48 protein-coding genes (1 of these 48 only partly in view) are annotated in these 57340 nt (G+C 71.6%); 31 read left to right on the forward strand and 17 right to left on the reverse strand.

Annotated features, from left to right (window positions below):
• From ACIRC0_RS06115 to ACIRC0_RS06135, 5 genes are all read left to right on the forward strand, one after another.
• The coding region (locus ACIRC0_RS06115) for a HAMP domain-containing protein (protein ID WP_403611852.1) at positions 1-3607 on the forward strand (3607 nt) is incomplete at its 5' end.
• A 251-nt stretch (positions 3608-3858) separates the two neighbouring features.
• Positions 3859-6354, forward strand: coding sequence for a SpoIIE family protein phosphatase (locus tag ACIRC0_RS06120; RefSeq protein ID WP_403612745.1), 2496 nt, complete (start codon positions 3859-3861; stop codon positions 6352-6354).
• An 80-nt stretch (positions 6355-6434) separates the two neighbouring features.
• The gene (gene mmuM, locus ACIRC0_RS06125) at positions 6435-7364 is read left to right on the forward strand and encodes a homocysteine S-methyltransferase (protein ID WP_403611855.1); all 930 of its coding nucleotides are present in this window, start codon (positions 6435-6437) and stop codon (positions 7362-7364) included.
• Between the two features lie 139 nt (positions 7365-7503).
• Positions 7504-7917 (forward strand): hypothetical protein, encoded by a 414-nt coding sequence (locus ACIRC0_RS06130; protein ID WP_403611857.1) that lies wholly within the window; start codon positions 7504-7506, stop codon positions 7915-7917.
• Positions 7918-7985: 68 nt separating this feature from the next.
• The gene (locus ACIRC0_RS06135; protein WP_403611860.1) at positions 7986-8636 is read left to right on the forward strand and encodes a hypothetical protein; all 651 of its coding nucleotides are present in this window, start codon (positions 7986-7988) and stop codon (positions 8634-8636) included.
• Positions 8637-8661: 25 nt separating this feature from the next.
• Here the strand turns inward: ACIRC0_RS06135 and ACIRC0_RS06140 are convergent, their stop codons facing one another.
• Positions 8662-10266, reverse strand: coding sequence for a carboxylesterase/lipase family protein (locus tag ACIRC0_RS06140; protein ID WP_403611863.1), 1605 nt, complete (start codon positions 10264-10266; stop codon positions 8662-8664).
• A gap of 179 nt (positions 10267-10445) precedes the next feature.
• Here ACIRC0_RS06140 and ACIRC0_RS06145 point away from each other — a divergent pair, with 179 nt between their 5' ends.
• A complete protein-coding gene (locus ACIRC0_RS06145) occupies positions 10446-11489 on the forward strand; it encodes a LacI family DNA-binding transcriptional regulator (RefSeq protein ID WP_403611866.1) in 1044 nt (347 codons plus the stop codon).
• Here the strand turns inward: ACIRC0_RS06145 and ACIRC0_RS06150 are convergent.
• On the reverse strand, positions 11477-12133 hold the full coding sequence (locus ACIRC0_RS06150) for a ThuA domain-containing protein (protein ID WP_403611869.1): 657 nt from the start codon (positions 12131-12133) through the stop codon (positions 11477-11479). The genes ACIRC0_RS06145 and ACIRC0_RS06150 overlap by 13 nt on opposite strands.
• A gap of 134 nt (positions 12134-12267) precedes the next feature.
• Here ACIRC0_RS06150 and ACIRC0_RS06155 point away from each other — a divergent pair, with 134 nt between their 5' ends.
• Positions 12268-12669 carry a VOC family protein gene (locus ACIRC0_RS06155; RefSeq protein ID WP_403612748.1) on the forward strand — a complete coding sequence of 134 codons (402 nt, stop codon included), beginning with the start codon at positions 12268-12270 and terminating at the stop codon, positions 12667-12669.
• On the opposite strand, the gene ACIRC0_RS06160 is transcribed toward ACIRC0_RS06155, so the two are convergent.
• Together ACIRC0_RS06160 and ACIRC0_RS06165 are read right to left on the reverse strand one after the other, a co-directional pair.
• Positions 12652-13374 carry a helix-turn-helix domain-containing protein gene (locus tag ACIRC0_RS06160; RefSeq protein ID WP_403612751.1) on the reverse strand — a complete coding sequence of 241 codons (723 nt, stop codon included), beginning with the start codon at positions 13372-13374 and terminating at the stop codon, positions 12652-12654. The genes ACIRC0_RS06155 and ACIRC0_RS06160 overlap by 18 nt on opposite strands.
• A 13-nt stretch (positions 13375-13387) precedes the next feature.
• On the reverse strand, positions 13388-14536 hold the full coding sequence (locus ACIRC0_RS06165) for a YihY/virulence factor BrkB family protein (RefSeq protein ID WP_403611872.1): 1149 nt from the start codon (positions 14534-14536) through the stop codon (positions 13388-13390).
• A 120-nt stretch (positions 14537-14656) separates the two neighbouring features.
• On the opposite strand from ACIRC0_RS06165, the gene ACIRC0_RS06170 reads away from it, so the two are divergent.
• The 15 genes from ACIRC0_RS06170 to ACIRC0_RS06240 all read left to right on the forward strand — a co-directional run bounded on the left by ACIRC0_RS06170 (position 14657) and on the right by ACIRC0_RS06240 (position 29560).
• A complete protein-coding gene (locus ACIRC0_RS06170; RefSeq protein WP_403611875.1) occupies positions 14657-16291 on the forward strand; it encodes an acyl-CoA dehydrogenase family protein in 1635 nt (544 codons plus the stop codon).
• Between the two features lie 302 nt (positions 16292-16593).
• The gene (locus tag ACIRC0_RS06175; RefSeq protein WP_403611878.1) at positions 16594-17883 is read left to right on the forward strand and encodes a GAF domain-containing protein; all 1290 of its coding nucleotides are present in this window, start codon (positions 16594-16596) and stop codon (positions 17881-17883) included.
• Between the two features lie 132 nt (positions 17884-18015).
• A complete protein-coding gene (locus ACIRC0_RS06180) occupies positions 18016-19392 on the forward strand; it encodes a hypothetical protein (protein ID WP_403611881.1) in 1377 nt (458 codons plus the stop codon).
• A gap of 70 nt (positions 19393-19462) precedes the next feature.
• Complete coding sequence (locus ACIRC0_RS06185; RefSeq protein WP_403611884.1) at positions 19463-20035, forward strand: GNAT family N-acetyltransferase; 573 nt, start codon at positions 19463-19465, stop codon at positions 20033-20035.
• A 127-nt stretch (positions 20036-20162) separates the two neighbouring features.
• Complete coding sequence (locus ACIRC0_RS06190) at positions 20163-20246, forward strand: putative leader peptide (RefSeq protein WP_309486338.1); 84 nt, start codon at positions 20163-20165, stop codon at positions 20244-20246.
• A gap of 124 nt (positions 20247-20370) precedes the next feature.
• Positions 20371-22062: a nitrite/sulfite reductase gene (locus tag ACIRC0_RS06195; RefSeq protein ID WP_403611887.1), complete on the forward strand. Its 1692-nt coding sequence runs from the start codon at positions 20371-20373 to the stop codon at positions 22060-22062.
• The gene (locus ACIRC0_RS06200) at positions 22059-22238 is read left to right on the forward strand and encodes a hypothetical protein (protein ID WP_403611890.1); all 180 of its coding nucleotides are present in this window, start codon (positions 22059-22061) and stop codon (positions 22236-22238) included. The genes ACIRC0_RS06195 and ACIRC0_RS06200 overlap by 4 nt, the downstream gene beginning before the upstream one ends.
• Positions 22235-22945 carry a phosphoadenylyl-sulfate reductase gene (locus ACIRC0_RS06205; RefSeq protein WP_403611893.1) on the forward strand — a complete coding sequence of 237 codons (711 nt, stop codon included), beginning with the start codon at positions 22235-22237 and terminating at the stop codon, positions 22943-22945. The genes ACIRC0_RS06200 and ACIRC0_RS06205 overlap by 4 nt, the downstream gene beginning before the upstream one ends.
• Before the next feature lie 2 nt (positions 22946-22947).
• Positions 22948-23508 carry an adenylyl-sulfate kinase gene (gene cysC, locus ACIRC0_RS06210; protein ID WP_403611895.1) on the forward strand — a complete coding sequence of 187 codons (561 nt, stop codon included), beginning with the start codon at positions 22948-22950 and terminating at the stop codon, positions 23506-23508.
• Positions 23505-24443 carry a sulfate adenylyltransferase subunit CysD gene (cysD, locus tag ACIRC0_RS06215; RefSeq protein ID WP_403611898.1) on the forward strand — a complete coding sequence of 313 codons (939 nt, stop codon included), beginning with the start codon at positions 23505-23507 and terminating at the stop codon, positions 24441-24443. The genes cysC and cysD overlap by 4 nt, the downstream gene beginning before the upstream one ends.
• 2 nt (positions 24444-24445) lie before the next feature.
• On the forward strand, positions 24446-25774 hold the full coding sequence (locus tag ACIRC0_RS06220) for a sulfate adenylyltransferase subunit 1 (RefSeq protein ID WP_403611901.1): 1329 nt from the start codon (positions 24446-24448) through the stop codon (positions 25772-25774).
• A gap of 234 nt (positions 25775-26008) precedes the next feature.
• Entirely contained in the window at positions 26009-27121 is a 1113-nt protein-coding gene (locus tag ACIRC0_RS06225; protein ID WP_403611904.1) for an ABC transporter substrate-binding protein, read from the forward strand.
• Between the two features lie 36 nt (positions 27122-27157).
• Positions 27158-27937: an ABC transporter ATP-binding protein gene (locus tag ACIRC0_RS06230; protein WP_403611907.1), complete on the forward strand. Its 780-nt coding sequence runs from the start codon at positions 27158-27160 to the stop codon at positions 27935-27937.
• Positions 27924-28814 (forward strand): ABC transporter permease, encoded by an 891-nt coding sequence (locus ACIRC0_RS06235; protein ID WP_403611910.1) that lies wholly within the window; start codon positions 27924-27926, stop codon positions 28812-28814. Before ACIRC0_RS06230 ends, ACIRC0_RS06235 begins: the two co-directional genes overlap by 14 nt.
• Positions 28815-28822: 8 nt before the next feature.
• On the forward strand, positions 28823-29560 hold the full coding sequence (locus ACIRC0_RS06240; protein WP_403611913.1) for a sirohydrochlorin chelatase: 738 nt from the start codon (positions 28823-28825) through the stop codon (positions 29558-29560).
• Positions 29561-29578: 18 nt separating this feature from the next.
• On the opposite strand, the gene ACIRC0_RS06245 is transcribed toward ACIRC0_RS06240, so the two are convergent.
• The 4 genes from ACIRC0_RS06245 to ACIRC0_RS06260 all read right to left on the reverse strand — a co-directional run bounded on the left by ACIRC0_RS06245 (position 29579) and on the right by ACIRC0_RS06260 (position 34953).
• Positions 29579-32185 carry a fibronectin type III domain-containing protein gene (locus ACIRC0_RS06245; protein ID WP_403611916.1) on the reverse strand — a complete coding sequence of 869 codons (2607 nt, stop codon included), beginning with the start codon at positions 32183-32185 and terminating at the stop codon, positions 29579-29581.
• Positions 32186-32346: 161 nt separating this feature from the next.
• Positions 32347-32964: a DsbA family protein gene (locus tag ACIRC0_RS06250; RefSeq protein WP_403611919.1), complete on the reverse strand. Its 618-nt coding sequence runs from the start codon at positions 32962-32964 to the stop codon at positions 32347-32349.
• 55 nt (positions 32965-33019) lie between these two features.
• On the reverse strand, positions 33020-33628 hold the full coding sequence (locus ACIRC0_RS06255; protein WP_403611922.1) for a TIGR03086 family metal-binding protein: 609 nt from the start codon (positions 33626-33628) through the stop codon (positions 33020-33022).
• Positions 33629-33693: 65 nt separating this feature from the next.
• Complete coding sequence (locus ACIRC0_RS06260; protein ID WP_403611925.1) at positions 33694-34953, reverse strand: ROK family protein; 1260 nt, start codon at positions 34951-34953, stop codon at positions 33694-33696.
• Positions 34954-35111: 158 nt separating this feature from the next.
• Between ACIRC0_RS06260 and ACIRC0_RS06265 the strand changes: the two genes are divergently transcribed.
• From ACIRC0_RS06265 to ACIRC0_RS06280, 4 genes are read left to right on the forward strand one after another with little or no spacing between them, the layout of a single operon-like run.
• Positions 35112-36428 (forward strand): ABC transporter substrate-binding protein, encoded by a 1317-nt coding sequence (locus ACIRC0_RS06265; RefSeq protein ID WP_403611928.1) that lies wholly within the window; start codon positions 35112-35114, stop codon positions 36426-36428.
• A 5-nt stretch (positions 36429-36433) separates the two neighbouring features.
• A complete protein-coding gene (locus tag ACIRC0_RS06270) occupies positions 36434-37423 on the forward strand; it encodes a carbohydrate ABC transporter permease (RefSeq protein ID WP_403611931.1) in 990 nt (329 codons plus the stop codon).
• Between the two features lie 25 nt (positions 37424-37448).
• Positions 37449-38288, forward strand: a complete 840-nt coding sequence (locus ACIRC0_RS06275; RefSeq protein ID WP_403612754.1) for a carbohydrate ABC transporter permease — start codon at positions 37449-37451, stop codon at positions 38286-38288.
• Between the two features lie 29 nt (positions 38289-38317).
• Positions 38318-39676: a GH1 family beta-glucosidase gene (locus tag ACIRC0_RS06280; RefSeq protein ID WP_403612757.1), complete on the forward strand. Its 1359-nt coding sequence runs from the start codon at positions 38318-38320 to the stop codon at positions 39674-39676.
• A 26-nt stretch (positions 39677-39702) separates the two neighbouring features.
• Here the strand turns inward: ACIRC0_RS06280 and ACIRC0_RS06285 are convergent, their stop codons facing one another.
• The 3 genes from ACIRC0_RS06285 to ACIRC0_RS06295 all read right to left on the reverse strand — a co-directional run bounded on the left by ACIRC0_RS06285 (position 39703) and on the right by ACIRC0_RS06295 (position 41774).
• The gene (locus ACIRC0_RS06285) at positions 39703-40722 is read right to left on the reverse strand and encodes a ketopantoate reductase family protein (RefSeq protein ID WP_403611934.1); all 1020 of its coding nucleotides are present in this window, start codon (positions 40720-40722) and stop codon (positions 39703-39705) included.
• Positions 40723-40858: 136 nt separating this feature from the next.
• Positions 40859-41233, reverse strand: a complete 375-nt coding sequence (locus ACIRC0_RS06290) for a DUF4440 domain-containing protein (protein ID WP_403611937.1) — start codon at positions 41231-41233, stop codon at positions 40859-40861.
• Entirely contained in the window at positions 41226-41774 is a 549-nt protein-coding gene (locus tag ACIRC0_RS06295; RefSeq protein ID WP_403611940.1) for a DUF1697 domain-containing protein, read from the reverse strand. Before ACIRC0_RS06295 ends, ACIRC0_RS06290 begins: the two co-directional genes overlap by 8 nt.
• Positions 41775-42016: 242 nt before the next feature.
• On the opposite strand from ACIRC0_RS06295, the gene ACIRC0_RS06300 reads away from it, so the two are divergent.
• Both ACIRC0_RS06300 and ACIRC0_RS06305 read left to right on the forward strand, forming a co-directional pair.
• Positions 42017-44278: an MMPL family transporter gene (locus tag ACIRC0_RS06300; protein ID WP_403611943.1), complete on the forward strand. Its 2262-nt coding sequence runs from the start codon at positions 42017-42019 to the stop codon at positions 44276-44278.
• 226 nt (positions 44279-44504) lie between these two features.
• Positions 44505-45368 carry a phosphotransferase enzyme family protein gene (locus ACIRC0_RS06305; RefSeq protein WP_403611946.1) on the forward strand — a complete coding sequence of 288 codons (864 nt, stop codon included), beginning with the start codon at positions 44505-44507 and terminating at the stop codon, positions 45366-45368.
• A 34-nt stretch (positions 45369-45402) separates the two neighbouring features.
• Here the strand turns inward: ACIRC0_RS06305 and ACIRC0_RS06310 are convergent, their stop codons facing one another.
• On the reverse strand, positions 45403-46332 hold the full coding sequence (locus ACIRC0_RS06310; protein WP_403611948.1) for a LysR family transcriptional regulator: 930 nt from the start codon (positions 46330-46332) through the stop codon (positions 45403-45405).
• 94 nt (positions 46333-46426) lie between these two features.
• Here ACIRC0_RS06310 and ACIRC0_RS06315 point away from each other — a divergent pair, with 94 nt between their 5' ends.
• Positions 46427-47404 (forward strand): DMT family transporter, encoded by a 978-nt coding sequence (locus ACIRC0_RS06315; RefSeq protein WP_403611950.1) that lies wholly within the window; start codon positions 46427-46429, stop codon positions 47402-47404.
• Positions 47405-47418: 14 nt separating this feature from the next.
• Here ACIRC0_RS06315 and ACIRC0_RS06320 read toward each other — a convergent pair whose 3' ends face one another.
• The 4 genes from ACIRC0_RS06320 to ACIRC0_RS06335 form a co-directional block, all read right to left on the reverse strand.
• The gene (locus tag ACIRC0_RS06320) at positions 47419-48141 is read right to left on the reverse strand and encodes a 3'-5' exonuclease (RefSeq protein ID WP_403611952.1); all 723 of its coding nucleotides are present in this window, start codon (positions 48139-48141) and stop codon (positions 47419-47421) included.
• A gap of 109 nt (positions 48142-48250) precedes the next feature.
• Positions 48251-49489 (reverse strand): SAV2148 family HEPN domain-containing protein, encoded by a 1239-nt coding sequence (locus ACIRC0_RS06325; protein WP_403611954.1) that lies wholly within the window; start codon positions 49487-49489, stop codon positions 48251-48253.
• A gap of 115 nt (positions 49490-49604) precedes the next feature.
• Complete coding sequence (locus ACIRC0_RS06330; protein ID WP_403611957.1) at positions 49605-50936, reverse strand: copper amine oxidase; 1332 nt, start codon at positions 50934-50936, stop codon at positions 49605-49607.
• 197 nt (positions 50937-51133) lie between these two features.
• Positions 51134-51940 carry a Tat pathway signal sequence domain protein gene (locus tag ACIRC0_RS06335; RefSeq protein ID WP_403611959.1) on the reverse strand — a complete coding sequence of 269 codons (807 nt, stop codon included), beginning with the start codon at positions 51938-51940 and terminating at the stop codon, positions 51134-51136.
• Between the two features lie 313 nt (positions 51941-52253).
• Between ACIRC0_RS06335 and glgX the strand changes: the two genes are divergently transcribed.
• Positions 52254-54362 carry a glycogen debranching protein GlgX gene (gene glgX / locus ACIRC0_RS06340; RefSeq protein ID WP_403611961.1) on the forward strand — a complete coding sequence of 703 codons (2109 nt, stop codon included), beginning with the start codon at positions 52254-52256 and terminating at the stop codon, positions 54360-54362.
• 111 nt (positions 54363-54473) lie between these two features.
• Entirely contained in the window at positions 54474-56825 is a 2352-nt protein-coding gene (gene treY, locus ACIRC0_RS06345; protein WP_403611964.1) for a malto-oligosyltrehalose synthase, read from the forward strand.
• A gap of 101 nt (positions 56826-56926) precedes the next feature.
• Here the strand turns inward: treY and ACIRC0_RS06350 are convergent, their stop codons facing one another.
• Positions 56927-57340 carry the 3' portion of an SSI family serine proteinase inhibitor gene (locus ACIRC0_RS06350; RefSeq protein ID WP_403611966.1) on the reverse strand. Its footprint extends 75 nt past the window's final position, so 414 of the gene's 489 nt are visible here — the last part of the coding sequence; the start codon falls outside the window, past its right edge; the stop codon is at positions 56927-56929.

A 57340-nucleotide genomic window follows, 5' to 3' on the forward strand; every position in this document is an offset into this window, starting at 1 on the left:
CGCCCGCGGCGAGATCCTCGAACTGAAGAACACCATCAACACGATGGTCGACCAGCTCTCCGCCTTCGCCGACGAGGTCACCCGCGTCGCCCGCGAAGTGGGCACCGAGGGCCGGCTCGGTGGTCAGGCGGACGTCAAGGGAGTCAAGGGCACCTGGCGCGACCTGACCGACTCCGTCAACTTCATGGCGGGCAACCTCACCGCGCAGGTCCGCAACGTCGCCCAGGTCGCCACCGCGGTCGCCCAGGGCGACCTCTCCCAGAAGATCACCGTCGACGCCCGCGGCGAGATCCTCGAACTGAAGAACACCATCAACACGATGGTCGACCAGCTCTCCGCCTTCGCCGACGAGGTCACCCGCGTCGCCCGCGAGGTCGGCACCGAGGGCAACCTGGGCGGCCAGGCCATCGTCCGGGGTGTGTCGGGGACCTGGAAGGACCTGACGGACAACGTCAACGTGATGGCGTCCAACCTGACCGGCCAGGTCCGCTCGATCGCCCAGGTCGCCACGGCCGTGGCGCGCGGCGACCTGTCGCAGAAGATCACGGTCGAGGCCAAGGGCGAGGTCGCGGCCCTGGCGGACGTCATCAACACGATGGTCGACACGCTGTCCGCGTTCGCCGACGAGGTCACCCGCGTCGCCCGCGAGGTCGGCACGGAGGGACGACTCGGGGGTCAGGCGAACGTGCCGAACGTGGCGGGCACGTGGAAGGACCTCACGGACAACGTCAACTCGATGGCCAACAACCTCACCGGCCAGGTGCGCAACATCGCCCTGGTGACGACGGCGGTGGCCGGCGGCGACCTGTCGAAGAAGATCGACGTCGACGCCCGCGGCGAGATCCTGGAGCTCAAGACCACCATCAACACGATGGTCGACCAGCTGTCGTCGTTCGCCGCCGAGGTCACCCGTGTCGCCCGCGAGGTCGGCAGCGAGGGCCGGCTCGGCGGCCAGGCCGAGGTGGAGGGCGTCGAGGGCACCTGGAAGCGGCTGACGGAGAACGTCAACGAACTGGCCGGGAACCTGACCCGGCAGGTCCGCGCGATCGCCGAGGTCGCGAGCGCCGTCGCCGAGGGCGACCTGACCCGCTCCATCACCGTGGAGGCGTCGGGCGAGGTCGCCGAGCTCAAGGACAACATCAACTCCATGGTCGAGTCCCTGCGCGAGACCACGCGGGCCAACCAGGAGCAGGACTGGCTGAAGACCAACCTGGCCCGGATCTCCGGCCTGATGCAGGGCCACCGGGAACTGCCCGTCGTCGCCGAGCTGATCATGGACGAGCTGACACCGCTGGTCGGGGCCCAGTACGGCGCCTTCTACCTCGCGGAGGACACCGAGCGCGGCCCCGAACTGCGGCTGGTGGGCTCGTACGGCTACCCCGACGACGAGGAGCGGCCCGCCCGCATCCCCTTCGGCCGCTCGCTGGTCGGACAGGCGGCGCGGGGCCGCCGCCCCATCGGCGTGGAGGAGCTGCCGCCGGGCTATGTGACCATCTCCTCGGGGCTCGGGCAGACGGTGCCGAGCGCCCTGATGGTGCTGCCCATCGTGGTCGAGGACCAGGTCCTCGGCGTCATCGAGCTGGCCTCCGTCACCCGGTTCACCCAGATCCACCAGGACTTCCTCGCGCAGCTGATGCCGACCATCGGCGTCAACCTCAACACCATCGTGGCCAACGCCCGCACCGACGAGCTCCTCGAGGAGTCCCAGCGGCTGACCGCCGAACTGCAGGCGCGCTCGGAGGAGTTGCAGGTCCAGCAGGAGGAACTGCAGCGCTCCAACGCCGAACTGGAGGAGAAGGCCTCGCTGCTGGCCTCCCAGAACCGCGACATCGAGGCAAAGAACCTCCAGATCGAGCAGGCACGGCAGGAGCTTGAGACCCGTGCCCAGGAGCTGGCGCTGGCCTCGAAGTACAAGTCGGAGTTCCTGGCGAACATGAGCCACGAGCTGCGCACCCCGCTGAACAGCCTGCTGATCCTCGCCCAGCTGCTCGCACAGAACCCGTCCCGCAACCTCACCCCCAAGCAGGTCGAGTACGCGGGCATCATCCACTCGGCGGGCTCGGACCTGCTCCAGCTGATCAACGACATCCTCGATCTGTCGAAGGTCGAGGCCGGCAAGATGGACGTCGCTCCCGAACGCGTCCCGCTGCGGAAGCTGCTGGAGTACGTCGAGGCGACCTTCCGGCCGATGACGACGCAGAAGAGCCTGGACTTCACGGTGACCACCGCGCCGGGCACACCCGCCGACCTGCTCACCGACGACTCCCGGCTGCGGCAGATCCTGCGCAACCTGCTGTCGAACGCGGTCAAGTTCACCGAGCAGGGAAGCGTCGAGCTGCGCATCGAGCCCGCCGCCGACCGGGAGGTGCCCGCGGGCGTCCACCGCGGTGGTCCCGTCGTGGCCTTCCGGGTGAAGGACACCGGCATCGGCATTCCCCGGCAGCAACTGGAGACGATCTTCGGGGCGTTCCAGCAGGCGGACGGGACGACGAGCCGCAAGTACGGCGGCACCGGCCTCGGCCTGTCGATCACACGGGAGATCGCCCATCTGCTCGGCGGCGCCGTCACGGTCGACAGCACGCCCGGTCAGGGCAGCACGTTCACGCTCTATCTGCCCGTCGCACGCGCCGACTTCGAGGAACTGGCGGACGGCGGCGGTAGGCGGGCGGAGCAGAAGCCTCAGGAGACGGTTCCCTCCGAGGTGGTGCCGGCGCCGCTCGTGGCTGCCGGCCCGAAGCACGCGCCCGGGCAGCGCAGACGTCGCCTGCTGGTCGTCGAGGAGCGCCCGCGCGGTCTGCTCACCCTCGTCGCGGAGAGCGCGGTCGCGGACATCGCGCAGGACGGCGGCGATCCGCGCGGGGCGATCGACATCATCACCGCCGCGGGGGCGCAGGAGGCGGCGAGCGCGCTGGCCGCGGAACCCTGCCACTGTGTCGTCCTCGAACTCGGCACGCCGGACGCCGAGGGCGCGCGCTTCCTGGACGCCATGCAGGGCGACTCCGCGCTGGCCAGTGTGCCGGTGCTCGTCCACACGGGGCACCGCGTGGACCTGGCCCAGGAGCAGTCCTTGCGGTCCCGTGCGAAGGGCCGGCCGCTGGACTTCCTGTCCAGCCTGGACGAACTGCGTGAACGCATCACACTGCACCTGTCCGCCGAGGAACCCGGAGACGTACTGTCGCTGGTCCGCGCGGAGGAGCCCCAGTACGCGGCCGCGCAGCCCGTGGACGACACCTTCCTCGGCCGCAAGGTGCTCGTGGTGGACGACGACGCGCGCAACCTCTTCGCGCTCAGCGGCATCCTCGAACTCCACGGCTTCCAGGTCCTGCACGCGGACAACGGCCGCAAGGGCATCGAGATGCTGCTCGCCCACCCGGACGTCGCGCTGGTCCTGATGGACGTGATGATGCCGGAGATGGACGGGTACGCCGCCACCGCCGAGATCCGCACCATGCCGCAGTACGCGGACCTGCCGATCATCGCGGTCACCGCGAAGGCGATGCCGGGCGACCAGGAGAAGAGCCTCGCGTCCGGCGCGAACGACTACGTGACCAAACCCGTCGACACCAACGACCTCATCGCCCGCGTCCGACGCTGGCTGCCCGCCTGAGGGAGGGACGCACCCGCAGTGCGCACCAGCCGACCGGGCGCCGACCGGCGCCGTCCCAGCCGAGGAACAGGCCAACCGTGAGCAATCCCCAGCAACCGCCCGAGCCGGAGGGCGCACGCGCTCCGGCCGGTGAACAGGCCACCACCGAGCCGTGGGGCGGAAGCCCGGCCGCCGACGAGCCGTGGGGTGGAAGCGCGGCCGCCGCCGAGCCGGGGGACGAGAGCCCGGCCGCCGCCGAGCCGCTCGGCCGGATGGCTGCCGCCGCCGCTCCGCTCGGTCCGACGGCGGCGGGTACGGGGGCCGTGGCCGAGGCCCTGGCCGGCCCCGTGCCGGTGGGCAGTCACCCGGGCGAGGCCAAGGCCGCCGACGATAACGGGCGCGGGCAGACGTCCCCCGTCGGCAGGCTCGCCGCGACCGTGGAGCGGCTGCGTCGCGAGGTGCGGGCGGCGCAGGCCGAGGCGGACGGGCGCGCCCTGATCGAACTGGCCAAGGGCATCCTGGTCGAGCGGCTGGGATGCGGGCCGGCGCAGGCCGCCAGGCAACTCGCCGAGCTGGCCAAACAGGCGGGTGTGACTCCCCTCGAATTCGCCGTCGAGGTCATCAACCAAGCCTCACGTGACCGGCTCTCCGAGGTGGCCACCGCCTTCCTCGCGATCACGACGGACTCCGCGGACTCTGCGGCCTCCGACGAGGCGGGTGGTCCGCCTGCGAACCGGTCCTCCGTCGTACGGCTGCGCGCCGCCGAGAGCGGTGCGCTGGCCGCCCACGACACCCAGGCCGTCGCCGACTCCCTGCTGGAGCACGCCCTGACCCCGCTCGGCGCGGTGGCCGTGGCCATCTGGGCCGTGGGTTCGGACGGTTCCCTCAGCCTGGCGGGCAGTGCGGGGTTCTCATCGGCGGAGGCGGGGCGCTGGCGGTATGTGCCCCCGGGCGTGGCCACCGTGGCGCGCCGCGGTCTGGCCGAGCGCGCGGGGCACTGGATCGGGTGCCTGTCCGAGACCGGCCTGCCCTCCATCGGCCAGCACCTCTACCCGGACGGCGGCAGGGTCGCCGTCCCGGCCGGTACCGGCGGGCGGATCCACGGAGTGCTGGAGATCGTCTGGCCCGCGCCGCTGGGACCGCAGCCACCGCAGATCGTCCGTCAGGTGGAAGCCCTGGCCGAGCTGTGCGCCCACACCCTGGAGACCTACGCCCTCCAGTACCCCGACGGCATCCCGAGGCCCGGGGTCCTGCCGCACGTCGCCGAGCTGATGGACCTGGCCGACGGGCTCCACGACCCCGCCCTGGTGCTCGTGCCGCACCTGGACGGCAGCGGGGAGCTCGTCGACTTCCGCATCCAGCACGTGAACAGCCGCTTCCTCGACCCCGCCGGCCGGCCGCGCGGCGTCGTCAACGGTGCCCTGCTGCTGGAGGCGTACCCGCTGGCCGCCGGCGAGAGCGAGCTGTTCGACCGGATCGAGCGGGTCTACGCCACCGGGGAGCCGTTCCGCGCCCACCGTATGAGGCTCACCGCCCTGGTGGACGACGTCCCGCTGGCGGCGGTCGCCGACATCAACATCACCCGGCACGCGGGCAACGTCCTGCTCATCTGGCGCGTCGAGGACGAGACGGCACGCCTGGCGAGCCTGCTCCAGCACGCCCAGCGCCTCGGCCGGATCGGCGGCTTCGAGGAGAACCTGCTCACCGGCGAGATCACCTGGAACGGGCAGCTCTACAGCCTCTACGGCAAACCCACCTCGAGCGCCCCGGTGTCGCTGGAGGACCTGCCCGCGCACGCCCATCCCGACGACGCCGTCGCCATCGGCAGGTTCCTGCGCACCCTGCTCCACCACCGGCGTCCCGCGTCCACCGCCTTCCGTCTGCAGCGCCCCGACGGGGTGACGCGCCACATCCGCGTGGTGGCCGAGCCGGTGCTCGACTCCGACGGCCGGCTGTTCGTCGTCCGCGGCGCCTACCAGGACATCTCCGCCCACCACTGGACGGAGGTCGCGCTCGCCGCCACCCGTGACCAGCTCGCCCACACCGAGCAGCAGGCGAGCGAACGCAACCGGCTCACCCTCCAGCTCCAGCACGCGATCATGCCCCCGGCGCAGGCGCCGCTGGAGGCTCCCGGCCTGCAGGTGGCCGTACGCTACCGGCCCGCGGAGACGGAACAGCTGGTCGGCGGCGACTGGTACGACGCGGTCGTGCTGCCGTCCGAGCTGGTGCTGCTGTGCGTGGGCGACGTGGCCGGACACGGCATAGAGGCGGCCACCAGCATGGTCGTGCTGCGCAACGCGCTGCGGGGGCTCGCCGTGACGGGCGCCGGCCCCGGCCAGTTGCTGTCCTGGCTCAACATGGTGGCCCACCATCTGACCGGCGCGGTCACCGCCACGGCGGTCTGCGGCCTGTACGACCCGGCTCGCCACACCCTGCGGTGGGCCAGGGCGGGCCATCTCCCGCCGGTCCTGGTGCGGGGCGCCGAGGCCGCGCCGCTGCCCCTGGTGAAGGGGTTGCTTCTGGGCGCCGTGCCCGAGGCGACGTACGAGGAGCACGAGGTCCAGCTGGCCGTCGACGACACCCTGCTGATGTACACGGACGGGCTGATCGAACGCCGTGACCGTTCCGTTGAGGAGTCGCTGGCACAGCTGCTGACGGCCGCGCGCACGGTGTCTCCCACGCTGGACCAGCAGCTGGACCGCCTGCTCACCTACAGCAAGTCGGACACGGACGACGACACCTGCATCGTGGGCATCCGCGTGGCCTGACGGGTGTGCGACGGAGACCGGGGATGCCCAGGTACTGGACGGCCCCGGGCGTCCACCCACCCTTGGACTAGCGTCATGACATGACCAGCAACACCACTCCCACCCTCGCCGAGGCGCTGTCCGCCGGAACCCTCGTCCTGGACGGCGGCATGTCGAACCAGCTCGAGTCGGCCGGGCACGACCTGAGCGACGAGCTGTGGTCGGCGCGGCTGCTCGCGGAGCGGCCGCAGGCCATCACGGAGGCGCACCTCGCGTACTACGAGGCGGGCGCGGACGTGGCGATCACGTCCAGCTACCAGGCGACGTTCGAGGGCTTCGCGAAGCGCGGCATCGACCGCGACCGAGCGGCCGCACTCCTCTCCCTCAGCGTCGGACTCGCCCGCGAGGCGGCGGCGCAGGCACGGGAGAAGGGCGTCACGCGTCCGCTGTGGGTGGCGGCGTCCGTCGGCCCGTACGGAGCGATGCTCGCGGACGGCTCCGAGTACCGGGGCCGCTACGGCCTCACGGTCGCCGAACTGGAGGCCTTCCACCGCCCGCGCCTGGAGGTGCTGGCGGCGGCCGGCCCGGACGTCCTGGCGCTGGAGACGATCCCGGACACGGACGAGGCCACCGCACTCCTGCGGGCGGTGCGCGGCCTGGGCGTCCCCGCCTGGCTGTCGTACAGCGTCTCCGGCGACCGCACGCGCGCGGGCCAGCCCCTTCAGGAGGCGTTCGCCCTGGCCGCCGAGGCCGACGAGGTGATCGCGGTCGGCGTGAACTGCTGCACGCCCGAGGACGTGGACGGCGCGATCGCGACGGCGGCACGGGTCACCGGCAAGCCGGTGGTGGTCTACCCCAACAGCGGCGAGTCCTGGGACGCCGAGGCCCGAGCCTGGGACGGCCGCTCGACGTTCACCGCGTCGGAGGTCGAAGGCTGGCGGGACGCGGGGGCACGGCTGATCGGGGGCTGCTGCCGGGTGGGGCCGGAGGGGATCACGTCGATCGGCCGGACCCTGAGGACGACCGGGTGACCCTGTCCCCTCCGTCCGCACATCGGCCACCCGTCTCCGGACTTCCCTGCCAACCCTGCCTTGACAAGAGCGACTTGGGGATACGCTGACAGTCGCAGGCGCTACGGCAGCAGGTCACCAGGAAGTTTGGAGAGGCTCGGTGTCGGAGATCATCGAACTTGCGCGTACGGCGGGGACGACGCTCGTCACGCTGATGACCAGCGAAGCATGGACCCGCATGCGCAACGGCTTGGTCTCGCTCTGGCGCGCGGTGCACCCCGACAGCGCGGAGACGGTCGAGCAGGACCTCGAAGCCAGCAGGTCCGAGCTGCTCGCGGCGCACAGGGAGCATGACGAAGCGCTCGAACAGGAAATTCGCGTGGAATGGCAGAGCCGTCTCCGTCGGCTGCTGGCTGAACATCCGGAATCGGCCCAGTCGCTACGGCAGTTGCTGGAAGAGGTCAGCCCGTCCACACCGGCGCACGGCGGCACCACCATTCGCATGCAGGCGAAGGCATCGGGCAAGGGGCGCGTCTACCAGGCAGGCCGGGATCAGCACATCACGGAACGATGAGCGAGCGGCCGGACACCGAACCCATGCGGTCCACGGACATCAAGGGCCGCGCCCGAGGGAGAGGTCGTGTGTACCAGGCCGGCCGCGACCAGCTGGTGGTCAATGTCCATGGCCGTGTCTTGCTGGCAGTGCTCGGTCTGGTCGGGACGATCGTCGTTTCTCTCGTCCTGGTGAAGACCACGGATGCCGGGACGGGTGGCGACGATTCGGGCCGCCAGGCCGCCACCGGACCGGCCGCCCACGGGCCGGGTACTACGAGTAGCACGCCTTCCCCTCCAGCCGACGAGGACTCGAGTCCTCCCGCGAGTTCTCCCGCGCCGGCCCCGACTGCTGTTCAGTGGTCGGGCCCGGTGACTCTGACCTTCCTCGACCTTGACTCGGTCCCGCCGAAAGTGCTGTCCAGCAATGACGGCGCCAGCGTCTGGGTCGACTACAAGCCCGACGCCGAGGGCCGAGGGGCGACTCTGTACGGCCTACGCGGAGACCTGTTCAGTACCCAGTCGACCATTGCGCAGTGGCAGTCGCCGGCCAAGCCCAGCCGCCGGGAATGCTCGGAGCGGATTTCCACGCAGGCCACCGACACCTTGCCCGTGACCACGGGAGACCGCTACTGCGTCAAGACGGCAGCGGGCCGGATCGCTCTCGTCACCGTCGGCGGGTTCAACAGGGCAACGGACGCGTTCGGCGCCACCGTTGACGTCTGGGCGGCCACGACCTGAGAGCGTGCACTGCACCGTGCAGCACTCACTGCCGCCCCGCCCCGCCCGGACGCCGCAGCCGCCGTACCACCGACAGCGGTACCGTGCCCCGCCGCACCACCCCGCTCCCGGGTGCGAGGGTCGGCTCCGGGCGGGTGCGGGCCTCCTCCCACAGCGCCATCTCCATGTCACGGGGGCCGTACGCGACCGGCTCCCCGTCCCCGCCGAAGATCCGCACCGGGTGCCTGGCGTCCCACGCCGGCCAGCCCGGATCGCCGTCCGTCGCGAAACGCACCCATGCCCCGTGCATCTCGCGGGCCAGCGCGCGCGGGGCGTTCGGCCCCGCCAGTTTCGCCGACTCCGGGACCTCCGCGCTGTCGAAGACGAAGCCCAGCTCCAAGGCGTGGCAGGCGCCCAGGCCGGGAACGCCGGAGCGCCAGGCGAACTCGTAGACGTACGTGGGCGCGTGGCCGGCGCGGGCGTCGGCCAGGCGGTGCAGGGGGTGGCGGAGCAGGTGGTCCGTCACCATCTGGCCCACCATGTCGGAGACGGACGCGTCCGGGTGGGCGGTGCGGTAGCCGCGCGGGACCTCCGGGCCGCAGTGGCAGCGGGCCATCGCGCCGGCCACGGCGACCGGGCCCAGGCGGTCGATGCGTTCGGTCAGGCCGGTGGGGACCAGCCAGAGGCGGTACTCCTCGCTGGTCCAGCCCATCAGCAGGGGTACGTCGCGGGCGGCGCCGTCCAGCAGCGCCTCCAGCGGGTCGCGCGGTACCAGGTCGCCGTCCACGACGATCCCGAAGGCGGGGCCGCCGAGGATCGGGCTCGCCCGGCGGCCCACCTCCGCCTGCGCCTCGGCCAGCACCGTGCGGTCCACCGCGGCGAACGCCGCCGCCGTCGCCGGCACCTTCAGCCTCGCCGCCATGCGCCGCACCAGGCGCCGTACCTTCTCCCGTTCGGTGGCCTCAGGCGGCCCGCTCTGCAGCACCGCCCGCCCGAACAGCCCCCGGGCGCGAGGGCTCGCCAGCAGCGCGCCGATGCTGATCGCGCCCGCCGACTCGCCGAAGACGGTCACCCGGTCCGGGTCGCCGCCGAACTCCGCGACGGCCTCGTGCACCCACTCCAGCGCGGCGAGCTGGTCGCGCAGCCCGGGGTTGGGCGGAGCGTCCGGAAAGAGGCCGTAACCCTCCACTCCCAGGCGGTAGTTGAAGCTGACGAGGACCACGCCGTCACGGGCGAAGGCGCCGCCGTCGTACACGGGCACGGCCGAGGAGCCCCGGGTCAGGGCGCCGCCGTGGATCCACACCATCACCGGCAGCCGGGCCCCGGCCACCGGGTCCGGCGTCCACACGTTGAGGTTCAGGCAGTCGTCCCCGGCGACCACCGGGTCGGACAGATAGCGGGCGAAGGCCTCCGAGTACGGCGGTTTCGGCGGCGTCGGCCCGAACGCGCCCGCGTCGCGCACCCCGTCCCACGGCTCGGGCGGCACCGGCGGGCGGAAGCGGTGGGGGCCGAAGGGCGGGGCGGCGTACGGGATGCCGCGGAAGACGGCGACCCCGTGCTCGTACCGGCCGCGCACGGCCCCGTAGGGCGTGCGGACCACGGGGTCCGCAGGGTGCGCCGGGTTCAGGGTCACGTCGTCCACAGGGTCCATCCGGCCTCTCCTCACCGCGGGGGCTGCCCACATCACATGACTTCCCCCGTTGGCGACACCGCGCATCCGGTGTCTTCCACGGCAACTCACCACGGCCTTAATGTAGAAAGCGCTTGCCATGAATGGTTGCCGTCAACGGAGTTCCAGGGCCCTCGGGACGGGGCCGGAGAGGTGGGCCCATGGTGCGTACCGCAGGCGCGGCCGGACCGACCCTCGCGGTCGTCGCACGCGAGGCCGGTGTGTCCGTGCCGACGGCGTCCAAGGTGGTCAACGGCCGCGAGGACGTGGCACCCGAGACCCGCCGCCGCGTCACCGAGGCCCTGGACCGGCTCGGTTACGTCAGAAGACCCCGCTTCGAGGCCAACAAGCCGCCCGCCCTCGTCGACCTGGTGGTGCACTCGCTGGAGAGCTCCTGGTCGGGAGCGATCCTGCACGGCGTGACGGAGGCCGCACACGACGCCGGCCTGGAGGTGGTGGTCTCCACGAGCCTGAACCGCACCCGGGACGGGCGCCCGGAGCGCGGCTGGCTCGACAAGCTGTCGGCGCGCGGCTCCGCCGGCGTCCTGTTCAACCTGGCCGAGCTGACCCCCTCCCAGTACGCCTGGCTGGACCAGCACCGCGTTCCGTACGTGCTCATCGACCCGGTGCTGGAGCCGCCGCCGGGCGTGGTGTCGGTGGGCGCCGCCAACTGGCAGGGCGGGGTGGCCGCCACCGAGCACCTGCTGAACCTCGGCCACGAGCGGATCGCGGTCATCGGCGGCTACCGGCGCAAGCTGTGCAGCGGCGCACGGGTCGCCGGGTACCGCTCGGCACTGTCCGCGGCGGGCATCGCATACCGGCCCGAGTACGTGCGCCACGGCAACTTCGACGAGGCGACCGCCCACCGGCGCACGCTGCAACTGCTGGACCTGCCCGAGCCGCCGACGGCCGTCTTCGCCTGCTCCGACCGGATGGCGCTCGGGGTGTGCGCGGCGCTCGCGGAACGGGGGCTGCGCGTGCCGGACGACGTCAGCGTCGTCGGCTTCGACGACCTGCCGGAGGCGCGCTGGGCGACACCCCCGCTGACGACCGTTCGGCAGCCGCTCGGGGAGATGGCCTCGACGGCACTCCGGCTGCTGGTGCGCATGATGGCCGGCGCACGACCGGAGGGCACCCGCACCGAACTGTCGACACGCCTGGTGGAACGGGCCAGCACGGCGCCACCGCCCCGCTACTCCGCCTGAGCCGCCCAGCGGATGCCGCCGAGGAGGTGGGCGCGGAAGCCGGGGTCCTGGTACGCCTCGGAGGCGTGTCCCAGCGCCGTGTAGAAGACCCGGCCCGCGCCCTGCTCACGGCACCAGGCGAGCGGATGGTCGGCACCCATCCCGCCGCCCTCGTACGACGACTCGTCGGCGGAGACGAGCACCCGGACCGCATCACGGGGATTGGTACGGAAGTCGTACCACTCGTCCGTGAACTCCCACACTGCGGGCAGGTGCCGCGTCGCCGGATGCCCGCGGTCCTCGACGACAGCCTTGCCCGGCTGGTACGCGGGGTGCCGGTCGAACCAGGCGCCCAGCAGTTCGCCGTAGTACGGCCAGTCGTACTCGGTGCAGGCGGCCGCGTGCACGCCGACGAAACCGCCGCCGTCCCCCACGTACGCCATGAGCTGTTCCCGCCCCGCCGGGGTCAGCACCTCACCGCTGGTGGAGAGGAAGACGACCGCGCCGTACGCGCCGAGGGGCGACTCGAAGACCCCGGGATCCTCGGTGGCGTCGACCTCGAACCCGTGCGCGGCCCCGAGGTCGCGTACGGCGGCGACGGCATCGGGGATTGAGTCGTGGCGGTAGGCGGTGGTGCGGGAGTACACGAGGACACGGAAGGGCATGGCAGCGAGCCTAGGCGTGTGGAGGGAGCGTCCCAACAGCAGGCGAGCACCGAAACTTTCGGCCTCCGGGGACCCTGTCCGATTCCTTCAAGACCCCGCCCCGGTCGCCTGCCTAGCGTGGCCGCATGACACCCCTGACTCCACGATTCGATGTGGTCGGCCTCGTCGTCGCCGACCTGGCCGCCTCCCTCGCCTTCTACCGTCGCCTCGGGCTCGTCTTCCCCGAGGGTGCCGAGGAGCTGCCGCACGTCGAGGCGGAATTGCCCGGTGGGCTGAGGTTCGCGCTGGACCCCGAGGAGACCGTGCGGTCCTTCCACCCCGGGTGGCGTCCGCCCGTCGGCGGCGGACGCGTCTCGCTCGCCTTCCGGTGCGGCTCCCCCGCCGAGGTGGACGGCGTCTACGAGGACCTGGTGGGCGCCGGGTACCACGGCGAGCTCAAGCCGTGGGACGCGGTGTGGGGGATGCGGTACGCGGTCGTGCACGACCCCGACGGCAACGGGGTGGACCTGTTCGCGGACCTACTCCCGCGCGAGTAGGTCCCCGAGCGGCATCCCCGCCAGCTCCCGCACGTCCCGGGCCAGATGCGCCTGGTCGGCGAAGCCCGCGCGGGCCGCGGTCTCGGCGAACGGCACCCCCGAGCGGGCCAGCGCCAGGGCGCGTTGCAGCCGCAGCACGCGGGCCAGGGTCTTCGGCCCGTAGCCGAACGCGGCGAGCGAGCGGCGATGCAACTGGCGTGCGCTCAGGCCGAGTGCGTCGGCGGTGGCGGCGACCGGGCGGCCCGAGCCGAGTGCCGCGACCAGCGCGCCGAGCAGCGGGTCGGGGGCCGGGGAACGGGCGGCGCGCTCCAGGGCGATCTCCTCCAGTGCCGTGGCGGGGTCGGCGGCGGCGTCCACGCGGCCGGTCAGCCGGCGCACCTCGGCCGCGGGCCACAGGTCGGCCAGCTCGACGCGCCGGTCGCGCAGTTCGTGGGCGGGGACCCCCAGGTAGGCGGGCGCGGTGCCGGAGCGGAAACGGACGCCGGCCCAGCGGACGGGCGGGCCCCCCGGGCGGTACGCGCGCGTGTCGGGGCCGGCGACCAGGAGCCGGCCCTCGGTCCACAGCAGGTCCATGCAGCCGTCGGGCAGCACCGGCCGTCCGGCGGCGGACGGCAGGTTGGTCCACACGACGGCGCCCGGGAGCCGGGACGCCCGCTCGGCGTACCCGGCGGTCGCGAAGCCTCGGTCGACAGCCACGCCCCTCAGGCTATGCCGGCGCTCAGTCCTCCGGTCCCTCCCGCTTCTGCGGGTGGATCTGGCCGCTGCGCACCTGCGTGCGCAGGCGGGAGGTGACGTCCTCCGGGGGCAGGAAGCGGGACCAGCGTTCCGGGAACTCCGAGGGCATGTCCGGGTCGTCGGAGTCGGTCGCGCGGGCCGCGGCGGCGCGGGCCACGTACTCGGCGGCCTGCTCCGCGCGCAGCCGCTCGTTCGCCTCGCGGGCCGCCGCCGTCGCCGCGGCGGGCCACACGCGGTCGATCGCGGCGTTGACGGCGGCGCCCACCAGGACGGCGAAGGCGGACACGCCGATCCACAGCAGGACGGCCACGGGGGCGGCCAGCGAACCGTAGATCGTGGGGCCCTCGACCGTGTGCGTCAGGTAGATGCGGAGCAGGAAGCTGCCCAGCACCCACATCGCGAGGGCGACCAGGGCTCCCGGCACGTCCTCCACCCACGGTGAGCGCACGGGGACGGACACGTGGTAGAGCGTGGTCAGGAACACGACCGACAGGACGATGACCACCGGCCAGTACAGGACCTGCACCACGGTCGTCGACCAGGGCACGACGTTCACCACCGCGTCCGGACCCGCCACCATCAGCGGCAGCGCCACCGAGCCGATCAGCAGCGCCACGATGAACAGCACGAACGCCAGCAGCCGGGTCTTCACGATGCCCCGGGTGCCGTCGAGCCCGTACATCACCGTGATCGTGTCGACGAAGACGTTCACCGCGCGGGAGCCGGACCACAGGGCGAAGAGGAAGCCGATGGAGACGACGTCGGGCCGGCCGGCCTTGAGCACGTCGTGCAGGATCGGCTGGGCGATCTCCTTGACGCCCCGGTCGGACAGCACCGTGCGGGACGCGTCCAGGATGTTGTTCTGCAGGCTCTGGATGGTGTCGGTCCCGGTCCAGTGGTCGACGTAGCCGAGCAGTCCGACCAGGCACAACAGCAGCGGCGGCACGGAGAGCAGGGTGAAGAAGGCCGCCTCGGCGGCCAGCCCCAGGACGCGGTACTCCATGCACGAGTTGACGATGTCCTTCAGCAGCAGCCAGGCGGTCCTGCGCTTGGAGACGTTCCGGTAGAGGGCACGCGCCCGGTGGAGACGGCCGGGCGGCCGCTCGGAGGTTTCACTTGCTGCTGGCTGCACGCCTTAACGGTATCCGCCGCCCGGGCCCCCACTCACCCCGCAGTGGGGCGGACCCCGCTGTGGCGCATCCCCTCGGCGATACGGGTGACCGATCGCGTACCGAGGGGTAGGTTCAGGGCCATGGCAGCCAGCACGCACACCGTGACCAATCAGGCTCCGCCGCTGGTCGGATATGACGTCTTCGCCGCTGATCGTGCCCTCGTGGAGGCCGTCGAGCGGCATCTTGACCCCGCGCTCCTGGACGAGGTGCGCGCCGAGCTGTCGGGGCTCGGGCTCAGCGCGGGCTCCGCGCAGGTGCAGGAGTGGGGGGCACAGGCCAACGAGAACCCACCCAGGCTGCGGACCCACGACCGCTACGGCAACCGCATCGACGAGGTGGAGTTCCACCCGTCCTGGCACCGCCTCCTCGGCAAGGGCGTCGCCGCGGGGCTGACCGCGGCCTGGACGCGGCCGGGCGGGCATGTGCGCCGGGCGGCGGCGTTCGTGATCTGGAGCCAGGTGGAGGCGGGCCACGGCTGCCCGCTGTCGATGACGCACGCCGCCGTGCCCGCGCTGCGCACCGATCCCGTCCTCGCCGCCGAGTGGGAGCCCCGGCTGACCTCCCTTGTCTACGACCGGGGGCTGCGCCCGGCCGCCGAGAAGGCCGGCGTGCTCTTCGGGATGGGCATGACGGAGAAGCAGGGCGGCAGCGACGTACGCGCCAACACGACGGCGGCCCGGCCGCTCGCCGAGGACGGCGCGTACGAGCTGACGGGCCACAAGTGGTTCTGCTCGGCGCCCATGTCGGACGGGTTCCTGGTGCTGGCGCAGGCTCCGGGAGGCCTGACCTGCTTCCTGGTGCCGCGGGTGCTCGAGGACGGCACGCGGAACGTGTTCATGATCCAGCGGCTGAAGGACAAGCTCGGCAACCGGTCCAACGCCTCCAGCGAGGTCGAGTTCGACGGCACCTGGGCGCGCCGGGTCGGCGAGGAGGGGCGCGGGGTGCGCACCATCATCGAGATGGTGGCGGCGACCCGGCTCGACTGCGTCCTCGGCTCGGCGTCGCTGATGCGGCAGGCGGTGGTGCAGGCGATCCACCACTGCACCTATCGGGAGGCGTTCGGCGGGCGGCTCCTGGACAAGCCGCTGATGCGCAACGTGCTCGCGGATCTGGCCCTGGAGTCGGAGGCGGCGACGGTGCTGGGGCTGCGGCTGGCGGCGGCGTACGACGACGGGAGCGAGCGGGAGCGGGCGTTCCTCAGGCTCGCGGTGCCGGCCGCCAAGTACTGGGTGACCAAGCGGTGCACGCCGGTGGTGACGGAGGCCGCCGAGTGCCTCGGCGGCAACGGCTACGTCGAGGAGTCCGGCATGCCCCGGCTGCTGCGCGAGTCGCCGCTCAACTCCATCTGGGAGGGCGCGGGCAATGTGCAGGCGCTCGACGTGCTGCGCGCGCTCCAGCGTGAGCCGCACGCCCTGGAGGCCTTCCTCCAGGAGGTGGGCCGGGCGCGCGGCGCGGACCACCGTCTGGACGGCGCGATCAAGAACCTGCTCACCGAACTCGCCGACCTGGAGGGCATCGAGGCCCGGGCGCGCCGCCTGGTGGAGCGGATCGCGCTGGTGCTCCAGGGGGCGCTCCTTGTGCAGTACGCGCCCCCGGAGGTCGCGGACGCCTTCTGCGCCTCGCGCCTGGGCGGCGACTGGGGCGCGGCGTTCGGCACTCTGCCGCACACCCTGGATCTGGCCACGGTGGTGGAGCGGGCGCGGCCGGTCGCCTGAGGTCCTCCTGCCGTGGGGATCGATGGCGGCGGAGGTGGTGCTGCGCCGACTCGGCACCACCCCCGCCTGCCGGCCCCGTTCAAGGAGCGCGGACGCCGCCCGAGCGGCGTTGAACAAGTTTCAACCACGGCTTGGCCCTTCGCCAGGGTTGCAAAGGGTTGCAACCTACGCCCGCTCTGGCCGGACTTCCCCCCTCCGCCGGCCGTAGACGGCACTATGAGAGCCACCGTCGACAAGGGCCGGGGGACGCCTCCGGCCGGAATCCGTCGACGGGGGACGGACAGCCTTGGGGGAGGTTTCCAGTGGCGTATTCGGCCAGAGAGGTCACGCGGCTCGCCGCCCTGGACGTCGGGCAGGCGGCGCGCCTGCTCAGCGAGGTGCGCAGCGCGACGCTCGCGGGGCAGCGCGCTCCCGTCCCGCCGCGTCCGGTGATCGAGGCGTCCTGGGGGCGGATGCTGCGCCGCGGGGTCGACCCCGACCACGACGTCCGTGCCGACCCGCTGGGCCGTGACGAGATCGAGCGCCGCCGCCAGGACTCCCCGCTGCGGCAGGTGCTGCCGGTGCTGCGCGAGGGCCTGCTGTCGGTGGCGGACGTCGCGCACCACATCATGGTCGTCGCGGACGCGGACGGGCGGATCCTGTGGCGCGAGGGCAGCGCGCCGGTGCTGCGCAAGGCGGACGGGCTGGGCTTCGAGCCGGGCGCGGACTGGGGCGAGGGGGTCGTCGGCACCAACGGCGTGGGGACCCCGGCAGTGACCCGGCGACCCGTACAGGTGTTCGCTTCCGAGCACTTCGTACGCTCCCACGCCTCCTGGACCTGCACCGGCGCCCCGATCACGGACCCGCGCGACGGCCGGCTGATCGGAGTGGTGGACGTGAGCGGCCCGCTGGAGACGATGCATCCGGCGACGCTCGCATGGGTGGAGTCGGTGGCCCGGCTCGCGGAGGCCCGGCTGCGGGAGACGCATCTGAACGCGCTCGAGAGGCTGCGCGCGGTGGCGGCGCCGCTGCTCGCGCGGCTCGGTGGCCGGGCGGTGGCCGTGGACAAGGACGGCTGGACGGCGGCGGTGACCGGGATGCCGTACACCGGCCGGGTGGCGCTGCCCGCGTCGCTCGGGCCCGGCCGCTGTCTGCTGCCGGCCCTGGGCCCCTGCACGGTGGAGCCGCTGCCGGGCGGCTGGCTGATCCGCGCCGCGGACGCGCCCGCGCCCGCGCAGGTGACCCGGATCGTCCTGGACGTCTCCCATCCGCGCCGCTGGTCGGTGACGGTCTTCGGGGACACGGGCTCCTGGACCCATGAACTCAGCCCCCGGCACGCGGAGCTGCTGTACCTGCTGGCCCTGCACCGCGAGGGCCGCACGGCCGCGGCCCTGGCGTCCGACCTGTTCGGCGACCCGGCCCGCACGGTCACGGTCCGCGCCGAGATGTCCCGGGTACGGCGGTATCTGGGGGCGTTCCTGGAACACCGGCCGTATCGTTTCCGCGAGTCGGCGGAGGTGGACCTGCTCCCCCCGGACGACCCGAACGACCTGCTGCCGCACTCGACGGCGCCGGGGGTGGTAAGAGCCCGGCGCACCCGAACGTGGGGATAACCCTGCTTTTCCCGGGTCCTCGGCCGGTCCCCCATCCGTCTGCCGTAGCATCCCTCCTTACAGGCCACCCCACTAGCTCCTGAAGTCAACGTACGGACCACGAGGAGCAGTTGGCCTACGCCGGGAGGTTCTATGAAGCACCGTGGCAGGCACCGCCGCAGGCGCCGGGGGCGTGCACTGCGGGCGACGCTGGCCGGCACCGCGCTGGCGTTGACCGCCGCCGCCACGCTGATCAGCACCTCGCAGGCCGCGGGCGGCGACAACCCCGGGAGCCTGACCCGCGTCACCTCGGCGGCCGAGACGGCGAAGCTCCGCCTCCACGAGGACCTCACCGACCACCGCGCCCTCGACACGCTCACCCGCGCGATGGGCGGCGCCGTCGACGTCCACGGCGTGCTCTCCTCCGCCGACCGCACCATGCGCGACCGGTCCGCGTGCGACGCCGCCGAGACCGCCGCGCTGCCCGTGCGGCCCGCCGCCACGCGCGCGTACTGCTGGGACCACGGCGACGCGACGACCCCGCAGTGGGTGCCGCGGTCCGTGACGACCTCGGGGGACGCCGAGGCCGACGGCCTGTGGGGCCCTGACCGGGTCATCCTGTCCGGCTGGACGCACCAGGACCGCGCCGGCGGCCCGGCAGCCGAGCGGGGCCTCGCCCGGGTCGCCTTCGTCGACGCCGACGACCCCTACCGCCTCGCCTACCGCTGGGTCCTGCTGGTCGCTCCGCGCGCCGGGGGCCAGGACTTCACCGCCGTCCGCACCGGCCTGTCCGGCATGGTGTGGTACCGGGACAAACTGTTCGTCACCGCACGCGACTCGCTGCTGGTGTTCGACCTGCACCGGATCCTGCGCGCGAACGTCGACAGCACCGCGATCGGACGGGTCGACGGCGGCTACGCGGCGGACGGCTACCAGTACGTGCTGCCGACGGTGGGCTCCTACCGGCTGACCGGAGGCCCCTGTTCGGCGGCCGACGACCACGGAGTGCCCTGCTTCTCCACGCTCTCCCTCGACCGCACCACCATCCCGGCGAGCCTGGTGGCGAGCGAGTCGCTGCGCCGCGGGGGCAGCGGGCGGGCGGCCCGGGTGTGGCGGTACGCGTTCAGCACCGCGCCCGGCCGCGCGGGCCTGCTCGCCACGGACGCCCACGGCGACGTCAGGGCGACGGAGGCCTACGAGACGGCGGCGGCCGGGGTGCAGGGCGTGCTGTCGCACCGGCGCGACGGGGCGGCGCGGGCCGACTGGTACGTCGACCGCGCGCCCTCGGTCGACGGCCGGCACGGCACGCTGTGGCGGCAGACCACCTCCGGCGCGCAGACGGCCACCTGTGCGGCCGACGAGACCCAAGCCTGCTGGGGCCGGCACACCGCGTCCCTGTCGTACTGGCGGGAGACGGGCGAGTTGTGGACGCTCACTCAGGGCGCGGCGAGCGACGACGGATCGGGTCCGGCCGACGGGCGGGTGCTGTACGCGGTGCCCCTGGACGCGGTGGACGACGCCCTGAAGTAGCGCGCCGACCGGCCGGGCAGGGCGCCGGGGCCCTTTGTCGTACCGCTCGGCGTCGTGATTCCCTGACCGCATGAGCAGCATGACCGTGACCACGTGGTCCCTGGAGCAGACGTCGCCGAGCGATCTGCTGCCCGCCGCGGTCCCCGAGGGCGATGTCCGGATCGTCCGCGCCGAGGTGCCGTCGCCGGAGTTCAGCCGGTTCCTGTACGCGTCGGTCGGCGGGGACATCCGCTGGATCGACCGGCTCGGCTGGACGTACGCACGCTGGCAGGAGCATCTGGACCGGCCTGGCGTGGAGACCTGGGTCGCCTACGACCGGGGCACGCCCGCGGGATACGTCGAGTTGGAGCCGCAGGACGACGGGGTCGTGGAGATCGTCTACTTCGGGCTGCTGCCGGCCTTCCGGGGTCGGCGGATCGGCGGGCACCTGCTGTCGTACGGGACCGCCCGCGCCTGGGACCTCGCGGACCGCTGGCCGCGGCGGACGCCGACGAAGCGGGTGTGGCTGCATACGTGCAGCCTGGACGGGGAGCACGCGATGGAGAACTACCGCCGCCGCGGGTTCCGGCTGTTCGACACCAAGGTGGAGGAGCAGGCGGAAGTTGCCGCCCCGGGCCCCTGGCCAGGGGCGCACACCCTCTGACCTGCGCGGACGCGAGCGCGTCCGGCTGATGTGACCGACACCACCCTCGTCCCATATCGTGGGACAAGGGTGTCCGCATGATGGACAAAGCTGGACTGTGTCCAGATCGCCATGACACGCTTCCGTCATGTCTGGAACTGGAATTGCCTTGGTGAGTCGACGGCACGTCGATCTCGGCCGCATGTCCAGCGCCATCTGTCCGGCGAGCTGACAGCCTCCAGCCAGTCCGGTTTCTCCCTTTTCCACCCTCGCGCAAGGACGCGCACGTCTCCTCGTGCTGCCCCCGCGCGCAGGTCAGAGCCGCTCTCCTGCCTGTCCCGAAGGACGTACCCACCATGGCCGCCTCCCCGCAGAATCCCGCCACGCCCCGCCGCAAGGTGAGCCGTCACCGTGGCGAGGGTCAGTGGGCCGCAGGTCACTTCACCCCGCTCAACGGCAACGAACAGTTCAAGAAGGACGACGACGGTCTCAATGTGCGGACACGCATTGAGACGATCTACTCCAAGGCGGGCTTCGACTCCATCGACCCCAACGACCTGCGCGGCCGCATGCGCTGGTGGGGTCTGTACACCCAGCGCAGGCCCGGGATCGACGGCGGCAAGACCGCGATCCTGGAGCCGGAGGAGCTGGACGACAAGTACTTCATGATGCGGGTCCGCATCGACGGCGGGGCGCTCACCACCCGGCAGCTGCGCGTCATCGGCGAGATCTCGCAGGAGTTCGCGCGCGGCACCGCCGACATCACCGACCGGCAGAACGTCCAGTACCACTGGATCCAGGTCGAGGACGTGCCCGAGATCTGGAACCGCCTGGAGGCCGTCGGCCTGTCCACGGTCACCGCCTGCGGTGACACTCCCCGTGTGATGATCGGCTCCCCGGTCGCCGGCATCGCCGAGGACGAGATCATCGACGCCACCCCGGCGCTGGAGGAGATGAAGCGCCGCGTCCTGAACAACAAGGCGTATTCGAACCTCCCCCGCAAGTTCAAGACCGCCATCTCGGGCTCGCCGCTCCTCGACGTGGTCCACGAGATCAACGACGTGGCGTTCGTCGGCGTACGGCACCCCGAGCACGGGCCGGGCTTCGACGTGTGGGTCGGCGGCGGTCTTTCCACCAACCCGAAGCTGGGCGTGCGGCTGGGCGCGTGGGTGCCGCTGGAGGAGGTCCCGGACGTCTACGAGGGCGTCCTGTCGATCTTCCGTGACTACGGCTACCGGCGGCTGCGCAACCGGGCCCGTCTGAAGTTCCTCGTCGCCGACTGGGGCGCGGAGAAGTTCCGCCAGGTCCTTGAGGACGAGTACCTCAAGCGGAAGCTGGTCGACGGTCCCGCTCCCGAGCAGCCCGTCCAGCAGTGGCGCGACCACGTCGGCGTCCACCGCCAGAAGGACGGCCGCTACTACGTCGGTTTCGCCCCGCGCGTCGGCCGCGTCGACGGGACCACGCTCACGAAGATCGCCGACCTCGCGGAGGCGCACGGCTCCGGCCGGGTCCGTACCACCGTCGAGCAGAAGATGATCATCCTCGATGTCGAGGAAGGGCAGGTCGACTCCCTGGTCGACGGCCTGGAGGCGCTCGACCTCACGGCCAGGCCGTCCTCGTTCCGGCGCGGCACGATGGCCTGCACCGGCATCGAGTTCTGCAAGCTCGCCATCGTCGAGACCAAGCAGCGCGGTTCCTCGCTCATCGACGAACTGGAGCGGCGCCTGCCGGACTTCGACCAGCCGATCACCATCAACCTCAACGGCTGCCCGAACGCCTGCGCCCGTATCCAGGTCGCGGACATCGGTCTCAAGGGCCAGCTGGTCCTCGACGACAAGGGCGAGCAGGTCGAGGGCTACCAGGTGCACCTGGGCGGCGCGCTCGGCCTCGAGGCCGGGTTCGGCCGCAAGGTCCGCGGTCTGAAGGTCACCGCGGAGGAGCTGCCGGACTACATCGAACGGGTCCTCAGGCGCTACCAGGCGGAGCGTGAGGACGGCGAGCGGTTCGCGACCTGGGTTTCGCGTGCTTCCGAGGAGGCGCTGTCGTGAGCGAGCGTGCGGCGCCCTTCTACTGCCCCTACTGCGGCGAGGAAGACCTGCGTCCGAGCGAAGCGGGCCACGGCGCGTGGGAATGCGCCGCGTGCAATCGAGCCTTCCAGTTGAAGTTCCTCGGGCTGCTCGCCCGGGGGCTTCAGCGAGCCGACAGCGGAGGGGACGAGATATGAGCACCACTCAGACGGAACGGACGGCCGAGGAGCTGAAGGCGCTCGCCGAGCAGGCCGGTCGTGACCTGGAGGACGCCTCCGCGCTGGAGATCCTCCAGTGGGCGGCCGACACCTTCGGCAAGCGTTTCTGCGTGACCTCGTCCATGGAGGACGCGGTGGTCGCCCACCTCGCCTCCCGCGCGATGCCCGGCGTCGACGTGGTGTTCCTCGACACCGGCTACCACTTCCCGGAGACCATCGGCACCCGCGACGCGGTGGACGCCGTGATGGACGTCAACGTCATCACGCTCACCCCGCGCCAGACGGTCGCCGAGCAGGACGCCGAGTACGGCCCGAAGCTGCACGACCGCGACCCCGACCTGTGCTGCAAGCTGCGCAAGGTCCAGCCGCTGGAAGAGGGCCTCAAGGACTACGACGCCTGGGCGACCGGCCTGCGCCGCGACGAGTCCCCCACCCGCGCGAACACCCCGGTCGTCGGCTGGGACGAGAAGCGGCAGAAGGTCAAGATCTCGCCGATCGCCCGCTGGACGCAGGACGACGTGGACGCCTACGTCGCCGAGCACGGCGTGCTGACCAACCCCCTGCTGATGGACGGCTACGCCTCCGTCGGCTGCGCGCCCTGCACCCGCCGGGTCCTTCAGGGCGAGGACGCACGCGCCGGCCGCTGGGCGGGCCGCGCCAAGACCGAGTGCGGGCTGCACGGCTGATCATGACAGAGATTCAGGAGACACACGTGACGAGCGGAGCCACCGTCTGGCTCACGGGTCTGCCGAGCGCGGGCAAGACCACCATCGCCCACGAGCTGGCGGGCCGGCTGCGCGAGGAGGGCCACCGGGTCGAGGTGCTCGACGGCGACGAGATCCGCGAGTTCCTCTCCGCGGGCCTCGGCTTCAGCCGGGAGGACCGGCACACCAACGTGCAGCGCATCGGCTTCGTCGCCGAACTGCTGGCCAGCAACGGCGTCAAGGCCCTCGTCCCGGTCATCGCGCCGTACGCGGACAGCCGGGAGGCGGTGCGCAAGCGCCACCAGCGCAGCGGCACGGCGTACCTGGAGGTGCACGTGGCCACCCCGGTCGATGTGTGCTCGGTGCGCGATGTGAAGGGCCTGTACGCCAAGCAGGCCGCCGGCGAGCTGAAGGGCCTGACGGGCGTCGACGACCCGTACGAGGAGCCCGAGTCGCCGGATCTGCGGATCGAGTCGCAGCACCAGACCGTCCAGGAGTCCGCGGCGTCCGTGTACGCGCTGCTCAGCGAAAGGGGACTGGCATGACGACCGTGGCCGGTATTCAGGAGGGCACGGACAGCAGCCCGTACGCCCTCTCCCACCTGGACGCCCTCGAGTCCGAGGCGGTGCACATCTTCCGCGAGGTGGCGGGAGAGTTCGAGAACCCGGTGATCTTGTTCTCCGGCGGCAAGGACTCCATCGTCATGCTGCACCTGGCGCTGAAGGCGTTCGCGCCCGCGCCGGTGCCGTTCGCGCTGCTGCACGTGGACACCGGGCACAACTTCCCCGAGGTCATCGAGTACCGCGACCGCACGGTGGCGAAGCACAACCTGCGGCTGCATGTCGCCTCTGTGCAGGACTACATCGACCGCGGTGTGCTCAAGGAGCGCCCGGACGGCACCCGCAACCCGCTGCAGACGCTGCCGCTGACGGAGAAGATCCAGTCCGAGCGGTTCGACGCCGTCTTCGGCGGCGGCCGGCGTGACGAGGAGAAGGCGCGCGCCAAGGAGCGCGTCTTCTCGCTGCGGGACGAGTTCTCGCAGTGGGACCCGCGCCGTCAGCGCCCCGAGCTGTGGCAGCTGTACAACGGGCGGCACGCGCCCGGTGAGCACGTGCGTGTGTTCCCGCTGTCGAACTGGACCGAGCTGGACGTGTGGCAGTACATCGCCCGGGAGGGCATCGAGCTGCCGCAGATCTACTTCGCGCACGAGCGTGAGGTGTTCCAGCGCAGCGGCATGTGGCTGACCGCCGGCGAGTGGGGCGGCCCCAAGGACGGCGAGACGGTCGAGAAGCGCCTCGTGCGCTACCGCACCGTCGGCGACATGTCCTGCACGGGTGCCGTCGACTCCGACGCGGTGACCCTGGAGCAGGTCATCACCGAGATCGCCGCCTCCCGGCTGACCGAGCGGGGCGCGACCCGGGCCGACGACAAGCTCTCGGAGGCCGCCATGGAGGACCGCAAGCGCGAGGGGTACTTCTAGCCATGACCACGACCACGGAACTCTCCGCCACCACCCTCCTGCGGTTCGCCACCGCCGGTTCGGTCGACGACGGCAAGTCCACCCTCGTCGGACGGCTGCTGCACGACTCCAAGTCGGTCCTCACCGACCAGCTGGAGGCCGTGGAGCGGGCTTCGGCCAGCCGCGGCCAGGAGGGCCCCGACCTGGCCCTCCTCACCGACGGTCTGCGCGCCGAACGCGAGCAGGGCATCACCATCGACGTGGCCTACCGCTACTTCGCCACGCCCCGCCGCCGGTTCATCCTCGCCGACACCCCCGGCCATGTGCAGTACACCCGCAACATGGTCACCGGCGCCTCCACGGCCGAGCTGACCGTCATCCTGGTCGACGCCCGCAACGGCGTCGTCGAGCAGACCCGCCGCCACGCCGCGATCGCCGCCCTGCTGCGCGTCCCGCACGTGGTCCTCGCCGTCAACAAGATGGACCTGGTCGACTACCAGGAGTCCGTCTTCGCGCAGATCGCCGAGGAGTTCACCGCGTACGCGACCGAGCTGGGCGTCCCGGAGGTCACCGCGATCCCGATCTCGGCGCTCGAGGGCGACAACGTGGTGGAGCCGTCCGCCCACATGGACTGGTACGGCGGCCCGACCGTCCTGGAGCACCTGGAGACCGTCCCGGTCAGCCACGACCTGGCGCACTGCCACGCGCGGCTGCCCGTGCAGTACGTGATCCGCCCGCAGACCACCGAGCACCCCGACTACCGCGGCTACGCCGGTCAGATCGCGGCCGGCTCCTTCCGGGTCGGCGACCAGGTCACCGTCCTGCCCTCCGGCCGTACGACGAAGGTCTCCGGCATCGACCTGCTGGGCGAGCCGGTCGACGTGGCCTGGACGCCACAGTCGGTGACGCTGCTCCTCGAGGACGACATCGACATCTCGCGCGGCGACCTGATCGTGCCCAGCAAGGACGCGCCGCCGACCACCCAGGACATCGAGGCGACCGTCTGCCACGTCGCCGACCTGCCGCTGACGGTCGGCCACCGGGTGCTGCTCAAGCACGGCACCCGCACGGTCAAGGCGATCGTCAAGGACATCCCGTCCCGGCTCACGCTCGACGACCTGTCCCTGCACCCGCACCCGGGGCAGCTCGTCGCCAACGACATCGGCCGCGTGAAGATCCGTACCGCCGAGCCGCTGCCGGTGGACGCGTACGCGGACTCGCGCCGCACGGGCTCGTTCATCCTGATCGACCCGTCCGACGGCACCACGCTGACCGCGGGCATGGTCGGCGAGTCGTTCGCCGCGCCCGAGCCGGTCAAGGACGAGGCCGACGACGACGGGTGGGACTTCTGATCATGACCACCACGTGCTTCTACTCGACGTTCGCCAAGGAGGGCGGCCGTGTCGGCAGCGGTGCCCTCGGCAGCGGGCAGGGCGGAGTGGCGCGATGTGCGCGATGACGTACGCGCACTGCCTGCGCGCCCCGTCCCCCCACCCGACGTCCCGGAAGCGACGAAGACCCTTGCCGACCTCCCGGCCACGACCCGAAAGACCGTGACCGCCGGGCCAACGAGAGGAAACCCTCCCGTGCCTGCCAACCGCTCGACACTCCTCCGCCGCGGCATAGCCGTGGCCGCCGCTCTCCCGCTCCTCACGCTCGCCGCCTGCGGTTACGGCTCCAAGTCGACCAGCACCCCGGCGGACCAGAAGGTCGCCGCCGGCGCCCAGAAGATCGACGGCCTCGACTCCGTCAAGATCGGCTACTTCGGCAACCTCACCCACGGCACCGCGCTCGTGGGTGTCCAGAAGGGCTTCTTCCAGAAGGCGCTCGGCGCCACCCAGGCCAAGTACCAGATCTTCAACGCGGGCCCCTCCGAGATCGAGGCGCTGAACTCCGGTTCCATCGACATCGGCTGGATCGGCCCCTCCCCGGCGATCAACGGCTACACCAAGTCCGACGGCAAGAGCCTGCGCATCATCGGCGGTTCGGCGTCCGGCGGCGTGAAGCTGGTGGTCGACCCCAAGAAGATCAAGTCTCTGGCGGACGTCAAGGGCAAGAAGATCGCCACCCCGCAGCTCGGCAACACGCAGGACGTGGCGTTCCTCAACTGGATCGCGGAGCAGGGCTGGAAGGTCGACGCGCAGAGCGGCAAGGGTGATGTGTCGGTGGTCCGCACCGACAACAAGGTCACCCCGGACGCCTTCAAGTCCGGTTCCATCGACGGCGCCTGGGTGCCGGAGCCGACCGCGTCCAAGCTGGTCGCCGAGGGCGGCAAGGTGCTGCTGGACGAGTCCTCGCTGTGGCCGGACAAGAAGTTCGTGATCACGAACATCATCGTGTCGCAGAAGTTTCTCAAGGAGCACCCGAAGGCCGTCGAGGCCGTGCTGAAGGCGTCCGTCGAGACCAACAAGTGGATCAAGGCGAACCCGGACGCGGCGAAGGCGGCGGCGAACCAGCAGCTGGCGGTCGACTCCGGCAAGGCGCTCCCGGCGAACGTCCTCGACCCGGCGTGGAAGTCCATCCAGTTCACGGACGACCCGCTGGCCTCCACCCTGAACACCGAGGCGCAGCACGCGGTCAAGGCGGGTCTGCTGAAGGACCCGAAGCTGGACGGCATCTACGACCTCACCCTCCTGAACAAGGTCCTCAAGGCCGAGGGTGAGCCGACCGTCAGCGACGCCGGTCTCGGCGTCAAGTAAAGCCCGCAGCCGAAGAGTTCCCAGGAGGTGACGACCATGGCCACGACCCTCGCCACGGCCGCCGAGTCCGTCGACCAGGCGGCACGCCTTGAGCACGTCTCGAAGTCCTTCCCGGTGCCGGGCGGGCAGCAGCTCGTGCTGGACGACATCAGCCTCGATGTCGCGCCGGGCGAGTTCGTCACCCTCCTGGGGGCCTCGGGTTGCGGCAAGTCGACGCTGCTGAACCTGGTGGCGGGCCTGGACAAGCCGACCGGCGGTGCCATCACGACGGACGGCCGCCCGGCCCTGATGTTCCAGGAGCACGCGCTGTTCCCGTGGCTGACCGCGGGCAAGAACATCGAACTCGCCCTGAAGCTCCGGGGCGTTCCGAAGAGCGACCGGCGCGAGCGCGCCGAGGAACTGCTGGAGCTCGTACGGCTGAAGGGCTCGTACGGCAAGCGGGTGCACGAGCTGTCCGGCGGCATGCGCCAGCGGGTCGCCATGGCCCGCGCGCTGGCGCAGGACAGCCGGCTGCTGCTGATGGACGAGCCGTTCGCCGCGCTGGACGCGATCACCCGGGACCTGCTGCACGACGAGCTGACCCGTATCTGGCAGGAGACGGGTGTGTCGGTCCTGTTCGTCACGCACAACGTGCGCGAGGCGGTGCGGCTCGCGCAGCGCGTGGTGCTGCTGTCCTCCCGCCCGGGGCGCGTGGCCCGCGAGTGGACGGTCGGCATTCCGCAGCCTCGCCGTATCGAGGACGCGCCCGTCGCCGAGCTGTCCCTCGAGATCACCGAAGTACTGCGTGGGGAGATCCGCCGCCATGGCCAGCACTGAGACCAAGACGACGGCAGGCGCCGAACTGGGCGGTGTGGAGGCCGGTCTCGACGCGCTGGAGACCACGGTCACCGGCCGTACGCCCTTCCGGCAGACCTTCGTCAGCAAGATCCTCCCGCCGCTCGTGGGAATCGCGCTGGTCCTGGTGGTGTGGCAGGCGCTGATCTCCTTCAAGGTCGTCGGCGACCCGACCAAGCTGCCCTCCCCCGGCGCCGTGGCGGGCGAGTTCAGGGACGCCTGGCTGCAGGGCACGCTGCTCGGCTACATCTGGACCAGTGTCTCGCGCGGTCTGCTGGGCTTCCTGTTCGCGCTGGCGATCGGCACCCCACTGGGACTGCTGGTGGCGCGGGTGAAGTTCGTGCGCGCGGCCATCGGCCCGGTCCTGTCCGGTCTGCAGTCGCTGCCGTCGGTGGCGTGGGTGCCACCGGCGGTGATCTGGCTGGGTCTGAACAACTCGATGATGTACGCGGTGATCCTGCTCGGCGCGGTCCCCTCCATCGCCAACGGCCTGGTCTCCGGCATCGACCAGGTGCCGCCGCTGTTCCTGCGCGCGGGCCGCACGATGGGCGCGACCGGTCTGAGGGGCGCCTGGCACATCGTGCTGCCGGCCGCGCTGCCGGGCTACCTGGCGGGCCTGAAGCAGGGCTGGGCGTTCTCCTGGCGCTCGCTGATGGCGGCGGAGATCATCGCCTCCTCTCCCGACCTCGGCATCGGTCTGGGCGCGCTGCTGGAGAACGGCCGCAACGCGAGCTCCATGTCCATGGTGTTCGAGGCCATCATCCTGATTCTGTTCGTCGGCATCGCCATCGACCTGCTGATCTTCAGCCCGCTGGAGCGGTGGGTGCTGCGCAGCCGCGGTCTGCTGGTGAAGGGCTGAGCCGCCTCATGCACGACCCGGTCCTCCTCGTGATCGCCCACGGCAGCCGCGATGCGCGGCACGCCGCGACCGTGCACGCCCTCGTACGGCGGGTGCGGTCGCTCCGGCCCGGGCTGCGCGTGGAGACCGGCTTCCTGGACTTCAACGTCCCGTCCGTGCACGGGGTGCTCAAGTCCCTGGCGGCTCAGGACGTCCGGGAGGTGGTGGCACTCCCCCTCCTCCTGACCCGCGCGTTCCACGCCAAGGCGGACATCCCCGCGGTCCTGCGGGAGGCGCCGCCGCGGCTGCGGATCCGGCAGGCCGACGTGCTCGGGCCCTCGCCACTGCTGACACAGGCCCTCGAACGACGTTTGTACGAGGCGGGCCTGACCCCCGCCGACAAGTCCTCGACCGGGGTCGTGCTGGCCTCGGCGGGGTCCACCGACCCGGAGGCGATCGCAGTGATCGCTGACATCGCGCGGGAGTGGCGGCACACCGGTTGGTGCGCCGTGCGGCCTGCGTTCGCCTCCGCATCCCTTCCGCGCACCGAGGACGCGGTGCGCGAACTGCGCGCGCTGGGCTGCGCCCGGGTGGCCGTGGCACCGTACGTGCTGGCGCCCGGATTCCTGCCGGACCGCATCGCGCGGGGCGCGGCCGGGGCGGACGTCCTGGCCGAGGTGCTGGGACCCGCGCCGGAGGTGGCGCGGGCCGTGGTGGAGCGCTACGACCAGGCCCGGGTGCCGACGCCCGCGGCACTCGGGGCCTGACGCTTCCGGTCCGGCGTCCTACGAGGTCGTGATGGCCGTGACCGTGGCCGACGGGCCGGTGCCCGCCGCCGTCACCGCGGCGACCGTGACGGTGTAGGAGGTGCCCGGCTTCAGGCCGCCGATCACGCGGAACATGCCCTTGGCGGACGGCTGGGTGACCAGGGCGTCCCGGCCGGTTACGTCGATCGGGTCGCGGCCGTCGGAGACCGTCACCCGGTAGCCGATCACCTTGGCGTCGCCCGTCGCCGTCGGCGGGGTCCAGGCGAGGGTGGCCGCCGTTGACCGGGTGCGCAGCTTGGGGCTCGTCGGGGCCGGGGGCGGCGTGGTCGCGGCCGTGGGCGTCAGCGGGAGCGAGGCGAGGGACGGGGCGCTGCTGCCGTACGCGTTGGCCGCCGTGACCGTCACCGTGAAGGGGCCGCCCGAGGACGGCAGTCCGCCGAGGCGTACGAGCGCGGTGCGCCGGAAGTCGGCCGCTGTCACCGTCTGTTCGCCGACCTGCTTGCCCGTGGCGTCGAAGGCGCGGGCCGTGTAACCCGTCACCGGGGAACCGCCCTCGACGAAGCTCGGGTTGAAGGTGACGTACAGGGCGTCGGGGCCCGCGGTGCTCGTGCCGACGCGCGAGGGTGCCTCGGGGGCGGACGGGCCGCCGATCCTCCGCTGGAGCAGTGCGCGGTGGGCGGGTTCGAGGCCCGCGTTCGCCACGATGTCCGCGGGCACGTCCGACAGGGACGTCATGATCTTGTTGCCGGCGGTCACCAGGCCCTTGTTGTCGCTGTCGGCGGTGCCCTCCTCCCACCAGTTGTCCTTGACGAGGGTCGGGTCGTTGTTGCCCAGGTCGTCGCGGTAGTCGGTGTGACGGGAGGCGACGTTGGCGTAGGAGGCGCGGTAGAGGACGTTGCCCTCGACGGTCTCGTAGGTGCAGCCGTTGTCGGTGTAGACGCTCTTGCCGAGGCCCCACTGGTCGTGGATGACGTTGCCGGTGACCTTCTCGCCGTCGGTCATCGAGGTGCCGGTCAGGCCCTGGGTGTAGATGCCGCCGCCGTCGTCGAGCATCTGCATGTAGTCGAAGATCAGGTTGTCGCGGACCTCGTTGTCATGGGCGGCGTTGGGTGTCGCCGGGTCGCCGATCTTGTCCGGCCAGCCGCCCCAGCCCATCGAGACGGCGCTGTAACCGACGTGGTCGATCTGGTTGTGGGCGATGGTGTTGTGCCGGGTGTAGCCGTTGAGGATCGCCACACCGCCGTGGTACTCGCGGGGGAGGCCGTAGAGGTGGTTGTTCGTCACCTGCACGCCCGAGGCCGGGGTCTGCCCGTCCACTCCCCCGATCTCCAGGCCGTTGCCGGAGATGTCGGTGAAGATGCCGCCGCTGACCGTGGAGTCCTTCGAACCCGTGCCGAGGTCGAGGCCGGAGGCACCGAGGTGGGCGAAGACGTCGTCGGAGAAGTCGATGCGCTGTCCGTGGGCGAACGACACGTTGCCCGGCATCTTCGTCCAGGAGGCGAAGGGGCACGTGCCGCCCTCGACGTACTGGCACAGGCCTTGCGTGGCCCAGCCCTTGTCGCCGGTGATGGTGTAGCCCGCCTGGATCTCGGAGAAGCCCTCCGGTCCCGAGGGCGTCAGCCAGGTCGCGTAGCTGAACTGGAGCCCGCGGAAGGCGATGTCGTGGACCGGCGCGTTCGCCGTGCCCCGGCCGTCGACCAGCTTCTCGGCCGCCGCCGCCTCGACGTCGGCCCGGGCGAGGCTCTCGCCCTTGCGCGGCATGTAGTAGACGCGGTGCGCACTCCCGTCGAGGTACCACTCCCCGGGCTGGTCGAGGAGTTCGAAGGCGTTCTCGATGTAGGTGGCCTTGCCGCTGTTGGTGAGGTGGCCGGGTCCGACCATGCTGACCGTGCGGCCCGGGATGTCCGGGAACTCCACCCGCTTGTTGGAGTTGTCCCAGCAGGGCTGGGCCATGGTGATGGTGGTGCCCTCGGCGGAGGCGATGCGGCAGCGCGGCTCGGTCCACTGCCCGAGACCGTTGCGCTCGATGTTCCACAGCGCCTCGCCGCTGGTGTAGACGAACTCGGCGTCGGACGGGCGCTTCCAGCGGGCGACGGTGTCCGAGGAGGCGGTGTAGCCGGTCGCGGTCTGCGTCAGGGTCACCGGGACGGCGCCCCGGGCCCGCTGGGCGCGCACCCCGTCCACGTACAGTTGCCGGGTGTCGGTGAGCCCGTGCGGGGCGGGCGCGGACCACAGCCCCGGCCGGTCCTCGACCGGACGCCAGCCGGTGACCTGGCGGCCGCCGCTGATGACGGTGGCGCCCGTGCCCTGCCAGATGACCTTGTGGCCGCCCGTGCCCGAGTCGCGGGCGTCCAGCACCAGGGGGTCGGTCCGGCGGTAGGTACCGGACGCGAGATGGATCGTCAGGTCGGCCGTCAGGTGTGCGGCCCGGACCCGGGCCAGGTCGCGTGCGCGTTCCAGGGTGCGGACCGGGTGCCGTGCGGTGCCGTCGGCGTGGTCGTTCCCGGCCGGGGCCACATAGAGGTCCGATGTCGCGGCCGGGGCCTGGGCGACGGCACCAGGAACGCCGAGCGCCAGCAGCGCGGAGACGAGGGTGACGAGGGCGGCTCTTCGGTGCGTGGGCATGTGCCCCTCCCGTGGGCTTTGCCTGTACCCAACGCCGGAAAAGATAGGAGCACTTGTCCACCATCGTCAATCAACGTGACAAAAACAGGCGTGACTTCCTCGCTCGAGCGCGCGATTCATCGGACCGATGGTCACACTCGTGACCATCCTGCCCGCGACGCTCAGTCGAAGCGCAGCCCTCCGGTCCTGGTCCTCTTCAGCTCGAAGAAGTCCGGGTGCGTGGCCAGGACCCGGAAGCCGTCGAAGAGTTCCGCCGCCGCGGTGCCCCGGGGGACGGCCCGCAGCACGGGACCGAACCACACCGTTTCGTCCACATGGACGGTGGGTGTTCCCACATAGCCGCCCGAGCCGGGCTCGGCGCCGGCGTCGTGGCTGCGGCGTACGGCCTCGTCGTACGCGGGGTCGTGGGCGGCGGCGGCGAGGTCGGCCGGCAGTCCGAGTTCGGCGAGGGACTCGGTGATCACCGCGTCGAAGTCCTCCATCTCGCGCTCGTGGATACGGGTCCCGAACGCGGTGTACAGATCACGCAGCACCTTCTCGCCGTGCCGTTCGGCGGCGGCGACGGCGACACGCACCGGGCCGATCGACTTGTCGACCAACGTGCGGTACCAGTCGGGCAGTTCGTTGCCCACGTTGTGCAGGTACAGGCTCATCACGTGGAAGCGGAGGTCGAGCGGGCGTTCGCGCTCGACCTCCAGCAGCCAGCGGGAGGTGATCCAGGCGAAGGGGCAGGCGGGGTCGAAGTAGGCGTCGACGCGGACGGGAGAGGTGTTCGGCATGCCGCCGACGCTAGTCGCCGATTGGCGCAGACCTCTGGTCCAATCACCGGCCTTCTCAGTGGTCCACTTCACCCACCGGGGTCTGCCGTGGATCGCGTCCGCTCGCCGCCAGCGCGCGCTCGAAGACGGGCGCGTCATCGGGGACGGGCACGGGGTCGGCGAAACCGTCGTACTGGCGGTAGAGGTCGCCGTGGGTCTCGACGACGTCCAGGACCAGCCGCGCGGCGCCCTCGGAGATCCGGTACTCCTGGCCGGTGGCCGTCGCGACGTCCCATCCGTGGACGGCCAGCTCCTTGACGAGCATCCGCGCCAGTTCGTCCGCGGGCATCTTCGCCATGCCGAGGTCGACCTCTCCCTCCCACACGGCGGGGTCGTCCCAGGCGGCGACGGCGCGGTCGAGCTGCTCGGCGTAGCCGCGCGCCCAGCCGGGGTCCGCGGTGAAGTCGCGTGCGGTCAGCTCCTCGGGCAGCTGCTTGCGCAGCGCGCGGTGTTCGAGTCCGTGCGAGGTGTACAGGACCCAGTGGTTCACCAGGGCACGGACGTCCCAGCCGGTGCAGTGGGTCGGCTCGGACAGCCGCTCCGCCCGGACGCCCCGGGCGACGCGGGCGGCCTCGGCGGCGCATTCGACCAGGTAGGGGTGCACGTTGTGGTAGGCATCGCTCATGCCTCCACGCTAGGAACGGCCGCCGCGTTCCTCTTGAACAAACGCGACACGCACCCTCGACCGGATCACGCGCGCTCGCCGTGACGTCCGCGACCGTGCGTGCCGCGCTGCCCGCCGTGCGCGAAGAAGTCGGCGAGGGGCAGGATGGCGGCGCCCACCGTGACCGCGTCCGGGCCCAGCTTGCCGAGGTCGATGGAGACGCGTTCGGCCGGATGGCGCAGGGCGTACGAGGCGGCGTACCGGCGTACGGCCGGCAGGAGGCGGGTGCCGAGCTGAAGCCCTGCCCAGCCCCCGATGAGGATGCGCTCGGGCTGGAAGAGATTGATCAGGTCGGACAGGCCGGCGCCCACGTACTCGGCGGCCTCCTCCAGGACGGCGAGTGCCACCGGGTCGGTGCCGGTGCCCTGGGGCGGGTAGGCCGCGGCGATCATCGCGGTCAGTGCGGTCTCCTCGTCGGTGTCCTCCGGTGGGCGTCCGCCCTCCTCCCGCCAGCGGTCGATGAGCGCCTCGGCCCCCGCGTACGCGTCCAGGCAGCCCAGGGCGCCGCAGCGGCAGCGGCGACCCCTGACCCGTACGGTCAGATGCCCCCACTCGACGGACCGGCCCTGCTCCACCTCCTCCGTGACGAGACAGGCGCCGACCCCCGAGCCGAAGAGGACGACGACCGCGGTGCGGGCGCCCCGTCCGGCGCCGAACCACATCTCGGCCTGGCCGAGCGTCCGGGCGCCGTTGTCGATGAAGTACGGGACGGAGTCGGGGAGTCCGCACGTCGAGCGCAACAGGGATTCCAGCGGGACGGCGTCCCAGCCGATCGTCTGCCCGTGGACCACGGCCCCCTGTTCAGGGGTGTGTGCCACGATGCCGGGGACGCCGATGCCGACGCCCAGAAGCCGCTCGGGGGCGAGGTCCGTCTCGGCGAGGACCTCGGCGATGCCGTCGCGGATGTGGCCGACGATGATCTCGACGTCGTAGCCGTGATGCTCCAAGGGCCGTTCGGCGCGGGCGAGCTCGGTGAGGGTGAGGTCGAAGAGTTCGACGCGTACGCGGGTTTCGCCGACGTCGATGCCGATCATGTGGCCGCTGGCGGGGGTGACGCGGAGCAGAGTGCGGGGGCGGCCGCCGTCGGACTCGACGGTGCCGGCCTCCTCCACCAGGCCGTCGGCGACCAGTTCCGCGACCACGTTGCTGATGGAGCCGGAACTCAGTCCGGTGGCCGGGCCCAGCTCGAAGCGGCTCATCGGCCCGTCGAAATACAACCGTTGCAGTACGGCGGTGCGATTGCCCCGCCGCAGGTCGCGCACTGTCCGCCCGTTCCGCGCCGCCATGTGGGTCCCTTCCGAGTCTGCCCGACCTGCAAGATACCTCCGCGCGATCCCTTGACGCGACCTTCCTTCGCGTCTTAACTCACACTCTAAATTAAGCCCGGGTGTCGTTCGGGACGAACGCGCCCGTGGGTCTCCCTCCGGAAAGGGACGTCTGAGCCATGCGCAGAATCCGAGCCGCCGCCGGTGCGGTCACCGTTTCCCTGCTGACCGCCGTGACCGCATGCGGCGGCGGCTCGTCGACGGGCGGCGGCGGGTCCGACGACTCACCGAAGACGCTCACCTACTGGGCCTCCAACCAGGGCGCCAGCATCGAGGTCGACAAGAAGGTCCTCCAGCCCGAACTCGACAAGTTCGAGAAGCAGACGGGCATCAAGGTGAAGTTGGAGGTCGTCCCCTGGTCCGACCTCCTGAACCGGATCCTCACCGCGACCACCTCGGGGCAGGGTCCCGACGTCCTCAACATCGGCAACACCTGGAGCGCCTCCCTGCAGGCCACGGGAGCGCTGCTCCCGTGGGACGCCAAGAACTTCGCCAAGATCGGCGGCAAGGACCGCTTCGTCGACTCGGCCCTCGGCTCGACGGGGGCACCGGGCAAGGACCCGGCCGCGGTGCCGCTGTACTCGATGGCGTACGCCCTCTACTACAACAAGAAGATGTTCGCCGACGCGGGCATCTCCCAGCCGCCGGCCACCTGGGACGAGCTCGTCGCCGACGGCAAGAAGCTGTCCAAGGGCGGCAAGTGGGGCCTGGGCGCCGAGGGTTCGAACCCCTCGGAGAACATCCACCACGCCTTCGTCTTCGCCAAGCAGCACGGCGCGGACTTCTTCACCGCGGACGGCAAGCCCGACTTCACCGATGACGGCGTGGTCGCCGCGGTCAAGCAGTACGTCGACCTGATGGCGACGGACAAGATCATCGCACCGGGCAACGCCGAGTACGCCCAGAACCAGTCCGTGAGCGACTTCGCCAAGGGCACGAACGCGATGCTGCTGTGGCAGTCCGCGTCCGCCAACCTCGCATCACAGGGCATGAGCGCGGACGCTTACGGCATAGCCCCCGTGCCCGTGCAGTCCGGCGCCCCGGGGACCGGCAAGCAGGTCAACTCCATGGTCGCGGGCATCAACCTGGCCGTCTTCAAGAACACCCACAACCTCGACGGCGCCATGAAGTTCGTGAAGTTCATGACCGGCGACGCCGAACAGAAGGTCCTCAACACCGCGTACAGCTCGATCCCGCCGGTGAAGACCGCCCAGGCGGACGCCGCCTTCAACTCTCCGGCGAACGCGGTCCTGAAGGACACCCTGGCCAAGAGCGCCGTCGCGCTTCCGCAGGTGGCCGACGAGTCCCAGTTCGAGACGGCGGTCGGTACGGCCGTCAAGGACCTGTTCGCCGACGCGGCCGCCGGACGCGCGGTGACCACGGACTCGGTGAAGGCAGAGCTCGAGAAGGCCCAGCAGCAGATGCCGGCGAAGTGAGCACGATGACGACCACTGCTCCCGCAGAGGCCGCCGTCCACAACAGCCCTTCCGGGGCGGCGAGGCGAACGCCTCGCCGCCCCGGGAGGATCCGCCGCATCGGACTGCCGTACCTGCTGCTCCTGCCCGCCCTGCTCCTCGAACTCCTGGTCCACCTGGTGCCGATGGTGATCGGCATCGTGATGAGCTTCAAGGAGCTCACGCAGTTCTACATCCGCGACTGGGGCACCGCCCCCTGGGCGGGCCTGTCCAACTACAAGGTGTCGGTGGACTTCGACGCCCCGGTCGGCGAGGCCCTCCTGCACTCCTTCCTCGTCACCGTCGCCTTCACCCTCCTGTCGGTCGGCCTGTGCTGGCTGATCGGCACGGCCGCCGCGATCTGCATGCAGGACACCTTCCGCGGCCGTGGCCTGCTGCGCGCCCTGTTCCTGGTGCCGTACGCGCTTCCCGTGTACGCGGCCGTGATCACCTGGGTGTTCATGTTCCAGCACGACAACGGCCTGGTGAACCACGTCCTGCACGACCAGCTGCACCTCACCGGCAAGCCGTCCTTCTGGCTCATCGGCGACAACAGCTTCGTCGCGCTGCTCACCGTGTCCGTGTGGAAGGGCTGGCCCTTCGCCTTCCTCATCGTCATGGCCGGCCTGCAGAACATCCCGGGCGAGCTGTACGAGGCGGCCGCCCTCGACGGGGCCGGGATGTGGCAGCAGATCCGCCGCATCACCCTGCCGTCGCTGCGCCCGGTCAACCAGGTCCTGGTCCTGGTGCTGTTCCTGTGGACGTTCAACGACTTCAACACGCCGTACGTCCTGTTCGGCAAGTCCGCCCCCGAGGCCGCGGACCTCATCTCGGTCCACATCTACCAGGCGTCCTTCGTCACCTGGAACTTCGGCACCGGCTCCGCCATGTCCGTCCTGCTGCTGCTCTTCCTGCTCGTGGTGACGGGCGTCTACCTCCTGCTGACCTCCCGAGGAAGGAAGGCGGCCGATGTCTAGCACCTCGCAGGCGCACCGCTCGCCCATGGCTCCGCCCCGGTCCTTCCTCTGGTCCAGGCGGATCTTCCTCACGCTGCTCACCGGGTTCGTCCTGGTACCGGTCTACGCGATGGTCTCCAGCTCGCTGAAGCCCCTGGCCGACGTCTCCGGGAAGTTCCGCTGGCTGCCGAGCCACCTGACCATCCGCCCGTACATCGACATCTGGACGACGATCCCGCTCGCCCGGTACTTCGTGAACTCGCTGATCGTGGCGGGTGCGGCGACGGTCTGCTCGGTGGTGGTCGCGGTGTTCTCCGCGTACGCCGTCAGCCGCTACGACTTCCGGGGCAGGCGCGTCTTCACGGTCACCGTGCTGTCCACGCAGATGTTCCCCGGCATCCTGTTCCTCCTCCCGCTGTTCCTGATGTACGTCAACATCGGCAACGCCACCGGCATCGCCCTGTTCGGCTCGCGCGGCGGGCTCATCCTGACGTATCTCACCTTCTCGCTGCCGTTCTCGATCTGGATGCTGATCGGGTACTTCGACTCGGTGCCGCGAGAACTGGACGAGGCGGCGCTGGTGGACGGCTGCGGCCCGCTGGGGGCCCTGTTCAGGGTCGTCGTGCCGGCCGCGATCCCCGGCATCGTCGCGGTCGCCGTCTACGCCTTCATGACCGCCTGGGGCGAGGTGCTGTTCGCGTCGGTGATGACCAACGACAACACCCGCACGCTCGCCGTCGGCCTCCAGGGCTACTCCACGCTCTACAACGTCTACTGGAACCAGATCATGGCCGCCTCGCTCGTCGTCAGCGTCCCCGTGGTCGCCGGGTTCCTGCTCCTGCAGCGCTACCTCGTCGCCGGGCTCACCGCGGGAGCCGTCAAGTGACCGCCCCTCTCGCCTTCGAAGGGAACTCCGTGACCATCGACCTTGCCGCACTGCCCGAGGACTTCCTGTGGGGGACGGCCACGTCGGCCTACCAGATCGAGGGGGCCGTCGCCGAGGACGGCCGCTCCCCCTCGATCTGGGACACGTTCTCGCACACTCCCGGCAAGATCGCTGGCGGTGACCACGGAGACGTCGCCTGCGACCACTACCACCGCTGGCGCGAGGACATCGGCCTCATGCGGCAACTCGGCACCAACGCCTACCGGCTGTCCATCGCCTGGCCGCGCGTGGTGCCGGGCGGAGACGGTCCGGTCAACGCCAAGGGGCTCGACTTCTACGACGCGTTGATCGACGGCCTGCTGGAGGCGGGCGTCACTCCGTCCGTCACCCTGTACCACTGGGACCTGCCGCAGGTGCTCCAGGACCGGGGCGGCTGGCCGGTCCGCGACACGGCCCACCACCTCGCCTCCTACGCGGCGGTCGTCGCCGAACGTATCGGCGACCGCGTCCACCACTGGACCACGCTCAACGAGCCCCTGTGCTCCGCGTGGATCGGCCACCTGGAGGGCAAAATGGCCCCCGGACTGACCGACCTCACAGCCGCCGTCCGCGCCTCCTACCACCTCCTCCTCGGTCATGGTCTGGCCGCGCAGGCGATCCGCGCGGCGGCCCCGGGCGCGCAGGTGGGCATCGTCAACAACCTCTCCACCGTCCACGCCGCCACCGACCGGCCGGAGGACCTCGACGCCGCCCGCCGCATGGACGGGCACACCAACCGCTGGTGGCTGGACCCGGTGCACGGCCGCGGCTTCCCGGCCGACATGCGAGAGGTGTACGGCGTCGAACTCCCGGAGCAGCCGGGCGACCTGGAGACCATCGCGCAGCCCCTCGACTGGCTGGGCCTCAACTACTACATGCCGGCCACCGTTGCCGACGACCCCACCGGGCCGGCCCCACGGGTCCGCACGGTTCCCCGCCTCGGCGTGCCCCGCACCGGCATGGACTGGGAGGTCGACGCCTCGGGCATGGAGCGCCTCCTGCTCCGCCTGACGCACGACTACGGCGCCCGCAAGCTGTATGTCACGGAGAACGGCTCCGCCTACCCCGACGTCGTACGCCCCGATGGAACCATCCACGACCCCGAGCGCACGGAATACCTGGAGCAGCACCTCGCGGCCTGCACGTCGGCGGTCCGCCAGGGCGCCCCGCTCAGGGGTTACTTCGCCTGGTCGCTGCTGGACAACTTCGAGTGGGCGTACGGCTACGACAAGCGCTTCGGGCTGGTGCACGTCGACTACAGGACGCAGAAGCGCACAGTGAAGGGCAGTGGGCGCCGGTACGCGGACATCATCCGGGCGCATGCGGAAAGAGGCCGCAGCGCCGCCTGAGCGGGAGGCGGGAGGAACGCGGCAGCCTACCCGGCGGCGTCCGCCGCGGCCTCGTCGGCGAGTCGCACCAGCTCCGCGACCGGCAGCGATCCGGGCGCCCGGCGCTCCCGCGCGAACGTGGTGGCGAGCCGTTGCAGCAGCTCGTTGAGCGGGGTCGGCACACCGTACAGCCGGCCCAGGAGGACGATCTCGCCGTTGAGGTAGTCGGCCTCGATGGTGCCGGTGCCGCGGGTGAGGGACTGCCAGGAGGAACCGCCACCGCGCCGGGCCTCCGCGAGCGGCACCAGGCGCACCTTGTCGCCGCGCACCTCCTTCTGCTCCGCGCCGCTCGCGTACGGGATGCCGGCCGCCTCGAGCACCGACTCGCCCTCGGCCCGCACCCTCGCGTACAGCGACTCCGCCTCCTGTCCGGTGAGCGGCCCGCTGACCGCCTCGACGGCGTTGGCGAGGTTGCTCAGCAGCTTGGCGTACTGCCAGCGCGTCACGTCCGGCACGACCGGGGCCTCGAACCGGGCCTTCTCCAGGTCGGCGGCGATCCGGCGGGCGGTGTCGTCGGTGCCGTGCGGATACCGGCCGAGGTGCAGGATGCCGGTGAGCGGGGTGCCGGCGGCGGAGACGACGCCCGGTTCGACGAAGGTGGCCGGGAGCCACACGCAGACGCCGTAGACATGGCGGAAGCGGCGCAGGGCGAGCCGCTGGCTCTCCACGCCGTTCTGCGCGCACACCAGCGGGAGCTGCTCGGCGGCCGTACCCCCGCCCCGCACCGGAGCCGGGCCCCAGGTGTCCAGCGCGGCCTCGCTGTCCTGGGTCTTGACGGCCAGCACGAGAACGTCGTCCGTGTCCAACTCGCCCAGCGCCGAAGGCCCGTCGACGACCGGCAGCCGGTGGGTGTGCTCGCCGTCCGGGGCGAGGAAGCGCAGTCCGCGCTCGCGCAGCGCCGTGTACTGCGCACCCCGCGCGACCAGGACCACCTCGTGACCGGCCTCGGCGAGCCGCGCCCCGACCGCTCCGCCGACGGCCCCCGCTCCGATGATGATGTAGCGCATGCCGACGAGCCTCGCACACCAGCTCGTTGACCATTGGCCCTGGGGGGAGGGTGGAGCTTCCGGGGCATGGTCTCCATGGATCTCGATGGATCTCCGTGGATCCGTGGATCTCCGTGGATCTCCGTGGATCTCTGCGTCACTTCGTCCCGGGGTCGAACCGCGTCCCCTGGTGGAAGTACAGCTGCCAGCCGTCCTCGGTCCGCCGCCACAGCGAACTGCGGTGCGCGTGACGGCCGTCGTTCTCCGTGTCGAAAGTGAGGTGCACCAGGTCCGGGGCGAGCTGGACGCCCCTGATGGGGGAGGTGACGGACGGCCGCGCCCCCGCATCGGTCCTCGAGGCCAGCATCTCGATGATGGAGGCCCGGTCCCAGTGCCGCCCGGAGACGCCGAACTCGTGGAAGTCGGGGTGCAACAGCGCCCCGACCTCTTCGGGTGAGCGGCCGACCTCCGGGTCCAGGAGACGCAGTTCGCGCTCGATCGCCGCCTCGACGGCCGGGCCGTGCTCAGACACGGGTCAGCTCCTCCAGCTTGACCACCGTGTTCCAGTTGCGGGTGGTGGCGATCAGCCCCTTGTTCAGCCGGGGCCTCGACAGCTGTTCGGCGAGCTTGGAGCGGCCGAGGCCGTCGGGGACGTGGAGGTAGAGCGCGCGGTCGCCGAGCCGGAACTCCTCCGGCAGGTACGCGGCCGGGTCGATCTCCGCGAACCGTTCGGCCTCCACCGGCCCGGAGAAGTACGTGACGTGCAGCTGCCTGCCCTCCAGCTCGTCGGCCGGGAACGGGCAGGCCTCGCGTACGGCCTTCAGATACGCGTGGTCGCGTACGAGCACGTCGACCCGGAAGCCGAAGTCCTTCTCGATCGCCTCCTCGAGCTCCAACGCCAGGGACTCCTCGTCACCGTGGTCGGCGGTGAAGACCGCGTTGCCGCTCTGCAGATACGTGGCCACCCCGGTGTGGCCGAGCCCGGTCAGCAGCTCCCGCAGCCGCGCCATCGGCAGCTTCCGGTTGCCGCCCACGTTGATCCCCCGCAGCAGCGCCGCGTACGTCGTCGTCATGCTGACACCCTAGAGCGGATCCCCGGGCGGGCGCCCGGACCCTGATCCCGGCCCCCGAGCACCCCGGACAGTTGTAAGGGGCCACTGTCCTCCCCGATGGTGAGGCGGGCCGGTCCGAGGGGATGAGCCGGGGCACTCAAGGTTCACCGGGCAGCACGACGAGTCCCGCTTACGCCGCCCCTACCTTCGAAGCGAACGGTGGCGGCAGGGAGCCGTCACCCGCACGGAGGGGGCAGCCCGTCATGGGGAACGGAGATACACGGGTACGGGGCATCGCCGCCCGGGCCGGCGGCTGGAGCGCTCGGCACCGATGGGCTGCCGTCGGCATCTGGGTGCTGTTCGTCGTACTGGCCATGGCCGTCGGTTCGGCCGCCGGGCGCGTCGACATCAAGGACAGCGACGAGCTCAAGGGCGAGACACACACCGCCGCGAAGATCATCGAGGACGCGGGGATCAAGCAGCCGGCCGGCGAGAGCGTGCTGATCCAGGCGAAGGACGGCACCATCCCGGCCACGGACCCGCGGTTCCGCGCCGCCGTCACCGCGGTCGTGCGGGCCGTCGACGGCACCGGCCGGGTGACGGACGTGACCTCCCCGTACGACACGAAGACCATCTCCAAGGACGGCCGCAGCGCCCTGGTGCAGTTCGACATGCGCGGCGACGCGGACACCGCCGGTGACCGTGTCGAGCCCGTGCTCGAGGCCGTCGCCGGGGTCCAGAAGGACCACCCGCAGCTGCGGATCGAGGAGATCGGCAGCGCCAGTATGCGCAAGACGTTCTCCGACGCGTTCGGCGACGACTTCCAGCAGGCCGAGTACTCCGCGGTGCCGGTGGCCCTCGGCATCCTGCTGATCGCGTTCGGCGCGCTGGTCGCTGCACTGCTGCCGGTGGCGCTCGCCATCACCGCCATCATGGCGACGATGGGCCTGATGGGCGTCGTCAGCCATCTGCAGGCGATGAACGACACCGCCAACTCCGTGATGCTGCTGGTCGGCATGGCCGTCGGCGTCGACTACTGCCTGTTCTACCTGCGCCGCGAGCGGGAGGAGCGCGCGGCCGGACGCGACCCGGGCACCGCGCTGCGCATCGCCGCCGCGACCAGCGGGCGCGCCGTCATAGTCTCCGGTGTCACGGTGTGCGTGGCGATGGCGGGCATGCTGTTCACCGGACTCGCCACGTTCGAGGCGATGGGCCTGGCCTCGCTGATGGTGGTGGCGGTCGCCATGGTCGGCTCGGTGACCGTGCTGCCCGCGCTGCTGTCGCTGCTGGGCAAGCGGGTCGAGAAGGGCCGTATCCCGTTCCTGCACCCGGACAAGCGGCGCGCACGGACCGGCCGCGGCGCCGACGAGGGCAGCCGGCTGTGGAGTGCCGTCCTGAAGGTGGTCCTCGCCCGGCCCGCCGTCTCCCTGGTGGTCGCGGCCGGTGCGCTGCTGGCGATCGCAGCGCCCGCGCTCGGCATGAAGACCCAGAACCTGACCCTTGACCAGGAGTTCGGGAACAAGCTGCCCATCGTGGCCACCTACAACCGGGTCAACGAGGCCTTCCCCGGCGGCTCCGAGCCGGCCCAGGTCGTCGTCAAGGCGAAGGACATCAACGCGCCCGCGGTGAAGTCCGCGATCGCCGGCTTCCGCACGGAGGCGATCGCATCGGGCGCCTCGCGCGGCCCGGTCGACGTCAGACTGCACGACGCGCAGAACGTGGCCGTGATCTCCGTCCCGCTCGTCGGCGGTTCCGACCTGGACAAGGCGGGCAAGAGCCTGGAGCTGCTGCGCGACAAGGTGCGGCCCGACACGCTCGGCAAGGTGGAGGGCGTGCAGGCGCCGATCACCGGGCAGGTCGCGGGCTCCCACGACTTCAACGACCAGCTCGTCGGCTCGGTGGTCCCGGTCTTCGCGTTCGTGGTGGCCTTCGCCTTCCTGCTGATGCTCCTGTCGTTCCGCTCGCTGACGATCGCGATCACCTCGATCGTCCTGAACCTGCTCTCGGTCGGCGCGGCCTACGGCATCCTGGTCGCCGTCTTCCAGCACGGCTGGGGCGCGTCGCTGGTGGGCGCGCACGGTGTGGGCGCCATCATCACCTGGCTGCCGCTGTTCCTCTTCGTCATCCTGTTCGGTCTGTCGATGGACTACCACGTGTTCGTGGTCTCCCGGATCCGCGAGGCCCGTCTTCGGGGCCGGACCACGAAGGACGCGATCACGCACGGTGTGGTGACCACGGCCGGGGTCGTCACCAGCGCCGCGGTCATCATGGTCGCCGTCTTCGCGATCTTCGGCACGCTGTCCATGCAGTCCATGAAGCAGATGGGCGTGGGCCTGGCCGCCGCGGTCCTCATCGACGCGACCGTCATCCGGGGCGTGCTGCTGCCGGCGGTGATGGCGCTGCTGGGCGAGCGCAACTGGTACCTGCCGAAGTGGCTGCACCGGCTGCCGGACCTCACGCACGACGAGACGCCACAGACGGTGGCACCGGCGGTGCGGGACGAGAACGAGCCGCTGGGGGTCTGACCCTCACCTGAGCGAGGGCCCGTCGGCGACCGGGGAGCCGACGGGCCCTCCCCTTGCGGGCAGTCGGCGGCCCTCCCTGTGCGGGGATCTCACATCGCCGGCGCCCGGCGCAGCCTGGGCGACTGTCCGCGGGGTTCGTCCGGGCCCCGGCCGGTGGCCGTCCCGACCTGCGTGAATGCGACACTGGCAGACCTCAAGGAGCCGGTGCAGGACACGGAGGCGGGCGATGGACGAGACGCGGGCGCGGGATGTGCTGGACGCGGCGGACGTACTGCCGGGTGCGGCGCGGGACGCGCGGCTCCTCGCCCTGGGTGAGAACGCGGTGTTCGCCGTCGGGGATCTGGTGGTCAAGGTGGGCCGCGACGCCGAGCTGCTGGACCGGGCGCGGCGGGAGCTGGACATCGCCGTCTGGCTGGCCGGGGCGGATGTCCCGGCGGTGCGGGCCGCCGAGCCCGAACCGCTGCTCGTCGACGGGCATCCCGTGACCGTATGGCACCGGCTGCCCGAACCCGTACGCCCCGCCGAACCGCGCGACCTGGCCGAACTGCTGCGGATCGTGCACGCCCTCCCCTCCCCCGCGTTCACCCTGCCGCCCCGCGATCTGCTGGGCGGGGTGGAACGCTGGCTGCGGCTCGCGGGCGACGCGATCGACCCGGCGGACGCGGCCTATCTGCGCGAGCGCCGCGACGGGTTCGCCACCGCGGCGGCCGCGCTCACCCCGCATCTGGCGCCCGGGCCGATCCACGGCGACGCGCTGCCGCGCAATGTGCACATCGGCCCGGACGGCCCGGTCCTGGTCGACCTGGAGACCTTCTCCGCCGATCTGCGCGAGCACGACCTGGTGGTCATGGCGCTCTCCCGTGACCGCTACGGTCTTTCGGCCGAGGCGTACGACTCCTTCACCGCCGCCTACGGCTGGGACGTACGCGCATGGGAGGGCTGCTCGGTGCTGCGCGGTGCCCGGGAGACGGCCAGCTGCGCCTGGGTCGCCCAGCACGCGCCCAGCAACCCCAAGGCCCTCGCCGAGTTCGAGCGCCGGGTGGCGTCGTTGCGGGACGGGGACGAGACGGTGCGCTGGTATCCGTTCTGAGAGCCTTCGTTCACCGACCCGCTGCGCGCCGCCGTCACGCCGTCGCGGGCGCCGGCTCCCCCGCGTCCCGGTCCTTGATCGTCACTGCGGCGCGGCGCAGTTCGGCCAGCACCGTGCGGACCGCGGTGCGGGCCGTGCGTTCGGGGCGGCACAGGGCGTCGATGTGCCGCCTGGCCTGGACGCCGTCGATCGGCCGGAGGACCAGCGCCGGGTGCGGGCGCATCGTCCAGCGCGGCATCAGGGCGATACCGCCCCCGGCGGCCACGGCCTCCGCGACCACCGCGAACTCGTTGATGCGGTGGACCAGCCGCAGCCGGCGCCCGGCCGCGGCGGCGATGGCCTCGATGGTGGCCAGGACGGGGAACCCGTCGTGCACGGTGATCCACGGCTCGTCGGCCACGTCCCGCGGGGTGAGCCGCCGCTTGCCGGCCAGTGGATGACCGGCGGGCAGCGCCACGTCGAGCGGTTCGCGCAGCAGGGTGGTCACGGTCACCGTGCCCGGCCACGACGGGGCGTGATCGAGGCGGTGGGCGAGCACGAGGTCGTACTCCCTCGTCAGCCGGGGGAAGTCCTCCTGCGGCACGTCCTCGTCGGCGAGCGCCAGCCGGGGTGAACCTGGCCCGCTGAAGGCCCGCAGCAGTGGCGGGAAGAACGCCGAACCGGCGCTGTGGAACGCCGCCACCGACACCTCGCCGTCCGCTGTGCCGACGAACTCCTCGACGGCGCCCCGGGCCCGCGCCAGCGCCGTCTCCACCTCCACCGCCGCGCCCGCGAGGGCCTGCCCGGCGTCGGTGAGCACCAGCCGCCGCCCGTGCCGCTCGGTCAGCGGCACCGGGATCGAACGCTGCAGCAGCCGCAGTTGCTGGGAGATGGCCGACGGCGTCACCAGCAGCGCCTCGGCGACCGCGGTGACACTGCCGAGTTCGCCCAGCTCCCGCAGGATCCGCAACTGACGTTCGTCCATTCCCGCAGTGTAGGGGCACTGTGCAGGCACACTAAAAGATCGTTTTAGGAACTGGTGCTGGGCTTCAGGGTCGTGCGCGGTGCACCGTGGGCGGGTGTTCGACGCCCGCCGTACCGATGCGGTACTCCTCCTCGTCGCGCTCGTCTGGGGTTCCAGTTATCTCTCCGCCCAGACGGCGGTGTCCGCGCTGCCCGTCCAGGCGGTCCTGTTCGCCCGGTACGCGCTCTCCGCACTGGCCTGCCTGGTCCTGGTCCTGGTCACCGCCCGCCGTGGACGGCGCCGGTGGACACGGGAGGAGGTACGGGCCGGCGTGCCGCTGGGGCTGACCCAGGCCGCGGTGCTGGTCGTGGAGACGTACGGAGTCGCCCACACCAGCGCCGCCAACGCGGGGCTGATCATCAGCCTGACCATCGTGCTCACCCCGCTGCTCGACCGCTCCGGTCACCCCGGCGGGCTGCCGCCCTCCTTCCACGCCGCCGCGGGTGTGTGCGTCCTGGCCGTGGGGCTCCTGATGTCCGGCAACGGCTTCCACGCGCCCGGACTCGGCGACCTGCTGATGCTCGCCGCCGCCGTGGTCCGGGCCGTGCACGTGGCCCTGGTCGGCCGGCTCACCGCGGGCCGCGCGGTGCGTCCCCTGCACCTGACGGCGCTGCAGACCCTGATCGGCACGGCGTTGTTCCTCCCCGCGACCGCCACCGCCCTGCCCGGCTTCGCCCGCGCCGGCGCCGCGACCTGGGTTCAACTGCTGTATCTCGCCCTGTTCTGCAGCGTGTTCGCCTTCCTCGCGCAGACCTGGGCCGTCCAGCGCACCTCCGCCAGCCGCGCCGGGCTGCTGCTCGGCACGGAGCCCGTGTGGGCCGTGGCCGTGGGCGTCGTCCTCGGCGGCGACCACCTCACCCCGCTCACCGGCCTCGGCGCGGCCCTGATGGTCGCCGGAACCTACTGGGGCCAGTCCGTCGAGCGCGCCCACCGTACGGCCGCACCGGACCCGGCGCACGGTCCCGTCTCCGCGCATCGCGCCGGAACCGAGAAGGACACCACGCGCGGGACCGCGGCACCCACCGGTTCCTGAACGCCCCGCCCGTCTCAGACCCTCCCGTCCACCGCCTCCCGCAGCGGCCACGTACCGTCCACCACCGCCTCCGCGTCGCCCTTGGCGCGCAGGAAATCCTGGAAGTCCGCCGCCCAGTCCGCGTACCACTCGATCTGGCGGCGGTGCAGCTCCGCCGGGCCGAGGGCCGCGACCTTCGGGTGGCGGCCGGCTATCGCCGCGGCCAGCCGGGCGGCGGCCAGCGCGTCCGCGCCCGCGTTGTGCGCGGACTCCAGCGCCACCCCGTACTCCGCGCAGACCGCTTCCAGGTTGCGCTTGCCGCGGCGGTAGCGGTCGGCCCAGCGGTCGATCGTGTACGGGTCGATGACCGGGGCCGGGGCGAGGCCCCCCAGACGGTCGCGCAGGGACGGCAGTCCGTGTCGTCGCAGCTCGGCGGAGAGCAGGGTGAGGTCGAAGGCCGCGTTGTAGGCGACGACCGGGACTCCCGTCCTCCAGTACGCCACCAGGACCTCCGCGATCGCGTCCGCGACCCGGTCGGCCGGGCGGCCCTCGGCCATCGCCCGCTCGTTGCTGATCCCGTGCACCGCGACCGCGTCGGCCGGGATCTCCACGCCCGGATCCGCGAGCCAGTCGCGGCGGCCGAGCGGCTCCCCGTCCTTGACCTCGATCACCGCTCCCGTGACGATGCGCGCCTCATACGGATCCGTCCCGGTCGTCTCCAGGTCGAAGCCGATCAGCAGCTCCCGGTGCCAGGCCATGGCGGCCCCCCCTTCGTGGTGGTGCTTTCCCCCAGTGGCCTCCACCCTCGCATGCGCCACTGACAATCCGAGGACCGGATTCCGCTTCCGGTCGGCACCATCGGACAGTTCAGGACACCGGACGCGAATCCGCCCAAGCCAGTTCGAACTCCTCGCGGTAGGTGGGGAAGAGCCCGTTCTCCTCGACGTCGTCCGACTTGACGACCCGGCTGCCGCCGCGCAGCACCAGCACCGGCGCCTCCATACCGCGGGTGCGCCGCAGATAGGACTGCACCACCGCGATGCCGTCGGAGCCGTCCCCGTTCACCAGGTAGGCGGTGAAACGGGGCGTCTCGTCGAAGACCTGGATCTCGAAGGCGCCCGGGTCGCGCAGCTTCGAGCGCACCCGGCGCATGTGCAGGATGTTCATCTCGACCGCGCGGCTCAGCTCGCCCTTCCTGATGCCGAGCTCCCGCTCGCGCCGTTTGACCGCGCTGGAGGCCGGGTTGAGGAACAGCAGCCGCACCCGGCAGCCGGACTCGGCGAGCCGCACCAGCCGCCGCCCGGAGAAGTTCTGCACCAGCAGGTTGAGGCCGATGCCGATGGCGTCCAGGCGGCGGGCACCGCCGAAGATGTCCTCGGCGGGGAACTGCCGCAGCAGCCGTACCCGGTCCGGGTGGACGGCGACCACGTCCGCGTACCGGTCGCCCACCAGGTCCTCGACCGCGTCGACGGGCAGCCGGCGGGCGGAGGGCACGTCGCCGCCCGCGCCGAGGATCTCCAGGAGCCTGGCGGAGGCGCGCTCGGCCTGCGCGAGGACCGCCTGGGACAGGGCCCGGTTGCGGGAGACCACGTTCCGGGTCACTTCCAGCTCGTCCAGGGCGAGCTCCACGTCGCGGCGCTCGTCTATGTACGGCTCGAAGCACGGCCAGTGCTGCACCATCAGCTCGCGCAGCTGCGGCAGCGTCAGGAAGCTGAGCACGTTGTCGTCGGCGGGGTCGAGCAGATACCCCTTGCGGCGGCTGACCTCGCGTACCGCGACCGCCCGCTGCACCCACTCCTGGCCGGCCGGTCCGGCGGCGGCGACCACCCAGTCGTCGCCGTGGACCGGTTCGTAGATGGGGCGGAGAACGGCGGCCACGACCGCGCGCAGCCGCTGCTCCACCAGATTCAGCCAGATGTAGGCCCGCCCGGCCCGCTGGGCGCGGGTCCGCACCTCGCGCCACGCGTCGGCGTCCCAGTCCAGTTCCGGCCCGATGGATCCCATCTCCATCGGCCGTGCCAGGGACACCGCCCCGGGCGGGACATCCGTGGAGTTCCCCTCGTGACCCTCGTCACCAGGGGGCAGCTCCAGCCCTCCCGAGCCCACCCGCGCACCGCCTTCCGCTCCCCCGAGCCTCCCCAGGGGCAAGACCCCGGCCAACGATCAAGGAAGACTACTCCGGGAGTGCGGCGCGGTGCAGCCGGATGGACAGGGTCGTTTCTCAACTACCGGTTCGTGGCTGTCCGTTCTGGTCGGCGAGGGCGGGCGGAGTGAGCGGATTCATAGCCGTGACGTCGCGCGGAGCGATGGAGAAGCCCTGCCAGTGGACCGGCATGGGCTGCTGGTCCTCGTCGCGAGCGACATGATGGAAGCCGACGTTCACCCACACCACCGGGTGAGTGAGAGTCTGGCCGTTGACCCACTTGTCGACCGTCTTGGCCGCCCCCGTACCGCAGTTGCCCACGTTGTCACTGGCGAACTGCTCGCACGGCTTGTACTCGGTGAAGTAGATGTCGTGCTTGGTGAAGTCGTGGCCGAGGTATTTGGTGGACGCCCCCGGGACGATCTCGTACGAGCGCGCGTGGCCGTCCTTGTTCTTGCCCGCGTCGCTGACGACCCGCCACCAGCGCATGTTCTTGGCGTCGCCCGCGAGTTCCTTGGTGACGGTGGTGCGTGTCGTCCTGTTGCTGGGCGCCTGGGCGCCCCGGGCGGGCGGGCTGACCACGGAGTCGTACTGCTCGACCCTGTTCCTGGAGGAGCCGTCGAGGCCGAAGTCGAGCCGCCAGAAGACGTTGTGGCTGTGGCTGGTGGCGTAGGAGTGGGCGCCGTTGCCGATCGGCCAGCCGCGGCCGTCGCCCGCGTCGTAGTCGTACGGCGAGAGGCTGCCGGTGGCGCCGACGTTCATGTTGACCGTGCCGTCGTCCTGGAAGCGCCACTCGGTGATGTACTCGTACCAGCCGACCTTGTTGACGGTGTATATCAGCAGGTCCTTGCCCTGGGCCTGGTAGACCTTGTTCCCGTCGTCGCTCTGCATGCGGTAGGCGTGTCCGCGTGAACGGGTCGTGGTGCACAGGCCGTTGACGTTCGGGTGGCTCGGGTCCCAGGCGTTCGGCACCTTCACCGTCTTGATGGTGCCGCCGGGACACTCGGCGGGCGCCATGTTCATCAGGCCCTGCGCGAACCCGGCGCCGGTCAGGTCGCTGTACTCGACCGAGCCGTCGTCGTAGGGGACGTCGATCTGGGCGAGCCGGGCGCTGTTCAGGACCTTGATCGGGCGGCTCTCGCCCGGGGGCTGGTAGGAGACGTGCTCCAGCACCAGACCGGCGTATTTGTCGTAGCGCCAGCACATCCGCCAGGTGGTGCCGGTGGAGAGCTTCTGCTCGATCCGGTAGGCGGCGGCGCACTCGGCGGCCGGAGCGGCGGCGGTCTTCGGCCGGGCGAAGGCCGGGGTGGCCGCCGTGCCGCCGAGGGCGAGCCCGGCGGTCAGCAGGCCGGCCACGGCCCGCCGGTGGAGCGACTGCCGACGGGCACGGCTGTTTCTGTTCACGCGCATGACGAAGAGACTCCTGTTGCACGAAGCGAGAAGGGCGAAGCGAGAAGGACGAACGGCGCAGGGCGAAGGGAACGCGAGGCACCGCGCCCGCGATCGGGAGATCCGGGGGGCCGGGTCCCGGTGCAGGTCCCGGTGCAGGTCCAGGGGCAGGTCCAGGTCCGGAAAAACGTTCCTCCCGAAGGCGGTGGCCACGTGGTTCAGCCGAGCCTGCCGACCTTTCGGGCGCTCAGGTCGATCACGAAGGAACGGCTGTCGATCCAGGAGCCGTTCGGGATCTTCGGGAGGAGCCGCACACAGCGGTGCGTGCCGCACTGGTCGAGCACCGCGGGCTGGGCCCCCGGGACCGCCCGGTAGACGATGCCGGTGAGCATCAGCTGACCTGGCGAGGTGAGGTCCTTGCCGGTGGCGTCCTTGTAGTCGGCCTTCAGACCCGCGCCCAGCGGGTCGGCGATGAGCAGCCGGGCCGCCTCGGCGTTCTCCTCCCGGGTGAGGGGCGGCTGCACACCGTGCTGGGTGCCCGTCCCCTCCACCTTCCCGGAGCGGAGGTCGACGGTCTTGGTGACAAGGGCGTCGCTCTTGTAGTCGTAGAGAGTGACCTCCGCGCGTCGGGGCGCGTCCGGATCGTCCAGTTCGTCCGCGTCCGGTTCGGCGAGGTCGACGCCGAGGCGTTGTGGGCCCTTCCCGCCCTCCACGTTCTGCCCGGCGGCCAGCTGCGGGCCGCTCAGCGCGACGCGCTCGGCGCGCCGCACCTCGTCGTCGGTCAGCGGGTCGTCGCCCTTGCCGGTCGCCCCCTCGGCGGGGGCCCGCTCGACGACACCGGGCCCCACGGACTGGTCCTGCTGCCGGGCGGCCTGTCGGGCAGCGAGCCCGCCGCCCTTGCCACCGGACTCCTCGGCCCCCGCCGAGCCCGGCAGTGTGATCCCGACCATGACGGCGGTCCCTGTCACCGCGATGGCCGCACCCGCCACCACCTTGCCCAGGTGGCGGCGCACTGTCCTACGCACATTTCCCCCTACTCCCCCTGCGTTGCGGGAGTGGCTCGAGCCCCACTGGTTCGGCACACCACGGCGCGCGGTGGTCAGCACGCGCGCCGGGTGTGCGCTGGTCGGCCGTTAAGAGGGATGCAGGTGGGAGAAGGTTCCATCGTCGGAGAGATCGGGGGGCGCCGCGGACGATTCGCGCCATACTCGTCACTCGATGAGGGAGCGAGCAGGATGAGTCAGGATTCCCGCTCGCTCAGGAGGGGGAGCAGTCACTTTCGGGAACTCGGCCGCAAGGCGCCCCCAGAGGGCCGGCAAAGCTGGGAGAGTCGAATTCATGCAGGTCTGGCCTGGAGAGGCGTATCCGCTCGGTGCCACCTATGACGGCGCCGGGACCAACTTCGCGGTCTTTTCGGAGGCCGCCGACCGGATCGAGCTGTGTCTGTTGCACGACGACGGCTCGGAGACGGCGATCGAGCTGCGGGAGACGGACGCGTTCGTCCGGCACGCGTATCTGCCGGGGGTGATGCCCGGGCAGCGGTACGGGTTCCGGGTGCACGGTCCGTACGCCCCTGAGCGCGGGCTGCGCTGCAACTCGGCGAAACTGCTGCTCGACCCGTACGCGCGCGCGATCAGTGGCACGGTGAGGTGGGGCGAGGAGGTGTACGGCTACCCGTTCGGGTCCCCCGACAAGCGCAACGACCTGGACTCGGCGCCGTACACCATGGCGTCCGTGGTGATCAACCCCTACTTCGACTGGGGCGACGACCGCAGGCCGCGCACCGAGTACCACCGTACGGTGATCTACGAGGCCCATGTGAAGGGCCTGACCATGCGCCACCCGGCGCTCCCCGACGAACTGCGCGGCACCTACGCCGCGCTCGCCCACCCGGCCATCATCGAACACCTGACCGAGTTGGGCGTCACCGCACTGGAACTGATGCCCGTACACCAGTTCGTCAACGACCACCGTCTGGCGGACATGGGCCTGAGCAACTACTGGGGCTACAACACGATCGGTTTCTTCGCCCCGCACAACGCGTACGCCTCCTGGGGCGACCGCGGCCAGCAGGTCCTGGAGTTCAAGTCGGCGGTGAAGGCGCTGCACGAGGCCGGTATCGAGGTCATCCTGGACGTCGTCTACAACCACACGGCCGAGGGCAACCACCTGGGCCCGACGCTGTCCTTCCGGGGCATCGACAACCCCTCGTACTACCGGCTGGCGGACGACCCCCGGTACTACATGGACACCACCGGGACCGGCAACTCCCTGCTGATGCGCTCGCCGCACGTCCTGCAGCTGATCATGGACTCGCTGCGCTACTGGGTCACCGAGATGCACGTGGACGGCTTCCGTTTCGACCTGGCGGCCACCCTGGCACGGCAGTTCCACGAGGTGGACCGGCTGTCGTCGTTCTTCGACCTGGTGCAGCAGGACCCGGTGGTCTCCCAGGTGAAGCTGATCGCCGAGCCGTGGGACGTCGGCGAGGGCGGCTACCAGGTGGGCAACTTCCCGCCCATGTGGACCGAGTGGAACGGCAAGTACCGCGACACCGTGCGCGACCTGTGGCGCGGCGAGCCGCGTACCCTCGCGGAGTTCGCCTCCCGGCTGACCGGCTCCTCGGACCTCTACCAGGACGACGGCCGCCGCCCGCTGGCCTCCATCAACTTCGTGACCTGCCACGACGGCTTCACGCTGCACGACCTGGTCTCGTACAACGAGAAGCACAACGAGGCCAACGGCGAGGACAACCGCGACGGCGAGAGCTTCAACCGGTCCTGGAACTGCGGGGCCGAGGGCGAGACCGACGATCCTGCGGTGCTCGAGCTGCGGGGCCGGCAGATGCGGAACTTCATCGCCACGCTGATGCTCTCCCAGGGCGTGCCGATGCTCAGCCACGGCGACGAGTTCGCGCGCACGCAGAACGGCAACAACAACGCGTACTGCCAGGACAGCGAGCTGTCCTGGGTCCAGTGGCCGCAGGACGGCAGCGATCTGCTGGAGTTCACGCGCGCGATGGTGTGGCTGCGCCGTGACCACCCCGTCTTCCGCCGGCGCCGTTTCTTCCACGGCCGCCCGGTGCAGGGCACGCACGACGAGCTGTCCGACATCGCGTGGTTCACCCCGGAGGGTGAGGAGATGACCCAACGGGACTGGACGTCGGGGCAGGCGAGCGCGCTGACGGTGTTCCTCAACGGCAACGCGATCTCGGAGCCGGGGCAGCGCGGGGAGCGGATCACGGACGACTCGTTCCTGCTCATGTTCAATCCCTCGCCGCAGACGCTCGAGTTCGTGGTGCCGGTCGACCACGGGCGCCAGTGGCAGGTGGTCGTCGACACGGCCGTCCCGGAGGGGCTGCCGCCGGGCACCGGTACGAAGATCGAGGCCGGGGGCCGGCTGACCCTGGTGGACCGGAGCCTGGTGGTGCTGCAGCGGCCGGACTAGCCGGTGGTCCGGCCGCGGGGGCACGCGCGCGTGGCGGACGTTTTCCGTGGGCGGCCGGGTCGGCGGCGCGTCGATGACACGAAAGGCGGCGGGGCGGGTACGTAGCTTTCCATGACACCTGAGCGTCCCGGCCCGACGGTGCCCACGGCCACGTACCGGCTGCAGTTGCAGCCGCGGTTCCCGTTCGGTGCGGCGCAGGCGGCCGTGCCGTACCTGGCCGCCCTCGGCGTCTCGCACCTGCATCTGTCGCCGATCCTTCAGGCCGTCCCGGGCTCGGCGCACGGCTACGACGTCGTCGACCACGCGCGCGTGCGGGACGAACTCGGCGGCGAGGCGGGGCTGCGCTCCCTGGCGCGCACGGCGCGCGAGCACGGGCTGGGCCTGGTCGTGGACATCGTGCCCAACCACATGGCCGCCTTCCCCCGCCACAACCGGGCCCTGTGGGAGGTGCTGCGCGAGGGCCCGGCGTCGCCGTACGCCCGCTGGTTCGACATCGACTGGGACGCGCAGGGCGGACAGCTGCTGGTGCCGGTCCTGGGGGGCCGGCTCGGCGAGGTGATCGGGGACCTCAAGGTCGACGGGGACTTGCTGCGCTACCACGAGCACGTCTTCCCGTTGCGCGAGGGCACCGGGAAACTGCCGCTGCCCCAGCTGATCGACGCCCAGTGGTACCGCCCGGTGTGGTGGCGGCTGGCCCGTACCGAGCTGAACTACCGGCGGTTCTTCAGCATCTCCGAGCTGATCGGGGTGCGCGTGGAGGACCCGGAGGTCTTCGCCGCCACCCACGGCACGCTGCTGCGGCTGCTCGACGAGGGCGTCGTCGACGGTCTGCGCATCGACCATCCGGACGGTCTCGCGGACCCGGAGGTGTATCTGCGCCGGCTCGACGAGGCCACCGGCGGGCGCTGGACGGTCGCCGAGAAGATCGTCGCCGACGGCGAGCACCTGCCCACCGCCTGGCCGGTCGCGGGCACCACCGGGTACGACGCGCTGCGGCACGTGGACGGGCTCTTCACGGACCCCGAGGGCGCCGAGGAGCTGCTCGGCCACTACCGGCTCTTCGCGATCCCGCGCGGCGACCGCGGCGGCCAGTGGGCCTCGACGGTGCGGCGCGCCGCCTACGAGGTGGTCACGCACGAACTGGCGACCGAGGTGGAGCGCCTCACCCGCGTGACGAGCCGGCTGTGCGCCACGTCCCCGGACCCGGCGCTGCGCGACCACGCGCCCTGGGCGCTGCGCACAGCGCTGCGGGAACTCCTCGTCCGCATGGAGGTGTACCGGCCCTACGCCTCCCAGGACGCCGCCGAGGTGGTCACCGAGGCGGCCGCCGCCGAGGCCCGGGCCGCGTTCACGGTGCCCGAGGAGGCGCACGCGGTGACCGTCGTACGCGACCTGGTGCTGGGGCGGGCCGGCGAGGGTCCCGACCTCGAGGAGTTCCGGGCCCGGTTCGCGCAGACGGCGTCGGCGCTGCGCGCCAAGTCCGTGGAGGACACGGCGTTCTACCGCTATGTGCCGCTGCTGTCGGCGAACGAGGTGGGCGGCGAGCCCGGCGCCCCGGCCGTCGCCCCGGAGGACTTCCACGCGTACTGCGCGCGCGTGCAGCGCGACTGGCCCGTCACCGGGACCGTGCTGTCGACGCACGACACCAAGCGCAGCGCGGACGTGCGCGCGGCGATCTCGGTGCTCACGCAGTGCCCGCAGCGCTGGGACGACGTACTGGCCGAGGCGACCCGCGCGGACGGTGACGCGCCCGACCCCCAGTTGGCCTGGGCGGCCTGGCAGACGCTGTTCGGGCTCGGGCAGGCGGACGAGGAGCGCCTGAAGGGGGCGCTGCTCAAGCATGTGCGGGAGGCGGGGCTGCACACCTCGTGGACCGAACAGGACCCGGCCTACGAGGAGGCGGTGGCGGCGTTCGTCTCCGGAGGCCCGTGCGGGGGGCCGGGACGGCTCGTGACGGCCCTGAGGGACGAGCTGGCACCGCACATCCGGGCGAACGTCCTCGGGGCCGCGCTGGTCCAGCTGACGATGCCGGGCGTGCCCGACGTCTACCAGGGCACCGAGGGCGAGTACCGGGCCCTGGTCGACCCGGACAACCGGCAGCCGTTCGCACCGCAGCAGACGGCCTCGGACAAGGCGGACCTCACCAGAGCCGCGCTGCTCCTGCGCCGGCGGCGCCCGGAGGTCTTCGGCGCCTCGGCGACGTACGCGCCGCTGGCGGCCGAGGGCCCGGGTGCCGCGCACTGTGTGGCCTTCGTGCGCTCGGGTGAGGTGCTCACGGCGGTCACGCGGCTGTCGCTGCGGCTGGCGGAGGCGGGCGGCTGGCACGACACGTCCCTCCCACTGCCGCCCGGCCGCTGGGCCGACGCGCTGGCACCGGGGCGGGAGTACGAGGGGCACACGCGCGTGGCGGACCTGTTCGCGCGGCTGCCGGTGGCGCTGCTGGAGCGGGTCGGCGGGCGGTGACTCCGTGCCCCTGCGGGCCGTCCGAAGCGTTCCTCACCCTCGCGGGGCGCGGGCTGCACCAGCGGTGAGCCCGCGCGTCCGCGCGCACGCGCGTGGGGTCGTCAGCTCCTTTCCCACGCTCCTGGGGTTTCGGCGACGGCCCCGTGCGCGTGGCGACCGCCCGGCACCGAGCGGGCCGGTGTCTGGTCCGACAGCGCGAAGACCGCGCCGGTCTTCGCGGTCAGGTCGCAGCTGTTCGCGAAGGTGTGGGTGTAGTCCACCTTGTGGCCGTTCCACTCCCCGCGCGCGGAGACGGTCACGGGGGCGTAGAGCATCGTGCAGTAGGACTGCTCGGGCGGGATGCGGTGGATGTCCCCCTGCACGGCGGCCAGTTGGTCGCAGGCCTGGGCAGCCCGTGCGTGCCCCTGGGGCGGATCGCAGATCAGGAGCGTGCCGCGGACGTCCCGGGAACGGGCGTCGCCCTTGGTGACCGTCAGATAGAGCCAGTTCCCGCTGGTGGCCGGCCGGGGCGCGGC

It is taken from the genome of Streptomyces sp. NPDC093984 (assembly GCF_044764595.1).
Classification (GTDB): Bacteria; Actinomycetota; Actinomycetes; order Streptomycetales; family Streptomycetaceae; genus Streptomyces; species Streptomyces cynarae.

What these genes read in the sequence shown, in the direction of transcription:
- ACIRC0_RS06120 (WP_403612745.1), top strand. Translation starts at nt 3,859, where the DNA reads ATGGCTGCCGCCGCCGCTCCGCTCGGTCCGACGGCGGCGGGTACGGGG.
- mmuM (WP_403611855.1), top strand. Translation starts at nt 6,435, where the DNA reads ATGACCAGCAACACCACTCCCACCCTCGCCGAGGCGCTGTCCGCCGGA.
- ACIRC0_RS06140 (WP_403611863.1), bottom strand. Translation starts at nt 10,266, where the DNA reads ATGGACCCTGTGGACGACGTGACCCTGAACCCGGCGCACCCTGCGGAC.
- ACIRC0_RS06145 (WP_403611866.1), top strand. Translation starts at nt 10,446, where the DNA reads ATGGTGCGTACCGCAGGCGCGGCCGGACCGACCCTCGCGGTCGTCGCA.
- ACIRC0_RS06150 (WP_403611869.1), bottom strand. Translation starts at nt 12,133, where the DNA reads ATGCCCTTCCGTGTCCTCGTGTACTCCCGCACCACCGCCTACCGCCAC.
- ACIRC0_RS06170 (WP_403611875.1), top strand. Translation starts at nt 14,657, where the DNA reads ATGGCAGCCAGCACGCACACCGTGACCAATCAGGCTCCGCCGCTGGTC.
- ACIRC0_RS06180 (WP_403611881.1), top strand. Translation starts at nt 18,016, where the DNA reads ATGAAGCACCGTGGCAGGCACCGCCGCAGGCGCCGGGGGCGTGCACTG.
- ACIRC0_RS06185 (WP_403611884.1), top strand. Translation starts at nt 19,463, where the DNA reads ATGAGCAGCATGACCGTGACCACGTGGTCCCTGGAGCAGACGTCGCCG.
- ACIRC0_RS06190 (WP_309486338.1), top strand. Translation starts at nt 20,163, where the DNA reads ATGTCTGGAACTGGAATTGCCTTGGTGAGTCGACGGCACGTCGATCTC.
- ACIRC0_RS06195 (WP_403611887.1), top strand. Translation starts at nt 20,371, where the DNA reads ATGGCCGCCTCCCCGCAGAATCCCGCCACGCCCCGCCGCAAGGTGAGC.
- ACIRC0_RS06205 (WP_403611893.1), top strand. Translation starts at nt 22,235, where the DNA reads ATGAGCACCACTCAGACGGAACGGACGGCCGAGGAGCTGAAGGCGCTC.
- cysC (WP_403611895.1), top strand. Translation starts at nt 22,948, where the DNA reads ATGACAGAGATTCAGGAGACACACGTGACGAGCGGAGCCACCGTCTGG.
- cysD (WP_403611898.1), top strand. Translation starts at nt 23,505, where the DNA reads ATGACGACCGTGGCCGGTATTCAGGAGGGCACGGACAGCAGCCCGTAC.
- ACIRC0_RS06220 (WP_403611901.1), top strand. Translation starts at nt 24,446, where the DNA reads ATGACCACGACCACGGAACTCTCCGCCACCACCCTCCTGCGGTTCGCC.
- ACIRC0_RS06230 (WP_403611907.1), top strand. Translation starts at nt 27,158, where the DNA reads ATGGCCACGACCCTCGCCACGGCCGCCGAGTCCGTCGACCAGGCGGCA.
- ACIRC0_RS06235 (WP_403611910.1), top strand. Translation starts at nt 27,924, where the DNA reads ATGGCCAGCACTGAGACCAAGACGACGGCAGGCGCCGAACTGGGCGGT.
- ACIRC0_RS06240 (WP_403611913.1), top strand. Translation starts at nt 28,823, where the DNA reads ATGCACGACCCGGTCCTCCTCGTGATCGCCCACGGCAGCCGCGATGCG.
- ACIRC0_RS06245 (WP_403611916.1), bottom strand. Translation starts at nt 32,185, where the DNA reads ATGCCCACGCACCGAAGAGCCGCCCTCGTCACCCTCGTCTCCGCGCTG.
- ACIRC0_RS06250 (WP_403611919.1), bottom strand. Translation starts at nt 32,964, where the DNA reads ATGCCGAACACCTCTCCCGTCCGCGTCGACGCCTACTTCGACCCCGCC.
- ACIRC0_RS06255 (WP_403611922.1), bottom strand. Translation starts at nt 33,628, where the DNA reads ATGAGCGATGCCTACCACAACGTGCACCCCTACCTGGTCGAATGCGCC.
- ACIRC0_RS06260 (WP_403611925.1), bottom strand. Translation starts at nt 34,953, where the DNA reads ATGGCGGCGCGGAACGGGCGGACAGTGCGCGACCTGCGGCGGGGCAAT.
- ACIRC0_RS06265 (WP_403611928.1), top strand. Translation starts at nt 35,112, where the DNA reads ATGCGCAGAATCCGAGCCGCCGCCGGTGCGGTCACCGTTTCCCTGCTG.
- ACIRC0_RS06270 (WP_403611931.1), top strand. Translation starts at nt 36,434, where the DNA reads ATGACGACCACTGCTCCCGCAGAGGCCGCCGTCCACAACAGCCCTTCC.
- ACIRC0_RS06275 (WP_403612754.1), top strand. Translation starts at nt 37,449, where the DNA reads ATGGCTCCGCCCCGGTCCTTCCTCTGGTCCAGGCGGATCTTCCTCACG.
- ACIRC0_RS06285 (WP_403611934.1), bottom strand. Translation starts at nt 40,722, where the DNA reads ATGCGCTACATCATCATCGGAGCGGGGGCCGTCGGCGGAGCGGTCGGG.
- ACIRC0_RS06295 (WP_403611940.1), bottom strand. Translation starts at nt 41,774, where the DNA reads ATGACGACGACGTACGCGGCGCTGCTGCGGGGGATCAACGTGGGCGGC.
- ACIRC0_RS06300 (WP_403611943.1), top strand. Translation starts at nt 42,017, where the DNA reads ATGGGGAACGGAGATACACGGGTACGGGGCATCGCCGCCCGGGCCGGC.
- ACIRC0_RS06305 (WP_403611946.1), top strand. Translation starts at nt 44,505, where the DNA reads ATGGACGAGACGCGGGCGCGGGATGTGCTGGACGCGGCGGACGTACTG.
- ACIRC0_RS06310 (WP_403611948.1), bottom strand. Translation starts at nt 46,332, where the DNA reads ATGGACGAACGTCAGTTGCGGATCCTGCGGGAGCTGGGCGAACTCGGC.
- ACIRC0_RS06320 (WP_403611952.1), bottom strand. Translation starts at nt 48,141, where the DNA reads ATGGCCTGGCACCGGGAGCTGCTGATCGGCTTCGACCTGGAGACGACC.
- ACIRC0_RS06330 (WP_403611957.1), bottom strand. Translation starts at nt 50,936, where the DNA reads ATGCGCGTGAACAGAAACAGCCGTGCCCGTCGGCAGTCGCTCCACCGG.
- glgX (WP_403611961.1), top strand. Translation starts at nt 52,254, where the DNA reads ATGCAGGTCTGGCCTGGAGAGGCGTATCCGCTCGGTGCCACCTATGAC.
- treY (WP_403611964.1), top strand. Translation starts at nt 54,474, where the DNA reads ATGACACCTGAGCGTCCCGGCCCGACGGTGCCCACGGCCACGTACCGG.